This window comes from Aphanothece sacrum FPU1 (assembly GCF_003864295.1).
Lineage (GTDB): Bacteria > Cyanobacteriota > Cyanobacteriia > Cyanobacteriales > Microcystaceae > Aphanothece_B > Aphanothece_B sacrum.
This window is the reverse complement of sequence record NZ_BDQK01000008.1, coordinates 57,264-114,339: the sequence shown is the minus strand read 5'-3', so window position 1 is coordinate 114,339 and position 57,076 is coordinate 57,264. Positions and strand designations below refer to the sequence as shown.

General features: G+C 37.4%; 60 protein-coding genes and 3 pseudogenes (1 of these 63 running past the window's edge). 15 read left to right on the top strand and 48 right to left on the bottom strand.

Going from position 1 to position 57,076, the window contains the following annotated elements; all coding sequences use genetic code 11:
* Positions 1–1,865, bottom strand: partial view of a TIGR03032 family protein gene (locus tag AsFPU1_RS09880; protein WP_124976142.1) — the 5' portion only. It extends 166 nt beyond the left edge of the window; only the first 1,865 of its 2,031 coding nucleotides appear in the window; it begins with the start codon at positions 1,863–1,865; its stop codon lies beyond the left edge, outside the window.
* Between the two features lie 274 nt (positions 1,866–2,139).
* On the opposite strand from AsFPU1_RS09880, the pseudogene AsFPU1_RS09875 reads away from it, so the two are divergent.
* Positions 2,140–2,307 (top strand): annotated as a pseudogene (locus AsFPU1_RS09875) (cobyric acid synthase CobQ); the annotation flags it as partial.
* Between the two features lie 112 nt (positions 2,308–2,419).
* Positions 2,420–3,268: a class I SAM-dependent methyltransferase gene (locus AsFPU1_RS09870; RefSeq protein ID WP_124976140.1), complete on the top strand. Its 849-nt coding sequence runs from the start codon at positions 2,420–2,422 to the stop codon at positions 3,266–3,268.
* Between the two features lie 209 nt (positions 3,269–3,477).
* On the opposite strand, the gene AsFPU1_RS09865 is transcribed toward AsFPU1_RS09870, so the two are convergent.
* From AsFPU1_RS09865 to AsFPU1_RS09845, 5 genes are all read right to left on the bottom strand, one after another.
* Positions 3,478–4,359: a hypothetical protein gene (locus AsFPU1_RS09865; protein ID WP_124976138.1), complete on the bottom strand. Its 882-nt coding sequence runs from the start codon at positions 4,357–4,359 to the stop codon at positions 3,478–3,480.
* A gap of 244 nt (positions 4,360–4,603) precedes the next feature.
* Positions 4,604–4,825 carry an aspartate kinase gene (locus AsFPU1_RS09860; RefSeq protein WP_124976136.1) on the bottom strand — a complete coding sequence of 74 codons (222 nt, stop codon included), beginning with the start codon at positions 4,823–4,825 and terminating at the stop codon, positions 4,604–4,606.
* A 226-nt stretch (positions 4,826–5,051) separates the two neighbouring features.
* Positions 5,052–6,761, bottom strand: a complete 1,710-nt coding sequence (locus AsFPU1_RS09855; RefSeq protein ID WP_124976134.1) for a hypothetical protein — start codon at positions 6,759–6,761, stop codon at positions 5,052–5,054.
* 608 nt (positions 6,762–7,369) lie between these two features.
* Positions 7,370–7,840 (bottom strand): TolB family protein, encoded by a 471-nt coding sequence (locus tag AsFPU1_RS09850; protein ID WP_124976132.1) that lies wholly within the window; start codon positions 7,838–7,840, stop codon positions 7,370–7,372.
* 337 nt (positions 7,841–8,177) lie between these two features.
* Positions 8,178–8,315 (bottom strand): photosystem II reaction center protein K, encoded by a 138-nt coding sequence (locus AsFPU1_RS09845; protein ID WP_124976130.1) that lies wholly within the window; start codon positions 8,313–8,315, stop codon positions 8,178–8,180.
* A 436-nt stretch (positions 8,316–8,751) separates the two neighbouring features.
* Between AsFPU1_RS09845 and AsFPU1_RS09840 the strand changes: the two genes are divergently transcribed.
* Positions 8,752–9,564 (top strand): squalene/phytoene synthase family protein, encoded by an 813-nt coding sequence (locus AsFPU1_RS09840; RefSeq protein WP_124976128.1) that lies wholly within the window; start codon positions 8,752–8,754, stop codon positions 9,562–9,564.
* Positions 9,565–9,800: 236 nt separating this feature from the next.
* On the opposite strand, the gene AsFPU1_RS09835 is transcribed toward AsFPU1_RS09840, so the two are convergent.
* The 11 genes from AsFPU1_RS09835 to AsFPU1_RS09785 all read right to left on the bottom strand — a co-directional run bounded on the left by AsFPU1_RS09835 (position 9,801) and on the right by AsFPU1_RS09785 (position 20,233).
* Complete coding sequence (locus AsFPU1_RS09835; protein WP_124976126.1) at positions 9,801–10,235, bottom strand: pentapeptide repeat-containing protein; 435 nt, start codon at positions 10,233–10,235, stop codon at positions 9,801–9,803.
* A gap of 44 nt (positions 10,236–10,279) precedes the next feature.
* A complete protein-coding gene (locus tag AsFPU1_RS09830; protein ID WP_124976124.1) occupies positions 10,280–10,594 on the bottom strand; it encodes a type II toxin-antitoxin system YoeB family toxin in 315 nt (104 codons plus the stop codon).
* The gene (locus AsFPU1_RS09825) at positions 10,578–10,877 is read right to left on the bottom strand and encodes a type II toxin-antitoxin system Phd/YefM family antitoxin (protein WP_124976122.1); all 300 of its coding nucleotides are present in this window, start codon (positions 10,875–10,877) and stop codon (positions 10,578–10,580) included. The genes AsFPU1_RS09830 and AsFPU1_RS09825 overlap by 17 nt, the downstream gene beginning before the upstream one ends.
* A gap of 21 nt (positions 10,878–10,898) precedes the next feature.
* A complete protein-coding gene (gene purL / locus AsFPU1_RS09820) occupies positions 10,899–13,214 on the bottom strand; it encodes a phosphoribosylformylglycinamidine synthase subunit PurL (protein ID WP_124976120.1) in 2,316 nt (771 codons plus the stop codon).
* 398 nt (positions 13,215–13,612) lie between these two features.
* Positions 13,613–13,753, bottom strand: a complete 141-nt coding sequence (locus AsFPU1_RS09815; protein WP_227873569.1) for a toxin-antitoxin system HicB family antitoxin — start codon at positions 13,751–13,753, stop codon at positions 13,613–13,615.
* A gap of 22 nt (positions 13,754–13,775) precedes the next feature.
* Positions 13,776–14,951 (bottom strand): DarT ssDNA thymidine ADP-ribosyltransferase family protein, encoded by a 1,176-nt coding sequence (locus AsFPU1_RS09810; RefSeq protein WP_124976118.1) that lies wholly within the window; start codon positions 14,949–14,951, stop codon positions 13,776–13,778.
* A gap of 559 nt (positions 14,952–15,510) precedes the next feature.
* Positions 15,511–16,698, bottom strand: a complete 1,188-nt coding sequence (locus AsFPU1_RS09805; RefSeq protein WP_124976116.1) for an acyltransferase family protein — start codon at positions 16,696–16,698, stop codon at positions 15,511–15,513.
* 54 nt (positions 16,699–16,752) lie between these two features.
* Positions 16,753–17,604 (bottom strand): methyltransferase domain-containing protein, encoded by an 852-nt coding sequence (locus AsFPU1_RS09800; protein ID WP_124976114.1) that lies wholly within the window; start codon positions 17,602–17,604, stop codon positions 16,753–16,755.
* Between the two features lie 44 nt (positions 17,605–17,648).
* Positions 17,649–18,458 (bottom strand): TauD/TfdA family dioxygenase, encoded by an 810-nt coding sequence (locus tag AsFPU1_RS09795; RefSeq protein WP_124976112.1) that lies wholly within the window; start codon positions 18,456–18,458, stop codon positions 17,649–17,651.
* Positions 18,459–18,487: 29 nt separating this feature from the next.
* A complete protein-coding gene (locus tag AsFPU1_RS09790) occupies positions 18,488–19,249 on the bottom strand; it encodes a class II aldolase/adducin family protein (protein WP_124976110.1) in 762 nt (253 codons plus the stop codon).
* Between the two features lie 90 nt (positions 19,250–19,339).
* Complete coding sequence (locus AsFPU1_RS09785; protein WP_124976108.1) at positions 19,340–20,233, bottom strand: tetratricopeptide repeat protein; 894 nt, start codon at positions 20,231–20,233, stop codon at positions 19,340–19,342.
* A gap of 95 nt (positions 20,234–20,328) precedes the next feature.
* On the opposite strand from AsFPU1_RS09785, the gene AsFPU1_RS09780 reads away from it, so the two are divergent.
* Positions 20,329–21,543, top strand: a complete 1,215-nt coding sequence (locus tag AsFPU1_RS09780; RefSeq protein ID WP_124976106.1) for a DUF790 family protein — start codon at positions 20,329–20,331, stop codon at positions 21,541–21,543.
* 16 nt (positions 21,544–21,559) lie between these two features.
* On the opposite strand, the gene AsFPU1_RS09775 is transcribed toward AsFPU1_RS09780, so the two are convergent.
* Positions 21,560–22,291 (bottom strand): DUF3782 domain-containing protein, encoded by a 732-nt coding sequence (locus tag AsFPU1_RS09775; RefSeq protein WP_124976104.1) that lies wholly within the window; start codon positions 22,289–22,291, stop codon positions 21,560–21,562.
* A gap of 74 nt (positions 22,292–22,365) precedes the next feature.
* Here AsFPU1_RS09775 and AsFPU1_RS09770 point away from each other — a divergent pair, with 74 nt between their 5' ends.
* Positions 22,366–23,109 (top strand): hypothetical protein, encoded by a 744-nt coding sequence (locus tag AsFPU1_RS09770; protein WP_124976102.1) that lies wholly within the window; start codon positions 22,366–22,368, stop codon positions 23,107–23,109.
* Positions 23,110–23,152: 43 nt separating this feature from the next.
* Here AsFPU1_RS09770 and AsFPU1_RS09765 read toward each other — a convergent pair whose 3' ends face one another.
* The 5 genes from AsFPU1_RS09765 to AsFPU1_RS09745 all read right to left on the bottom strand — a co-directional run bounded on the left by AsFPU1_RS09765 (position 23,153) and on the right by AsFPU1_RS09745 (position 28,537).
* Positions 23,153–23,692, bottom strand: a complete 540-nt coding sequence (locus AsFPU1_RS09765; RefSeq protein ID WP_438357524.1) for a Uma2 family endonuclease — start codon at positions 23,690–23,692, stop codon at positions 23,153–23,155.
* A 345-nt stretch (positions 23,693–24,037) separates the two neighbouring features.
* Positions 24,038–24,595 carry a helix-turn-helix transcriptional regulator gene (locus AsFPU1_RS09760; protein ID WP_124976098.1) on the bottom strand — a complete coding sequence of 186 codons (558 nt, stop codon included), beginning with the start codon at positions 24,593–24,595 and terminating at the stop codon, positions 24,038–24,040.
* Positions 24,596–25,364: 769 nt separating this feature from the next.
* Complete coding sequence (locus AsFPU1_RS09755) at positions 25,365–26,507, bottom strand: 5-(carboxyamino)imidazole ribonucleotide synthase (RefSeq protein WP_124976096.1); 1,143 nt, start codon at positions 26,505–26,507, stop codon at positions 25,365–25,367.
* Positions 26,504–27,010 (bottom strand): pentapeptide repeat-containing protein, encoded by a 507-nt coding sequence (locus AsFPU1_RS09750; RefSeq protein ID WP_124976094.1) that lies wholly within the window; start codon positions 27,008–27,010, stop codon positions 26,504–26,506. Before AsFPU1_RS09750 ends, AsFPU1_RS09755 begins: the two co-directional genes overlap by 4 nt.
* A gap of 141 nt (positions 27,011–27,151) precedes the next feature.
* On the bottom strand, positions 27,152–28,537 hold the full coding sequence (locus AsFPU1_RS09745; RefSeq protein WP_124976092.1) for a DUF3370 domain-containing protein: 1,386 nt from the start codon (positions 28,535–28,537) through the stop codon (positions 27,152–27,154).
* Between the two features lie 211 nt (positions 28,538–28,748).
* Between AsFPU1_RS09745 and hemE the strand changes: the two genes are divergently transcribed.
* Both hemE and AsFPU1_RS09735 read left to right on the top strand, forming a co-directional pair.
* Positions 28,749–29,813: a uroporphyrinogen decarboxylase gene (gene hemE, locus AsFPU1_RS09740; protein ID WP_124976090.1), complete on the top strand. Its 1,065-nt coding sequence runs from the start codon at positions 28,749–28,751 to the stop codon at positions 29,811–29,813.
* A gap of 84 nt (positions 29,814–29,897) precedes the next feature.
* Positions 29,898–30,854, top strand: coding sequence for an NAD-dependent epimerase/dehydratase family protein (locus AsFPU1_RS09735; protein WP_124976088.1), 957 nt, complete (start codon positions 29,898–29,900; stop codon positions 30,852–30,854).
* Between the two features lie 295 nt (positions 30,855–31,149).
* On the opposite strand, the gene AsFPU1_RS09730 is transcribed toward AsFPU1_RS09735, so the two are convergent.
* The 9 genes from AsFPU1_RS09730 to AsFPU1_RS09690 form a co-directional block, all read right to left on the bottom strand.
* Complete coding sequence (locus tag AsFPU1_RS09730; protein WP_125061093.1) at positions 31,150–32,121, bottom strand: heme o synthase; 972 nt, start codon at positions 32,119–32,121, stop codon at positions 31,150–31,152.
* Between the two features lie 23 nt (positions 32,122–32,144).
* Positions 32,145–33,086, bottom strand: a complete 942-nt coding sequence (locus AsFPU1_RS09725) for a COX15/CtaA family protein (RefSeq protein WP_124976086.1) — start codon at positions 33,084–33,086, stop codon at positions 32,145–32,147.
* Positions 33,087–33,529: 443 nt separating this feature from the next.
* Positions 33,530–35,122 carry a NuoF family protein gene (locus AsFPU1_RS09720; protein WP_124976084.1) on the bottom strand — a complete coding sequence of 531 codons (1,593 nt, stop codon included), beginning with the start codon at positions 35,120–35,122 and terminating at the stop codon, positions 33,530–33,532.
* Positions 35,123–35,172: 50 nt separating this feature from the next.
* Complete coding sequence (hoxE, locus tag AsFPU1_RS09715; RefSeq protein ID WP_227873568.1) at positions 35,173–35,700, bottom strand: bidirectional hydrogenase complex protein HoxE; 528 nt, start codon at positions 35,698–35,700, stop codon at positions 35,173–35,175.
* A gap of 179 nt (positions 35,701–35,879) precedes the next feature.
* Positions 35,880–36,299: an 8-oxo-dGTP diphosphatase MutT gene (mutT, locus tag AsFPU1_RS09710; protein ID WP_124976080.1), complete on the bottom strand. Its 420-nt coding sequence runs from the start codon at positions 36,297–36,299 to the stop codon at positions 35,880–35,882.
* A 200-nt stretch (positions 36,300–36,499) separates the two neighbouring features.
* Entirely contained in the window at positions 36,500–36,841 is a 342-nt protein-coding gene (locus AsFPU1_RS09705; protein ID WP_124976078.1) for a DUF760 domain-containing protein, read from the bottom strand.
* A gap of 158 nt (positions 36,842–36,999) precedes the next feature.
* On the bottom strand, positions 37,000–37,956 hold the full coding sequence (locus AsFPU1_RS09700) for an RNA polymerase sigma factor, RpoD/SigA family (RefSeq protein WP_124976076.1): 957 nt from the start codon (positions 37,954–37,956) through the stop codon (positions 37,000–37,002).
* A 565-nt stretch (positions 37,957–38,521) separates the two neighbouring features.
* Entirely contained in the window at positions 38,522–38,998 is a 477-nt protein-coding gene (locus tag AsFPU1_RS09695) for a hypothetical protein (protein ID WP_124976074.1), read from the bottom strand.
* A gap of 3 nt (positions 38,999–39,001) precedes the next feature.
* The gene (locus AsFPU1_RS09690) at positions 39,002–39,619 is read right to left on the bottom strand and encodes a GNAT family N-acetyltransferase (RefSeq protein ID WP_124976072.1); all 618 of its coding nucleotides are present in this window, start codon (positions 39,617–39,619) and stop codon (positions 39,002–39,004) included.
* A 133-nt stretch (positions 39,620–39,752) separates the two neighbouring features.
* Here AsFPU1_RS09690 and AsFPU1_RS09685 point away from each other — a divergent pair, with 133 nt between their 5' ends.
* Positions 39,753–41,474, top strand: coding sequence for a GAF domain-containing protein (locus AsFPU1_RS09685; protein ID WP_227875716.1), 1,722 nt, complete (start codon positions 39,753–39,755; stop codon positions 41,472–41,474).
* A 106-nt stretch (positions 41,475–41,580) separates the two neighbouring features.
* On the opposite strand, the gene AsFPU1_RS09680 is transcribed toward AsFPU1_RS09685, so the two are convergent.
* Positions 41,581–41,850, bottom strand: a complete 270-nt coding sequence (locus AsFPU1_RS09680; protein ID WP_124977074.1) for a YciI family protein — start codon at positions 41,848–41,850, stop codon at positions 41,581–41,583.
* Between the two features lie 86 nt (positions 41,851–41,936).
* Between AsFPU1_RS09680 and AsFPU1_RS09675 the strand changes: the two genes are divergently transcribed.
* Both AsFPU1_RS09675 and AsFPU1_RS09670 read left to right on the top strand, forming a co-directional pair.
* Positions 41,937–42,491: a 2'-5' RNA ligase family protein gene (locus AsFPU1_RS09675; protein ID WP_124977072.1), complete on the top strand. Its 555-nt coding sequence runs from the start codon at positions 41,937–41,939 to the stop codon at positions 42,489–42,491.
* Complete coding sequence (locus tag AsFPU1_RS09670; protein ID WP_124977070.1) at positions 42,488–43,615, top strand: THUMP domain-containing class I SAM-dependent RNA methyltransferase; 1,128 nt, start codon at positions 42,488–42,490, stop codon at positions 43,613–43,615. Before AsFPU1_RS09675 ends, AsFPU1_RS09670 begins: the two co-directional genes overlap by 4 nt.
* A gap of 36 nt (positions 43,616–43,651) precedes the next feature.
* Here the strand turns inward: AsFPU1_RS09670 and AsFPU1_RS09665 are convergent, their stop codons facing one another.
* The 10 genes and pseudogenes from AsFPU1_RS09665 to acnB form a co-directional block, all read right to left on the bottom strand.
* The gene (locus AsFPU1_RS09665) at positions 43,652–44,101 is read right to left on the bottom strand and encodes a type II toxin-antitoxin system VapC family toxin (RefSeq protein WP_124977068.1); all 450 of its coding nucleotides are present in this window, start codon (positions 44,099–44,101) and stop codon (positions 43,652–43,654) included.
* A 182-nt stretch (positions 44,102–44,283) separates the two neighbouring features.
* Positions 44,284–44,469: pseudogene (locus tag AsFPU1_RS23420) on the bottom strand (type II toxin-antitoxin system Phd/YefM family antitoxin); the annotation flags it as partial.
* 53 nt (positions 44,470–44,522) lie between these two features.
* Positions 44,523–44,867, bottom strand: a complete 345-nt coding sequence (locus AsFPU1_RS09655; protein WP_124977064.1) for a XisI protein — start codon at positions 44,865–44,867, stop codon at positions 44,523–44,525.
* Positions 44,855–45,271: a XisH family protein gene (locus tag AsFPU1_RS09650; protein WP_124977062.1), complete on the bottom strand. Its 417-nt coding sequence runs from the start codon at positions 45,269–45,271 to the stop codon at positions 44,855–44,857. The genes AsFPU1_RS09655 and AsFPU1_RS09650 overlap by 13 nt, the downstream gene beginning before the upstream one ends.
* A 115-nt stretch (positions 45,272–45,386) precedes the next feature.
* On the bottom strand, positions 45,387–45,764 hold the full coding sequence (locus AsFPU1_RS09645; RefSeq protein WP_124977060.1) for a type II toxin-antitoxin system VapC family toxin: 378 nt from the start codon (positions 45,762–45,764) through the stop codon (positions 45,387–45,389).
* 171 nt (positions 45,765–45,935) lie between these two features.
* A pseudogene (locus AsFPU1_RS23415) lies at positions 45,936–46,133 on the bottom strand (type II toxin-antitoxin system Phd/YefM family antitoxin); the annotation flags it as partial.
* Between the two features lie 15 nt (positions 46,134–46,148).
* Positions 46,149–46,337, bottom strand: coding sequence for a type II toxin-antitoxin system RelE family toxin (locus tag AsFPU1_RS09635; RefSeq protein WP_227873604.1), 189 nt, complete (start codon positions 46,335–46,337; stop codon positions 46,149–46,151).
* Complete coding sequence (locus tag AsFPU1_RS09630; RefSeq protein WP_124977054.1) at positions 46,324–46,665, bottom strand: XisI protein; 342 nt, start codon at positions 46,663–46,665, stop codon at positions 46,324–46,326. The genes AsFPU1_RS09635 and AsFPU1_RS09630 overlap by 14 nt, the downstream gene beginning before the upstream one ends.
* Complete coding sequence (locus AsFPU1_RS09625) at positions 46,653–47,069, bottom strand: XisH family protein (protein WP_124977052.1); 417 nt, start codon at positions 47,067–47,069, stop codon at positions 46,653–46,655. The genes AsFPU1_RS09630 and AsFPU1_RS09625 overlap by 13 nt, the downstream gene beginning before the upstream one ends.
* 50 nt (positions 47,070–47,119) lie before the next feature.
* Complete coding sequence (acnB, locus tag AsFPU1_RS09620; protein WP_124977050.1) at positions 47,120–49,729, bottom strand: bifunctional aconitate hydratase 2/2-methylisocitrate dehydratase; 2,610 nt, start codon at positions 49,727–49,729, stop codon at positions 47,120–47,122.
* Positions 49,730–49,931: 202 nt separating this feature from the next.
* On the opposite strand from acnB, the gene AsFPU1_RS23530 reads away from it, so the two are divergent.
* The 5 genes from AsFPU1_RS23530 to AsFPU1_RS09595 all read left to right on the top strand — a co-directional run bounded on the left by AsFPU1_RS23530 (position 49,932) and on the right by AsFPU1_RS09595 (position 52,205).
* Entirely contained in the window at positions 49,932–50,114 is a 183-nt protein-coding gene (locus AsFPU1_RS23530) for a DUF6888 family protein (protein WP_438357534.1), read from the top strand.
* Entirely contained in the window at positions 50,107–50,349 is a 243-nt protein-coding gene (locus AsFPU1_RS09610; RefSeq protein ID WP_124977046.1) for a DUF6887 family protein, read from the top strand. Before AsFPU1_RS23530 ends, AsFPU1_RS09610 begins: the two co-directional genes overlap by 8 nt.
* 60 nt (positions 50,350–50,409) lie before the next feature.
* A complete protein-coding gene (locus tag AsFPU1_RS09605; protein ID WP_172957558.1) occupies positions 50,410–50,901 on the top strand; it encodes a TIGR00725 family protein in 492 nt (163 codons plus the stop codon).
* 45 nt (positions 50,902–50,946) lie between these two features.
* Positions 50,947–51,414: a DUF29 domain-containing protein gene (locus tag AsFPU1_RS09600; RefSeq protein WP_125061091.1), complete on the top strand. Its 468-nt coding sequence runs from the start codon at positions 50,947–50,949 to the stop codon at positions 51,412–51,414.
* 188 nt (positions 51,415–51,602) lie between these two features.
* Positions 51,603–52,205 carry a superoxide dismutase gene (locus AsFPU1_RS09595; RefSeq protein ID WP_124975449.1) on the top strand — a complete coding sequence of 201 codons (603 nt, stop codon included), beginning with the start codon at positions 51,603–51,605 and terminating at the stop codon, positions 52,203–52,205.
* Positions 52,206–52,381: 176 nt separating this feature from the next.
* Here the strand turns inward: AsFPU1_RS09595 and AsFPU1_RS09590 are convergent, their stop codons facing one another.
* The 5 genes from AsFPU1_RS09590 to psb28 all read right to left on the bottom strand — a co-directional run bounded on the left by AsFPU1_RS09590 (position 52,382) and on the right by psb28 (position 56,993).
* Positions 52,382–53,809: an NAD(P)(+) transhydrogenase (Re/Si-specific) subunit beta gene (locus AsFPU1_RS09590; protein ID WP_124975447.1), complete on the bottom strand. Its 1,428-nt coding sequence runs from the start codon at positions 53,807–53,809 to the stop codon at positions 52,382–52,384.
* Positions 53,810–53,811: 2 nt separating this feature from the next.
* Positions 53,812–54,099, bottom strand: coding sequence for an NAD(P) transhydrogenase subunit alpha part 2 (locus tag AsFPU1_RS09585; protein ID WP_124975445.1), 288 nt, complete (start codon positions 54,097–54,099; stop codon positions 53,812–53,814).
* Positions 54,100–54,170: 71 nt separating this feature from the next.
* On the bottom strand, positions 54,171–55,328 hold the full coding sequence (locus tag AsFPU1_RS09580; protein ID WP_124975443.1) for a Re/Si-specific NAD(P)(+) transhydrogenase subunit alpha: 1,158 nt from the start codon (positions 55,326–55,328) through the stop codon (positions 54,171–54,173).
* A 355-nt stretch (positions 55,329–55,683) separates the two neighbouring features.
* Positions 55,684–56,607, bottom strand: coding sequence for a thylakoid membrane protein ThyD (thyD, locus tag AsFPU1_RS09575; RefSeq protein WP_124975441.1), 924 nt, complete (start codon positions 56,605–56,607; stop codon positions 55,684–55,686).
* A 14-nt stretch (positions 56,608–56,621) separates the two neighbouring features.
* Complete coding sequence (psb28, locus tag AsFPU1_RS09570; protein WP_124975439.1) at positions 56,622–56,993, bottom strand: photosystem II reaction center protein Psb28; 372 nt, start codon at positions 56,991–56,993, stop codon at positions 56,622–56,624.
* Between the last annotated feature and the right edge of the window lie 83 nt (positions 56,994–57,076).

Here is a 57,076-nt window from a genome sequence, read left to right as displayed (position 1 = left end):
GCCTCAGCTAACAGGGAAATCCCTCGCCCCCGACTCTCGAAGGGTTTAGCTACCTCCCAAGTGGTATAGCGAATGGTATCAGGTGCTACCCGATGGGTTAACACCCAACCTACTACCTCCTTTCCCTGACGCAAACCCAAACTATTCAAGGGTTCTAGCCGGTCTTTCTCCACAGAAGCGGGCAAAGATAAACCCGCCTCTGGCCAGGAAAATACCTCAAGGGAGGGAGGTAGGGGAAACTTGTTTAACCAATCTACTTTAGCAATATTTTCTGTAGCGGTTTTGCCTAGCAGTAAGGTAATTTGAGGCGGTTGCCATTGTAATCTTTGTAAAATCCCTTCTAATGCCAAAGAAGTCGAGGAACTGGTGGAATAGCTCAAAACTAACTCTTGAAAGCCTTGAGTCTTTAATTCCCTTTCCAAATAAGCCACTAACCTTGTGCCAATCCCTTGTTTTCGATAATCGGGCAACACAAAAAGAGAAATAATTTTCGCCGTTTCCACGTTTAAACGTTCGGCGATCGCCAATCCCACTATTGACCCGTTAATAGAAGCCGAAAGTCCCGTTAATTCCCCTTGGGGTGGGGTTTTTTGCCAACGCTGCCGTAACCGAGGAAAGGTCAATTCATCGTAATCTAGGGCATTACTGCTATTGAGGTGATACACCCGTTGATATTTAACCTCTGATGCCAAACCTTGCGCCCCTACAGGGGAAATTGGCTGATCTGTCGGTAATTGTGCGATCGCCTCAGTAGGTTGGGGTAAACCGGCAATAGGGGGAGTTGCGCCCTTACTGGGGCGTTTGGCCGTAGGTTTGGTGATAACAATGCCTCCACTCTCAGGAAACGTCACCAATCGTTGAATTTCATCCCCCTGTAACCCAATCGTTTCAGGTTGACTAACTCCAGGCAAAACCACTACATCAAACAATTCTTCAATTATACTCTGAAAATATAGCCAGTGCAGGGTTTTACCCGTTTGTAAGTCAATCACCATTAACCCAGATTGGGGGCGATTTCCCTCAGACATAAGGCGTTTTTCTAGAGGTAAGCCGCTAAAACTCTGAGAACGTAATTGAGATAGTCCGACAAAGGCAAAGTTTTGCCAAAAGGCTAACCCGCGCACAAATCCAGGGCAAAATATGATAGGATCGAAGCGTTGATCTTGGATGTAGCCAAATTCCCCTGTCCCAGAATTGAGTAACCACAATTTCCCCTGATACCAACGGGGAGAATGGGGCATGGATAAACCTGTGACAATAATTTCGTTGTGGTTAACATCTATGACGACTCCCCCATCAAGGCGATGATTACGCCATCCAGCCGCCGTATCTGTGGCACTACAGGCAGTGACATAAGCAGGTTTGCCCTCCACCATAGCCAAACCGTTGAGGTGACAACGATCTTCCGGCACTAATTTCGAGATAAATGAGGGTCGCCACAGGGGAACAAAACTATAATCGGGATTAATTGTGGCTAAACAACTAAAATCGGTATTGACAAAAATCACGTTTTGTGCATTGTCTAATACTATTTCATGGGCGTTAACATCCCCGGTGGTGTAAGCGGTGCGGGGGACATAGAGGCGGTCTGCTTCCTGTGATTTTTCCCCACTATCAAGAAGATTATGGAAATCCCAAATTTGATAACGGGTGGTCATGTAGAGGCGATTTGCTGCTACATATAATCCCATTGGTTTGTCGAATAGTCTTTCGTGCAGTTTCAGCCTTCCGTTAGCTTGGCCACTGACAAAAAAAAGGCGGTTAGTTTGGTAGGTGGTAGCAGCAATACTGATGTTTTGCTGTTCCAGCCAGCGAGTTAAGTCAGGGGAAGACGTAACTCTAAGTTGGTTTGCGGATAGGCTCATTTAACTCGTTTTTTCAAAAAAAGTATTAATACTTAGGAATTATAGGTGAATCCTAGCATTTATTAAGCATTTATTATATTAAGGAAAGTAATTCCTGATCATTAAGATAAAAAAAACTTTTATATTCTTAGAGTCCCCTGATTATGATACCTCCAACTCAACCCCAGAACACTTTCCCCCTTAACTACTCAACCCACACGCAACAGAGGGCCCAAAGAGCTTTATTTTGTTCTCCCTTTGAGTTAACCTTATGGGTAGCCATGAAAGATAATAAGGAAATATGACCTCCCAAGTCATTATTAAAGGTAAAGTAATCGGGACAACTAAGGCCAGTGAATATTACGAAAATTATTTTAATTTAGGTTGGGAAGCTATTACCTCATCTTTGGAAAGATTAGCCCTTGAATATGATTTTGTCGTCTGTGAAGGGGCAGGAAGTCCAATCATCAATTTTTGTCAAAAACCCACCCCTACAGCATTGTGGGTAATTTATTTTGTACGATACTCAACTTCGTTATACTTGGAGGTGCATTCAACGTAAAAACTTGCATCTTATGGATACTTTAAAAGAACAATTAAAAGATTTGTATAGTAAAGACTTAAAGCAACGAAGTAATTGGTATTCTCCTGCCGCAGAAGCTTATAATAAAGTTAGACCTCGTTATCCTCAAATTTTAGTTGATCAAGTGATAGAATTAGCTCAGATTACTGCTAATACTAGAATACTTGAAGTCGGATGTGGACCAGGAATTGCTACTGTTTCCTTTGCTAAATTAGGTTGCTCAATTTTATGTATTGAACCGAATCCAGATTTTTGTCAATTAGCTCAAAAAAATTGTCAATCTTATCCTAATATAACCATAAAAAATACTTCTTTTGAAGAATGGGAATTAGAATCTGAAAACTTTGATATTGTCTTAGCAGCTAGTTCTTTTCATTGGATACCTCCAGAAATAGGATATCCCAAAGCTGCTGATAGTTTAAAAGACAAAGGTTATTTAATTTTGTTATGGAATAAAGAACTTCAACCTGAATATGAAGTTTACCAAAGTTTATCAGCAAGCTATCAAAAATATGCTCCTTCTTTGTATAAATACGAAGATCAAGAAACCCAAGAAGCAATTTTAAAACAGTTAGGAGAAATGAGTATTGACTCAGAGAAATTTGACAACTTCATTACAAAAAACTTTAGAACTGAAGTTAACTATACCCTTGATGACTATTTAATGCTATTAACGACTTATTCTCCTTATTTTAAATTAGAACAACAGATTAAAAATGACCTATTTTCAGAATTAAGGGAAATTATACAAAAAAAATGTGGAGAAAAAATCAAGCTTTTTTATAGTTCTGCTTTTCATGTAATGCACAAAAAAGTTGGCTCTGCTGACATCATAGAGTAAAATATTTGCTAAACGATTACAGCCTAAACATTTCGATTCAGCTATTAAATACCAAGTATAGAGGTCGCGCATTACACTTAGCAGTCGATTTCTTCGTAATAATAAGGAATATTCGGTTAAGAATAATCACAAAAATCTTGACAAATAGCCTAGTTTTAAGCTTAGATGTAGGGGTCAACGGCCGTTGACCCCTACATCTAACTGGAACATCATTGCAAAGTTTGAGATCCTGTCCAACTACGACTCACTAAACGACCATAGGTAACAGGTTCTGGATTTTTAGCCACAACCGTTTGACCATTGGCAGACACGGCTAATACCGGCCAGTCTTCGTCCCCTAATTGTCCTGTCTGAAACAAAACTTGTTCCCCTTGTACATTATTCCATCCTAACAAGATAGCTGTACTTTCTTCATCTTCAGACGGCTTTAATGTCGTAGTTTGGTTGGTTTGACGTTCCCAAATTACCCCATAATCAGTTACATCAGAGGTACTAAAAAAGCCCTCAACTTGACGGGATAATAAGCGATCGCCATTGGCCGACCAGGAAATGGGCATTAAAATTGATATAGCCCCTGGCACTTCTTCAGTTTTTGCGATTTCTTGTAAATGTGCTGCAATAGGAGAACCCGCCCGAATAACCTGTAATTCCCCTGTTTTTAAGTTCTCTAAAAACATGACGCTGGTGGCCTGAGAGCGATAGAGTTGGGGATCAGCTACCATGTTGATTCTTGTATAGGCCGCATATTCGCCATCAGGAGAAACTAAAGCCTGACTGCGATAATAACGTTGACCCACTACTTGCTTATCATTAAATTCCTGTTGCGTTTCTAGCAACCAAGGCCAAGGAATGGGATAGGGACTATCTAAAGGATCATCAGGTATGGTTGATGTTTCCGGCTCACTCTCCAGGTCGAACTCAGGGGGCGATAGCTCCATCGATGGGGTAAAAGAACGATGAGCCATACTCGGAACCACTGCATCCGTTTGAGCCTGAACAGCCACATTTGCTGTCAGTAACCATCCAGTTAATAAACAGCCCAAAGAAACGGTCGGGCGAAACCATTGGCCAGCCAATAAGCGTTTAAACATATTTGTTTTAGGACAGGGGAGGATAACATGAGCAGTCTGAGTGAGGAGTGACAGTTGAAGGATGAACGATTCCTTTTCTCAAGGACAATCAACCTACCTATACACCTTAGTCGCTCAGACAATGAAGGTGTTCCCCTATCTTCAAAAGAGTTCACACTTTAGCTCTTATTCGTTAAGAACTGTTACAGTTCTGTTACCTTGTCCTAACTTTATGCTAAACCCATGACAAAACCACTCCTAGTTATCAGGATTTGTTAGCTTTCTGCTTAATGGTTTGTAATTGTTGCAACAAAACGTCAATTTCAGCCTGTAAGTGTAAATATTTGAGTTGTTGAACCGCTTGGTAAGATTTCTTGACTTGTATCATCTGGGTTTGGTAATTTGTTCCTAGCGTTGCTTGAACGGAAGAAGAAGCAGTGTTTGAACCTTGTTCCACAGACGGACGAGAAAGCAGTGAAGTAGTCATGTATGGTTTTCTAAGTGTACTATTTTATTGTTTCTTAACCTAAGTTTCCACATTATAATACTCTGAGAAAGATGTCAATGTATACTGCAATACTTTTTAATTGGTCATTTTGCTGTATTGGTGATCAGAGTTGCAACTTTAGGATATTGTAAACGGGACTTACCCACAGAAACTGTCTGCAGGGACAATTCATGAATTGTCCCTACACACGTTGAGTCGACATTCATCATCTTGCTTGATAAAGAGCCATCAAGTTTCCCTCTCCATTGTAAACTTCGATTGATTTTTGGGTCTGATTACTAATCTTTTGTAAACGAGCTTCAAAACTGGAAATATGATTTAAAAGTTCGATTTGAATTTGTAAATTTCCCTGAACTTTTGCTTCTAAAGCTGTATTCCATACCTGAGCTAAATAACTTGATGTTAACGTCACTTTAATTGTTTTTTCACCAATTATATATTGACATACTTGACTAGGTTTAAAACAAATTTGCGCTAAATTTTCTTTAATCCTTTCTAATTCTACCTCCTTTTTTAATTGAGTTTTAACTTGATTAACATTCAGACTATAAGATGTTATTAATGGTTCAGATTTACGGAATATAAAAGTATTTTTAGGTACTTGTTTTAGATAATTAAGTCCTTGTTGCCAATAAGTAAGAGATTGTGACCATTGTTGACTTTTTTGGGCTTGTTCAGCTAATTTTTTTTGTTTAATGGCTTCCTGATAACTTTTAACAGCAACTTCTTCTTGTTGTTTACGTTTTCTGGTTATCAGGATTTTATCTAAATACTGTTTTAATATAGGTTGTGTTTGATGAAATAAAGTAGTTGCTTTAGGAATATCTTGTAGTTTTTTAATGGTGGTTTCCCAAGTGGAATAAACTAATTGTAAATCCGATAAATTTTGAGCAGATTGTTCACGATATTTAGCTAATTTTGCTGCTTCATTTGCTTGTTTAAAGATGATTTGAGCTTGTTTCTCTAAAAATATTTTTTCTTGAATATTTTTGAGATTATCTCGATATTTAGTTAAGGTTAATTCAACTAAATGATATCCCACACTGTCGGCAGAAATAGACACTAATTTAACAATAGCTTCTTTCCATAAATATTCGACTTTTTCAAGCTTTTCTAAAGATATTGGAGCCTTATTATAAAAGGATAAAGCTTGTTTCTCAAAATCATTAGCTTCTATTAATAATGATAATATATTTAGTTTATCTTGATAATCTTTTTGTAAATATAAAGCAGTTGAATAATAACTTGACCATTGAGGAATTGATTGTAATAATTTTAGAGACTTAGCTAACTTTTCTTGCGCGCTTACCAAACTTTCATCGGATAAAGAAGGGGCAAAAACTAACCTTGCTTCTTGAGCTAAATTATCAGCTTTTTGTAGGATTTCACATTCTCCAAAAACACAGGGACGAGTCATCATATAAACACCTCCCAAGAACAAAAAAGAAGTAAGTCCACTTGCTAAGATTAGTTTAGCTTGCTTTTTATCTTTCAAGTTAATTATATTTTTTTGTATAAGTTTAAAATACTGTTTTTTAAGTAAGACAATATAATGCTCTAAAGTCATCCACATATCTGATAAATAATTTAACCGTAAAGGTTGAGATATTTCTTGACCATCTTGACCGAAAGATTCCTGACTTTTTTGATATTTTCCCTTAATTAATACATGAATTTCAATTAAATATACTTGAGCAATAGGTTCCGATTCTAAAATCTCTTTTAAACTTTTAAAAACCGCTTCAGGAGCAGGGGAATAAATGTCATTTCCTTCAACAAAAATTCTTAACTTATCTTGCAAAAAACACTTAATTTTTAAAGTAATAGGAAATAGCTCTATTTGACGCAAACGATGTTCTAAAAATGTCTCTAATTCCTCTAATCTAACCGAATCTGTTGTCCTTTCTTTAATCATACAAGCTCCTTCACACAGAGGTTTAAATCATTAGCCAGGGCGGGTTTATCTAGTTTTTTGGTGAGAGTCATTGATTGATGTAAAAAACCAGGGCGGGTTTATCTAGTTTTTTGGTGAGAGTCATTGATTGATGTAAAAAACCAGGGCGGGTTTATCTAGTTTTTTGGTGAGAATCATGGATTGATGTAAAAAAAACAGGGCGGGTTTATCTAGTTTTTTGGTGAGAATCATGGATTGATGTAAAAAAACCAGGGCGGGTTTATCTAGTTTTTTGGTGAGAATCATTGATTGATGTAAAAAACCCGCCCCTACAAATTTTATATAATTAATTTTGTCTACCAACTTAAATTCGTTGCCTTTTAGCTAAAAATCTGGTTTTTAACATCAGGTGCAAGATGTGAGTCAACCCAACCTACAAAGAAAGATGATTTATGTTGTCAAAAATCAAGAAAATTGGGCTAATTATTTTAGGGACTTATGACAAGTCAGTTAAGTTGCCTTAACTTAACCTTAAAATATATTTTGTATTGCAATATGTTACATGAATTTAATAATATAGTCAAAAGTTAAGATTGTCCAAGAATAACAATTAGTGGCTAAAGCGTCAATTAGTTTGTTCTTGGTGTATCTCGTTCAATGACTACTATATGCCATTGACCTAGTTGACTGCTTTGAAAAGCCACTTTTCCTCCGTCCCCCGTAATAGTCGGTTGTCTCACGGAACCCCGAACATTAGCACTTAATAATTCTGAGCGTTGTTTGACGCGATCGTAAACCATAATATCAGGTTTGCCCCGTTCAGTTGAAACATAGGCAATATAGCGTCCATCTGCATTTAAAGCAGGTTGATCCTGACTCGAATCCCAACGGTTAAGATTAGGAAGGGAAACTAAACGCCGTTGTTCTAAATCATACAGATAAATGTCTCTACGTCCCTCTCTATCAGAAGCAAAAGCGAGATATCTTCCATCACTACTATAAGCGGGATATTCGTCAGGAAATTGACTATTGACCCCTCCTGTGAGAACTTGTGGGGTTAATAAAAGGGGATGACGACAACTACTTAATACTATTCCCATTATTCCCCCTAGTAGTAATTTTAATACAAGGTGGCGGGGTGAGGAGGTTAATGGGTGAGGCGAAGTCATTTGGCGTTACCAGTTATCAGTTATCAGGTAGAAGATCAAAATCTTTTATAGGGGTCAAGGGCCGTTGACCCCTACTTTTTTCTTACCTATAATAACCATAGCCAAGGAAGATTATATAGCGATCGCTAGTAACTATCATCCATTTTAACTGTATTAATACTAGGGTAGGCAGTGCATCGGCCTACAGGTCTAACCACTTAGTGCTTAAAAAGCGATAGAGACGATACAGGGAACGTCTCTACAAACTTGATGACTCAAATTGAACAATTTACTTGAAGCCAACAGACGCTTGCCAAACAAAGGCTAATGCCAAGAAGAAAAGAGGAATAACTGGCAGAACATCGACCAATGGGTCAAAAATTTGATAAGCTTCTGGTAATTTTGCTAAAAGTAAGGCTGCTTCCATATCTCTATCTACCTTCCCAACTCTTTTTTATTTATTATTGATCACTCAACATCCTATCATAAGTTGTTCCCAATCTTGATATAGCAGTCCTAAATCATTTGTGAGAAATAGAAGATTTTGTTATTGCCCTAAGTACAAAAGATTTATTGTCTATTCTCCCCATACTCCCCACACTCGGCAAATATAAAGGCTTTCAGACAAAACCGACCCAGTATTGTCTTGTTTTCGTGCCTGTTACTATAAATATATTCTTAAGGCAAATTTTCGCTAAGCATAATAGAATAGACAACATCTTTATCCAATGCTCAAATTTGCTCAACCTAATCATGATCAAGGCGAAACTTTTACTTTGTCAGGAACTTCACAATCGTTTAGTGGGATCTCACAAATAAGTAAGTGTATGCTATTGCATATGTTGGCGTGAGGAGTTAAATGAATGAATTTACGAAATAATGCCTTAAAGACTCTCAAAGAAACCAGTCGAACCTTTTATATTCCCATTAGTCGCCTTCCAGACGGGCTACTAGAAGCGGTTGCTTCTGCCTATCTGTGTATGCGGGCCATTGATGAAGTAGAAGATCATCCTGACTTAGATAACTTTACTAAAGCGAAACTCTTACGCCGAATGAGTCTGAATCTACAGGCCGCTACGGAACGTAGTAGGGAGGAAGATTTCGCCTTGGGATTGATACCTTATAGTCATACCTTACCTGATGTCACTCTACGGGTGGGACAATGGGCTTTATTAGCCCCTGATAGCATTGCCCCTCGTATTTGGGATGCAACGGCAGCTATGGCTGATCGGATGGCCTATTGGGCGGAAAATAACTGGACGATTCGCACTGAGGCGAATTTGGATCAGTATACTTTTAGTGTGGCAGGGGCCGTCGGACTACTTCTCTCTGATTTGTGGGGTTGGTATGATGGTACTCAAACCAATCGAAGTTATGCCATTGGATTTGGTCGCGGTTTACAGACGATCAATATTGTTCGTAATTATCGGGAAGATTTGCGACGGGGTGTCAGTTTCTTCCCCCAGGAATGGCGGGTTGAAGATATGCACCAATATGCTCGTCGTAACCTGAAACTGGCTGATCTTTATACTCAATCTCTCCCTCCAGGGCCGGCCCTAGATTTCTGTAAAATTCCTTTAGCTTTAGCTTATGGAACCCTAGAAGTCATGGCTTTAGGTAAGGAAAAACTCAGTCGCAGTGATGTTATTGCCTTGGTACAACAAGTCACTCGTTAACCCCGTTCTTCGGGGTCTGAGTGATTAAGTCTCTCTTCGGAGAGATTATTTTTTTCTGAGGACATTTTTTAAGGAATTTGTCCTTTTTTTTCATCAATGGTGAGGATTTCAAGACATTTATGTCTCGATGATGCCCCTGATTTGATCAAGACTTCAGAAACTTGAATTTTCATACAAAAAACCTCTAGAGGTCAACGGCCGTTGACCCCTACGATGCCTAATTATCAATTAATCTACTATTCTGGGCCACCGATGCCAATGCCTGTATTATAAATTTGAGCATTGGTGATATTCAAATTGTCCATGGATGCCCCTGTCACATCGGCATCATACAGTTTAGCGAGACTAAAGTTCACTTCATCGAGGTTAGCATCATTTAGGCTCGCATTAGTCACCATGGCCCCTGTTAAATTCGCCCCTTTGAGGTTCGCCTGGGTTAAGTCTGCCCCTTCTAGGTTCGCTTCGGTGAGATTAGCCCCTTCTAGGTTCGCTTTTCTCAAATCTGCCCCGATTAAATGAGCATAGCTTAAATCTTCATTGGACAAATCACAACCCATACATTGTCCTGTTGTTAATAACCGTTGTACATCAGATGGGTTTCCGGCGATCGCAGGACTAATTATGATCAGAGGAGTGACAATGGCCAGTGCTGCTAAAATATTACGTTTCATCTTTTTATCTCCTCACTGTCTTTATAATCCCACCCTAACTAATGTTAAGGTTTCTTGACTTCACCCGATTGGGCTATTTCTATTTTACTGAACTTTCCAAGGCAAGAACTAATTCTTAATAAAAATATTAATTGACCGAAAAGCGGGTAAAGTAGCTTTAACCAGTCATACCCATCGGGAAATGGAAATTCTTCATATTTTAAGGGTTCCGGTTTTCCCATTCCTGAAAAGGGATCTTGTGTCACTGCTTCTACTAAATCTAAAATACGAAAGACAATTTTTTTATTGGTTTTAAACCACCACATCAAATCTTCTCGAAACTGTTGATCAAAAATAATCGCCCTATGGTTCTCTTTCAATACCTAATTCCTCACAAAGTTCTTCAATAGTTTGTCCTTCTAAAGATTGAGAGTCCCTTTTTAGCGAACGATCAATAGCAGCAAATAAACGTTTAGCATTAGCAGGCGATCGCAGTAAATGAACTGTTTCTAATAAGCTACTTAATTCTTCAGCAGGTAAGATGGCAATATCTTTATGCCCAGGACGAGTAATGATAACAATTTCATTATCAATCTCAATTTTATCTAGCAAAGTTTCTAGATTTTTTGAGGCTTTTTCATAAGTTGTTTCTATTGACAACATAATTCAGATTCTCCTAACTTCTTAAAGTTCATGATTTTTCAAACGTCTTTCAATAGCATTTGCCCAATAATCAGTCATTTGTGTAATTTGAAGATTAATTACTGATAAATCACCAGATAAGGTAATACTTAACTTATTAAAACTAACTTGACCTATTTTTGACCAATTATTAACTAAGTTTTTGTTTAAATAATCTTCCCATTCTCTTTGATTTTCGGGACTAATAGACACAATAATTTGTCCTGCTACTTCCCCAAATAAAAATTCATCTACACGAATTTTATTATCAAAATTAAGCTCAATTTCTGCTCCTAGTTCCCCACTAATACAACATTCTGCTAAGGCAACACTTAAACCACCTTCTGCACAATCATGAGCGGATTTTATCCAACTTTTGCGAATACCATAACGACAAGTTTCTTGAACTACTTTTTCTAAATAAAAGTTGACTTTTGGCGGTTTTCCTGCTATGATTTCCTGCAAATTAGCTAAATATTCCGACGCGCCTAATGTGGGTTTATTTTCTATTCCTAATAAATAGATTAAATCCCCTTCTTTTTGCCAACCTTGTCCACAAATTTTAGTAATATCAGGAATTAATCCTACCATGCCTATGACTGGAGTAGGATAAATTGGTTGAGGGTTTCCTGCGCTATCAACTGTCTCATTATAAAGGGAAACATTGCCTCCGGTAACAGGTGTATTTAATTCTCGACAAGCTTCCGAAATACCCTGACAAGCTAAAGCTAATTGCCAATATCCTATAGGATTTTCGGGACTACCAAAATTCAAATTATCCGTAATAGCTAAAGGTTCTGCACCGACACAACTAAGGTTTCTTGCTGCTTCTGCAACGGCAGCTTTTGCTCCTTCTAAGGGATCAAGATAAACATAACGGGAATTACAGTCAGTTGTAGCGGCTACTCCTATTGTACAAGTATCTGGTTTCGCCTCAATAGGACGAATACGAATAACTGCTGCATCTGCCCCTCCTGGTAACATTACAGTATTATTTTGTACTTGATGATCATATTGACGATAAACCCATTTTTTAGAGGCAATAGATGGGGTATCTAATAGGGTTAAAAGTACATCATTCCAGGTTTTGAATTCTCCCTTAATCTCAATGCCTTCTGCTGTACAATCAGGTAAACTTTCTGCTGTCCATTGCCAAGCTTTTTGGGCGTATTCTGGGGCTGTTTCTAGCAACTCTCGATGATAAATTGGGGTATTATCAGCCAAGGCATTAGCCGGAATTTCTGCAGCAATTTCTCCCTTAAACAAAATTCTCACAATGGGGTCACTTATGACTTCTCCTGCGACTACTGCTTGCAGTCCCCAACGATGAAAAATATCTATTAATTCTTGTTCCCTGCCTTTTTTAGCAACAAATAACATTCGTTCTTGGGACTCAGATAATAAGTATTCGTAGGGAACCATTCCAGTTTCTCTGACAGGGATTTTATCTAAGTCTAATTCAATGCCGACTCCTCCATTAGCAGCCATTTCTGATGTGGAACAAGTAATTCCTGCTGCACCCATATCTTGGGCCGCTACTACTGCCCCCGTTTTAAAAGCTTCTAAACAAGCTTCAATTAATGATTTTTCTAAGAAAGGATCACCAACTTGTACTGCAGGACGATCATCCATTGATTTATCGGTTAATTCTGCACTAGCAAAACTGGCTCCACCCATGCCATCTCTACCCGTAGTTGAACCTACATATAAGACAGGATTACCAATTCCAGATGCTCCAGATTTAACGATGTCTTCTGTCTCCATTAAACCCAAGGCCATGGCATTAACTAACGGGTTGCCATTGTAAGCAGGATCAAAATAAATTTCACCGCCAACAGTTGCGACCCCAACGCAATTACCATAATGGGAGATTCCTTCAACAACTCCTGTAAATAATCGTCGGTTTCTGGCATTTTCTAAGTTCCCAAACCGCAAGGAATTTAAAGTGGCAATAGGACGCGCACCCATTGTAAATATATCCCGTAAAATTCCTCCTACTCCTGTTGCTGCACCCTGAAAAGGTTCGACAGCAGACGGATGATTATGGGACTCAATTTTAAAGGCTAATCTTAATCCGTCTCCTAAGTCTACAACCCCTGCATTTTCTCCGGGGCCTACTAAAATGCGATCGCCTTCGGTGGGAAATTGTTTGAGGAGAGGACGAGAATTTTTGTAACAACAGTGTTCTGACCACATGACCCCAAACATCCCTAATTCTGCTTTGTTGGGGTGTCGGCCAAGACGTTTGACTATGTCTTCATATTCTTGGGGTTTGAGTCCTTCTGTGGCAATTTCTTGGGGGGTAAATGGTGCAGTCATGGGGTTAGATAGGGGTTGTAGTGCCAGCGATTTTTCATTCTTGATAAACAATACTTCAAGAAATTATTGATCAATATTGTTTTTGGTAAATTTGTGTTATCTTACGTCCCTGCCGAGGGAGTGATAATTTTTAGAGGAGGAGAAAGAAAAAAATAGAAAATACAACGTCAGATAGAGGGTTTTCAGCTTTAATGTCTTGTTTTTAGACAGATTTATACCATCTAACATAAACATAACACATTTTGAAAAAAGGCAAAATTTCATTTTCAGGCAAATTTGGTCAAAATCGACAAAAACGATCTAATCGTCAAGGGGTGTTCAAGCCATATTAAAAAGTTTGATTTATGATAATAATCAATCAAATCTCATCTATACATAAGTTCTACTGATGAATAGAATCAGCGATCGCCAATGCTTTTAGAAGATGGATAAATAGTCGTATCTGCTGCTTTTGTTAAGACTTCCTCCATCCAACGATTAATACTTTTACCTTCTTTTGTCGCAGCAATAGTAATTTTTCGATTATAGCTTTTATACATCAACATATTTTTCTTGTACATTTTAAGATAAATTTCTTAGTAAATAGCTTTCTTCTAAATATTCAGGTAAAATTTGAGCCTCACGGGGTAGATAAATTGCCACATGAATTCCTATATCATGTAAATAACTACACATCAAAGGTCCCACATCAGACCAAGTTAAATTGCCTAAACCACATCCTAAAGCTGGCAATGCTAAAGATTTAATTCCTTGTTGTCTAGCATTTTTTCTCAGCCAATCTAATCCACCTTCAATATCTTCTAATCGAGAATTTTCGCGCCATGTACGTTTAGTCGCAAAGAGTAAAAACCACTTAACAGAATTAGGAGTATTCAATGGTGAGGTGAGATCAGCAAGTTCTTGATCTAAAGAAGTTTCTCTTTTATAAATACAAGGTTGTACCGCAGTGATTTCGTTTTTTCTACAAGCATCTTGATAAAAAACATAAACATCAGGGAATTGATATTTTGTTCTAGAAGCTAATCCTTTTCCCATAATACCTTGAAGATTAACACTGATTGTTAGAGTGTGCATTTTGGAGAAAAACATATCCCCATCAATTAGGGAAATATTAGTTCCAATTCGCTGAGAAGAAATAGGTTTAAAAAATAAAGTAGGTTCAGGAATAACAGGAATATTGGAATTACTAATTAATTGCTTAACTTTGCTTTGAGTATGATGATCGCAAACAAAAATTGAGTCTATAAAATCAGATTTAATCTTCCTGGGAACTAAGCATTCAGACATGATGATGCGTTTTGAACCATCTGAGTCATTCCACCAATCATTTTGTATGATTTTCCAATTTTTTTCTAAAACTTTTCTTCCCTCTGATGATGGGTAAAATTCGGTTGCATTATTCGCTGCATTCCCATTCGTAACCCTAACTCCTATTTCTGATAAAACATTGGATTTAACGGCTATAATTGCGATATTTCGTGTATCTTTTTCATGGACAACTCGATACATCATTGGGTTACGAGGTTGAAAATAAAGATTTGCATAGTTCCATAGACTATCATTTTCTCCAGTTGATTTATCCTTGCGTTTACTAACAATCTCATGATCATAAATAGGAGTAAAATCAATATTTAGTCTTTCTACTTCTTGGTGAGATAAAATTCCTCGCTCAAGGATTGAAGGTATATTTTCAATATGGGTAATATAATAAAGGTTTTTAATATCAACTTTAGGCATAATTAGTTAAATAGTTATCATTAGATTCTCGGTACTTAAATACTGTTATTTTAATTCATGAAATAGTTGAGGAATATCATGATCAGTAACTATGTTTTAATAAACACACCTGCTGAGGGAGTGATAATTTTTAGAGGAGGAGAAAGAAAAAATCAGAAAAAACAACGTCAGATAGCAGGTTTCCAGCTTTAAGTGCTTATTTTTAGACAGATTTATACCATCTAACATAAGCATAACACATTTTGAAAAAAGGCAAAAGTTCATTTTCACGCAAATTTGGGCAAAATCGACAAAAACGATCAAATCGTCAAGGGGTGTTCAAGCCATGTTAAAAAGTTTGATTAATGATAATAATCAATCAAAACTCATTTATACATAAGTTGAATTTATTGATAAAATCAGCGATCGCCAATGCTTTTAGAAGAGTAATAAATTATTTTATCTGCTGCTTCTGTTAAGACTTTCTGCATTAAGTTTCGATTATTAACATAGAGAATTAAATGGGTTTGCCCTGTGAACAAGGAGTGTTGGGAAGACTTTCTAGGGAAGTGGTAGTGGACTAAGGACGTAATCTTTTAAAAATAAATTTATGGGAATATTCGATTAATGGCAACTCAAGGTAACGATAGATAAATTCTACGAAAGGAGTTAAGAGTAAAGCTGTTACTATCATTTGTGCAAAACCATAATTCCAATCATTACTAAAAGCAAGGGGAAATAATTTATAAAAAAGAATCCAAATCAAGATAAAAAAAGGAAAATGAAATAAATAAATTGTATAACTTCTATCTCCAATCCAAGATAAGACGGAGTACAAACGAGATTTTTCCCCAGGAAAACATCCCGAAGTTGAGGCCAGATAAATTAGGATAGTAAAGCATAGTCCGATAATCGGTGAAGAAATGCCTTCCATAATTATTTGTTCTTTGGCAAAAGGAGATTCGCTGATTGAGGTTAAAAACAGAGGAATAACTAATAAAATCGGTGACATAAACATAGCACTTTCTTTATGTAGAAAAAATTTCGGAGAAATCCATTCTTTTTTTTGTATAATTGCCAAGACAAAACCCAGCAAAAGAAAATCAAAATCATAAGAAACAATATAGTTTTTAATAAACAAATTTGTGGAATAATTAAAAAGAATCATTAATCGAGAAATCAAAATATAAATATAGAAAAATATAAATAAAAATAGAAAAAAGTTTTCAATAAAATATTTATTATTTTTAGTTACAAAAACCAGTATTAACCCTAGTAAAAAGACAAATGTATAAAATTGAAATTCAACTGAAAGACTCCACATTGCCCCAAAAGCTAAAGGATTTCCTTCGGTATTTAAAGCATCAATACTGTTAATATAAATACCTAAAAGAATTTTCAAACATCTTTTCAATAAATTATCCCAGGGCAAAGAAAATATATCGACAACTCCCTCTGGCAAATTTATTGAAGTGGAAATTAAATTGGATAAATAACAAAGCAGGATAAAAACAAATAACGCAGGATAAATACGGAAAATTCTTTTGCTATAAAAATAAATAGGGGTTATTTTTGTTCCTGAAAAAAAAGAGCGAGCAACCACATAGCCGCTAATCACAAAAAATAGTTCAACGCCAATATATAGTGGTAGAGTAATTTTAACGGGAAATATATTAATTATGGTGGGCGTTAAGCTAAAATGCTGTAATAAAACAAACAAGATAGCCAAAGCACGCAAAATCTGGATATCTGAAATTTTTTTGTTCATTGGATCTCTAAATTTACTATTTTGATAATATTAAACTAAGCTGTTCGTAATCTTCTATTTTTTATTTGCTGATAATAACCCAAAGCGAATCAAACCCCGTTCATACCCGCTACGCATTAACCCCAAGGATAAAGCCCCCTCAATGGTCTGCCAGCCACTTTTTAACAGTCCCATAATTGCCTGAGCATCGAAGGCAGACTCAATCACTCCATCCCAAAAAGGAGCAACAGCTATTGACCAATCATCAGTTAAAATTTGATTAAATCCGCACTCCTGAGCTATTTTTTGGTATTCTGGCAAAGAAATCACATAAGGTAAACAATAAACTCGGTAAATCTCCCCTAAGTGCCGTTTTTCATCAGCAGTTAATTCCCCTGCCAAGGATTCTGTCGGACGATGACACCAAGTAGCTAGAATTAAAGTACCTCCTGGTTTCAGGACACGGTAACACTCTTGTAAGAACTTTGTCTTGTCAGGCATATGTTCCCCACTTTCGAGAGACCATACTAAGTCAAATTGATCGTCTGCAAAGGGCATATTTAGGGCATCAGCAACCTGAAACTGTACCTGTTGTTGTAAATTGAAATCTTTTGCTCTTTCGGTGGCTCTAGCTTCTTGTACGGGGGATAGAGTAATTCCCTGACCTTGGGCATTGAATTTTTGCCCTAAATATAAGGTACTGCCTCCAATACCACAACCGACATCAATAAAATGGCTAACGTTACTAACATTAGCCCAAATCAATAATTCTTCTATTAAATCAATTTGTGCTTGACGACGATTAAGTTTATAAGTCCCTGCTTTTCCATAATAACCGTGGTGCATATGCTCACCCCAAACTTGCTCCCACAGTCCACTTGAAGCATCGTAAAATTGTGCGATTTGTTGATAAAGAGGAGAAGTCATTTGGCGTTACCAGTTATCAGTTATCAGTTACCAGTTATCAGTTATCAGTTATCAATCATCAGAATATCACCTTTTTGCCAGTTAATTTCTGTGGTTAATTTTTCCCCAATATCATATAATTCTGTCATTACATCATCTAATATTTTTGAATCATCTTCAAATAAAACATTATTAGGAGTTAACTTTTTAGCCGGTAATAAACTATTAATAAAAGTCCGACAGTCACCCTTACGACTGGAATGGATAGCTGGACAAATATATTGAAGATCAATTGATTGATCCTCGTTGACCTGACATTGCATATCATTACTAAAACAAGTAGCTTTGACTTCTTCTAAATCATCTGTTTTATAGCGTTTTTGCCAAGCTTCTTGACTCAAATGACCAGTATATTTTAATTTTTTAGTCAATAATAAATCTTTGAGATGTTCTGGAAGTGCTTCAAAAAATTGACGACCATCACAGACAATAGTTTGTCCATTTTCTAGAGGAGGAGTTGCACAAAAAAACCAGATCATTAAAGGTTGATATTTTTGATAGTACATTTCTCCATGTAATTTAACTTCATCTTTGAAGTCATTAACCGTTAAGACAGTGGGATCATTATTAATAATTTTGCGATTAAATACCCCACCCGCATAATTGATAAAATTGCTACTTAATGAATTAGAAAACTGAGTAAAAATTTCCACATCTGCCTCAAATCCTCTGAATAATAACACCCCATAAGATTGAAACAACTCAATAATTTCGGATTTATCAAGTTCTAAAATACTGGTATTATTTCGATTAAGAATTGTTTGTCCTAATAGGTTAGATAAAGGTTGAGTATATAGTCTTGTATTGAGTTTCATAATTATGTCTAAATTATTGTTAAATCATTTTAATCGAATAAATCAGGTTGCTGACGAATAATCATATCATATAGACCCTGAAAACTAAACCAACCCGCATAAGAACTACCAACTTGACTATAGGTTAAACGAGCCGTGTCAGGATCAATTATAATCGGTTTTCCAACTGCTTCAGCCATTAACTGAGATTGACAAGAACGATCCATTGTAATAAACCACCAAGCAGCCTCATCTAAAGATTTTCCTACCGTCAGTAAACCATGATTTTGTAAAATAATTGCCTTATGTTGTGCCAAAGTTTCCCCAATACGCTTACCTTCTTCTGTTTTTAACACTAGTCCAGTATAATCGTCAAATAGAGAATGATCTTCATAAAAAGCGCAAGCATCTTGAGTCAGTGGATCGAGAAGTCGTCCTAAAGTTGACCAAGTTTTGCCATACAAAGAATGAGCATGAGCAGCAGCATTGATATCAGGTCGAGCTTTATGTATCTCAGAATGAATAGCAAATGCTGCTGTATTGAGTAATTTATTGCCTTCAACGACTTCACCACCCTCATTAACAAGTAACAGATCTGATACTCGAATCTGACCAAAATACAGACCAAAAGGGTTCACCCAAAAATGATCTAATAATTCTGGATCTCTTACCGTAATATGACCTGCTGCCCCTTCATCAAAGCCATAATGAGCAAACAAACGTAAAGCAGCTACTAAACGTTGTTGACGATAACGACGTTCATCTTCTACACGGTTAAAGGTGGGAGGTTGGGGGAAATTTTTGGGTATCATAAATAATTGGCTGTATGGCGATAAAGGAAAATAGATAACCTCGCACATTAAGATCATTGTGTACGAGGTGTTTTAAACATTTCAATCAACTCAATTTAGGTTTAATGTGCCGTTACCGTTAGAATTCTGATACAATTCAATGAATTCTGTTAACTTAAAATCATTCCATAAATTAGCAAATATGGGATTATTTCTCGCCATTTCGATATAAATCTCAGGATAGAGATTAATGGCTTTTTTCAAAGAACAGATAGCGTCATAAGAATGTTCTAATGTTGCCTCACAACAAGCTTTATTATACCAAGCATACTGATCTTCTGATTCCGCATCTAAGGCTTTTTCGTAAGACTCAATAGCTTCAGAAAAACGGTTCAACTGTTGTAAAATTTGTCCTTGTTGATACCAGGCCCAATAATCATGGGGTTTAACTTCCAACGCTTTTTTATAGTCCCTTAAAGCCGCTTCTATTTGTCCTGACTCGCGTAAACAATCTCCTCGACGATAACACACCCAATAATCAGAAGGACGAAGTTCTAATGCCCTGTTAAACGTTGCGATCGCCTGTTCATAGTTTCCCGATAAGCGATAAGCGTCCCCTTTGCGATAATAGGCCCAATAATCGTTAGGATAGGCAATAAGAGCTTTATCAAAGCATTCAATTGCTTTTTCGTACTCTTTTAATTGTTCAAGATAAACACACCCTTGATCATACCAAGCCCAATAATTGTTTGGTTGAATCTGTGCGGCGTTTTCGTAGCTGTTTACTGCATCTTCATAACGGCCTAATTCTTCTAAAGTCATACCCCTTTTATACCAAGCCCAATAGTCGTTAGGATAATATTCTAAGGCTTTTTCGTAACTGATTAACGCTTCTCCATAAAGTTCTCCCACCCTGAGTCTATTTCCTTGCTGATACCAAGCAAAATAACTATCAGGACGGCATTCTAAGGGTCGATAAAGGGTCATTAACTGTGTCGGTGTCATGGTTTTGTTCTGCTTAAGTCTATTCTGTCAGGATTTCTTAACAATTATGCAATTATTGCATTTTATTATTTGAAATTAACAATTAATCACTAATTATGTTGCCGTCTGATTTACTAATTTATCGTTACAGTGGAGACTCCATCGTTCCTAAACGCTTACCTTTAGATTTTAGCGCGATCGCGTTAGTTTCTGAACAAATTGATTGTTTTCAAGGGGCGATAGGTTTTAGCCAAGGACAATTAAATGAAAAGTTACTAGAATTAGAAGGAGATAATCCTAATTATAGGGTAAAACGGGGCTTAGCACATCTATTAAAAAATCATTTTTCGACCTTTGAAATTATTAGTCCTCTCGAACCACAAAAACTGAGACATAAAGTATTTTCTCGTGCCGCAACTGGGGTAACTATTCCGCAAAATCGTCCTCAGTTATTAGAAAGTATTGCTAGTCTCTTAAGTGAAGAACTACACAGGGAAGTATTACCTAGTGATATTGAAAGGGGATTATATGCTGATTTACTAGAAAATCGTATTTTAACTAATTTTGATGCTCCTACCCCTGAAAATTTAATTCATCGTTATAATTTATCTCAAGTTCAAGGTATTTTTTATCGTTCTAATCATATTATTCTCAATGCTCATCGTAATGATCCAGGGGAATATAAATTACTGTTTCGTTATCTGAAATTATTTCAATTAATGGCTTATATTGAAGGAGATTCTGATACGGGATTTACTATTACTATTGATGGGCCAACCAGTTTATTTAAGCCTAATACTCGTTATGGTTTAGCCTTAGCTAAAATGATTCCTGCTTTACTGCACGTTAGTAAATGGAGTCTCAAAACTAAGTTACAAAGTCGAGATTCTTATACGGGAGGAATTAAAATAAATTATTTTAGTTTAGATGATCATTGTGGGTTAGTGAGTCATTATTCTAAGGGCAAAACTTATGATAGTATGTTAGAAGAATCTTTTGCTAAAAGATGGGACAAATTAAAGACCGAATGGCGATTAGAAAGGGAAGTAGATTTAATTCCTTTACCCGGAAGTGTCATGATTCCCGACTTTCGTTTAGTGCATCCCGATGGACGAGATTTTTTATTAGAAATTGTCGGATATTGGCGACCAGAATATCTACAAAAAAAATTCTATCAAGTGAGTAATGCAGAGGTTGATAATTTAATTTTAGCCATATCTGAACGATTAAATTTAGAAAAAGCCGGAGTTAATTTTACTGATGTTCCTGTTAAAATTATTTGGTTTAAAGATAAATTAAATCCTAAAGCTGTCTTAGATATTTTAGAATAAAAGTTCGCTTATAAACTTACCATGACTTAGGCATAAATCCCGAATCATTAATAATTTCTACTGTTTCTCCCGATGGTTTAATAACAAATAGACCTTGTTTATAAGCATAACGATCTACCCCTTCATCAATTTCAATCCCTGCGACTGCACCATAAGCATGATAATTTTGATAATGGGGAAATGCTTCTTTAAATCGACTTAATTTTTCCAAAAATTCATTAACATCATCTTTCGACAAACGAGACTTACATTCCACTAAAACTATCTCGGTTTCATCTACTGCTAAAATATCAATTTCCATCGCTATTCCTTGACGTTTTACTCTAGCGCGACTGTAGGTTTCTTTAACATCAATTCCCTTGTCTCTAAACAATTTAATTACTGCCGGTTCTACCAATTCTTCGACAAATCTTCCCCAACGAGTGGTTAACCCTTCCACTGCACGCATAGCATTAGCAGAAGCTTTTTCAAGTTTAGCTAAACGGCGATCAGCTTCAGCAGCACGGCGATCAGCTTCATCCTTAGCTTCGGCAGCACGGCGATCAGCTTCATCCTTAGCTTCGGCAGCACGGCGATCAGCTTCGGCAGCACGGCGATCAGCTTCATCCTTAGCTTCGGCAGCACGGCGATCAGCTTCATCCTTAGCTTCGGCAGCACGGCGATCATATTCTTGACGAGATAGCTGGAAATTCTCGTTAGTTTTCTCAAATAGCTTATAAATATCTTCGATAGTAACAGTTTGAGACATGGTTTTTAATATAATGATAGTCTATCTAACTTCTAATTATATCCAATTCCTCTGCAAGTTAGGGAAGTATAAAAATGCGTAAACTCTTTTCAGCTTTATTACTGGCAACGTTAATCACTACCCCTGCACTTTTCTCAACCCCAGCCTTGAGTGAAATCCGTAAAGAACGGGTTCAATTCAAATCAGGAACATCAGGAACAACTATTCAAGGTAAAATCAAAGGGCAACAGATTGTCGATTACCTGATTAATGCCAAAGCAGGGCAATCGATGACGGTTAGTCTGACTACCAATAATGGGGGAAATTCTTTTAATATTTTTGCCCCTGGAAAAGTACCTGGTAATGATGGGGCAATGTTCATCGGCGAAACTAATAATAATCGCTTTAAAGGTACACTTCCTGCCTCTGGGGATTACTTAATAAGGGTTGCCCTGATACGAAGTGCAGCGCGTCGCAATGAGGTGGCAAACTACAAACTTCAAATTAATATTGCAGGTAATATTAACAGTGATGCCAAAGTTCCGGGGACAAATTTTCAGGCGACGGGTAATATTCCCTGTTCCATGGGGAATGGACAACCGACTGGATCTTGTCCTTTTGGCGTAGTTCGTAAAGGTAATGGTAATGCTGACGTAACGGTAAAAAAACCGGATGGACGTAGCCGCGTGATCTTCTTTAAAAATGGTAAAGCGATCGGTGCTGATGTCAGTCAAGCCGATCCAGGTGAGTTTAGTTCCTCAAAACAGAGCGATCTTTTTATTATTCGCATTGGTAAGGAACGTTATGAGATTCCTGACGCGGTTGTTTTTGGAGGGTGATTTTTGGACTCTTAAGTTAATTTCAAGATAAAAATGATCCTGATTAAGCTTGCATTTTGAGCCAACTAAAAACCTGATTAATAGTTAAATTTAGTGGAATTTCTGCTAAGGTCAATAAAGATTCATCCCCTTGTAATAATTTAGGAGATTGATCAGCAAAGAACATCAAAATTGAGCGATCATCAGGATCAATTAACCATCCTAATTTACAGCCATTTTCTAAACAATAAAGAATATTACCCGTCACTCTATTTGAACTTTGTTGGGGGGACAAAATTTCAATTACCCAGTCTGGACACAATAAAAAATCATGTATAGGTTCTCCATCCCTATCAAAAGGAATTTTTGACCAAGTAAATACAGAAACATCAGGAACAATAGAACGGGTTCCAAAGCTACAACTTAACCCCCGGAAAGCATAAGCAATTTTTGAACTTTCTGCTACCTCATTAATACTATTACAAAGCTTTAATTGTAATCTGCTATGTTTACCTTTAGGCATAGGTTTTCGAATGATTTTACCATCAATATATTCCCTAGCCGGTTTAACTTCTGGTAGGTCTAGAAAATCTTCTAGAGAAATTACTTGATTATCAGTAGCAAGTATATAATAAGAGTCTCCTCGTCAGAAATCAATTAAATCAATGCCTACAGACAGACCTTATGTCTGATACTATAAAAACTAAGCCTTCCGAAGGGGGCTAAATTAAACCCACGTAGGTGGGTTTTGTCTTTATAGCTTAACCCTTTAGGGTTTAAGCTGACAATTGTAACAGCGTTACATATTAGGTTCGGTAGAACCCATTTTGAACCTCCACTGCCGTGCATACGAGTGGATTCCCATATAGACTCTATTATACAATCGAACCGTACAGTCTAGCTAGTGTAAATGAGGTAAATGAATGAGTGTAAATGTTTTGGTAATAGTTTAAACTTCAGTTATTCCTTGATTATTTATATCGTTAGAATTAATTGATTCAGTATCAATTCCTAAACAATTATTATTAATAATTGTTTGATTTATATCGTTTGATTGTTGTTGATTATTAGAACTAGATAAATTATGCTCTATCTCTGAAATTAAGCTAAAAATTTGGTCATTTTTATAGCCATTATAAAAAATATCTGAAATATGATTTGGGAGTAAAATACTATCATGATTTTTATTTATTATACTATCAAATCCTTTATTGTCAACTTCTCCAGCTATTATTTTGTTGTTTTGAGATCCTGTCAAAATATCTTTATCAGTGTTAATTTCAATATTCGTAGTATCCTTTAAAAATTCTTTTAAGTCATTAAGATTATATTCTAATAATTCACATCCTTTAATTATTTTTTCAATCCATTCTTCAAAAATATTATTATTATTTTCCCAGTTATAAATTGTCATTTCTGTCACACCAAATATATTAGCTAATTCTTTTCTTGTTAGATTCTTTTCCTCCCTTATCGTTTTTATAAAGGATTTTTTATTTTTATTCATATACTTACATCAAAAATTAATTTTGCCTTTATATTATCTGAGGTTTATTTAAAAGTCAATATAATTCTTGCATAAATGTCTTTATAAAGAAAATTTTATAAAGATATTTTATCTTGTTACTTTACAATTTTTATGTAACCATAATTAGTGTAGTTATTGTTAGTCATCTATCTGAAAATGAAAAATTTCACTAATCTTAATACATATCTCTTATCCTTAATTATTGTTTCTTCTACTATTTTAGGTATTCAAGCTATGAAAACAAATAGCTTTATTAAAATAGATTTCAAAAATCATTATATTATACTAAATGATAAGTCAATACAGAATAACTAAAATAAGTTATTCAAAAAAAACAGATGGGAAAAGAATCGGCTAGGTTATTCAAAGTGAAAATAGCTTAACCGATCGAGTTTAAGCCTATTAACCTGAGTTCGACATAAAGCGAACATCTGAAACTTATATCTAAGAATACTTACAAGCCAAATAGTCTTAGTTTACTATTGTCAATTAGTTTCAGTTAATGACATAAAGCCCGCGATCGCGGGCTTTATTGATTCTTTATTGAGAATATTCTTAATAAGCAGCAGAAACAACCCGACAATGAAACCTCTTAAGCGAAGCTGGACAAAGGTTTTGGCTATTTCAGTTATATCGAACTCAGGTTATTAGGTTCGGTAGAACCCGTTATAATTAACTATCCACACTCCTGCGATTGCTTCGTTCTACTCGCAATGACAATATACGTTTAATTATGACAATTTACTTATCAACTATACCAAATAGATTCTATCTGTTTAGCCCTATTTAATAAAGCTTCTTGTCGCTTTATTTCAGACTCAATTACTTCTTCTAACAAAACAGTAACATGACCTAATTTTCTGCCCTGACGAGACTCTTTTTTACCATACCAATGCACATAAGTCTGAGGAAGGCTTGACATTTTCTGACGTTTTTCTCTATAATCGTTATTAGAATGTTCATACCCTAACAAATTTATCATTACTGCCCCTTGACAAATTAGCTCAGGTGTGCATAAAGGAAGTCCCATAACTGCCCGTAATTGCATCTCAAATTGAGAGATATTACAAGCATCTAGGGTGTAATGCCCTGAATTGTGGGTACGCGGTGCAATCTCATTGACTAATAATTGACCTTCTGAGGTTAAAAATAGTTCAATACCAAAAATGCCTACGACTTGTAATTGAGTCAGTAAATGAGAGGCAATTTCCGTCACTTGAGCTTGAATTTCAGGAGTAATATTAGCAGGTGCGATCGCCCAATGACAAACCTGATTTTTTTGATAGGTTTCCGTTACTGGATAGACTACTACTTCACCCGTAACACTACGAGCGGCCATGACAGCTAATTCTCGTTCAAAAGGGATAAACTCCTCAACCATCAAGGTAATAGACGAGAAAGCTTGACGAGTTTTTTCTAACTCCTGGGGGGTTTTAATTATAAAAGTGCCTTGACCATCATAACCATGACGACGAGCTTTAACCACCACGGGGAATGGCCAACGGACAGATAAAGAGTCGTCTAAGACAGTAAAATCAGGAACAGGTAGATTAATTTTTTGTAGATAACTACGTTGCTGATATTTGTCTAATAAAGGGGAAAGAGCGGCTAAACTGGGGCGAAAACAGACCCCCTGTTGCTCTAATTGTTGTAAATCAACTAAATTAATAAACTCATTCTCAAAAGTAATGATATCACATCCTTGAGCTAATTGGGCTGTAGCGATCGCATTATCAATGGGGGCAAAAACGACCTCATGGGCGATAGAGACAGCCGGATCATCAGGGAAGGGGGTTTGTATGACTAATTCTACGCCTAACCGTTGAGCCGCATCAGCCATCATCCAGGCTAATTGTCCACCACCAATTACACCAACGCGCTTAACCATCATAAACAGCCCAAAGACTCACGGGTACTAACCCCAGTTTTTGAATTAACCCCATCGGCGCGAGCGCACAGTTGAGCAACTTGGTAGCCATCTAAAACCGCAAAAGTAAAATCAGCCCCTGTAATTGTAGCATTATCAAAAATGGTGCGTAACATAATAGCTTCAGCGAAGACAGCATCTGAGAGATCTGCCCCTTGAAAACTACTCAGATAAGCTAACCCGTTAGTTAAATCTGCCCCTTGTAAATTAGCATTAGTTAAAGCTGAACCATTAAAAACCGACCCCCGTAGATCAGCCTGACGAAAATTAGCGTCTGTGAGATCGACGTTAGTAAATTGAGCCGTTTGTAGATTTTGTTCCGAAAAATCCTTCCCTGTGAGATTTACATCGGCAAAAGAAGCTACGCTACCAGTTACGGAAGAAGAACTAGCCGCATGAGCCGACATTGGGGCAATTAACCCCCAAAAACACAGAAAAATAACCGCTAATCTTAACAAATATTTCATGAGGTTAATCGCTTTTTATTCAGGGAAATCACCATGTTTGATTTTAGCTTAAAAGGCGTTGTGCATTTAAACCGCCTATGCTTTTATCTTTTAGCCCTTGTTGTAGGGGTCAACCGCCGTTGACCCCTACTTTTATTTCGCTTAACGAGAGTCCCCATAGAATAACTCCAGAGTACGCACTGTGAGGACTTGGGGAGGAGTTGCATCAGGAGGATAGATAAAATCAACCTCTACCTCTCTACTTTCCCCTGGAGCTAAATTAAAGCGCATTAAAGGTTCCCCTTGTTGTCCCTGTCGTTGCACTAAGTGAAAATATCGTGCTTGAGTAGTGCCATCTTGCTCCTTATAAGCAACTCGTACCGTTCCGCGAAAGAAAATTTGACCTTGAGGACGATGAGTAAAGATCAGGCGATCGGCATATTGATCCTGTTTAAAAGGAGTTTGTAGAGCAACTGCCACAGTTTGCCTTTCATTAGTTTTATTACTCAAAGGTAGAGTCAGACTGTAATGTACCCCATAATTACCATGAGCTTGATAAGCCGTATCAGGATAACGCACTAACATAGGCGCACTTTGTACCTGTTGTGTGCCGTGAGTTCCCGTTGTCACCGTACTCAGAGGATAAGAAAACGCCTTACCCCGTTCAGGGATACTCAAATAAGGTTTACCGGGCCCATCAGAGACAGTAGCCTCCCATTCCGAGCCTACCGAAATTCCTGCTACTCGACCATAAATCGTCTTTTCCTCTGGTCTAATGGCATTAGGAGGGGTTGGGGCAAGATCCCTGGGAAAAATCAAATTTCCTTTAGTCATCAAGTATCGCCATTCATTGAGGTGAGGGGAACGATAGGTAATAACCTCCGTATCTTCTGATAATTGATCAGGGACTTCATACATTGCCAAATTAGCCACATAAACCGGCCCGTCACTATAAACCCGCATAAAAGTAGAACGAGCGTTACTAGGACTGATAGGTAAGCTAAACAGCATCCTACTTTGACCAGGGGGAATAGTAATACGACGGGCCAACTGAGGATCATTAAATCCCCGTAGAATATCTCCCATAAGGCGAGATCCTGGTCCAGAAAATATTCGTCCAGAAGGATCTTCCACCACAGGAGGTAACTGAACAAAAGGAGCATCAGGAGAAGTTAGATAACTTGCTCCTTGTAGGACTCTGACAATAACAGTTTGAGAGGTTGGGTTATGAACAAGAATACCTTGATAGAGGGTGCGCGGTTGGTTCGGTCGGGAAATATGATGGGTGAAGATATCAAATCGCCCTTCCATGGGCTTATTTAAGTGGGCTGATGGAACTTGTTTCCCATTAGGGGGAAAAGTTGATAGGAGAACCCCTTCTGTTTGTACCACTTCTGGACTATTGCTGTTAAAAACCAAGACATCGTTGAGTTTGCCGGGTAAGGTACGAACCTGTTGGGGTTCAGCAATAAATTGAGGGGGGAGTTCCCTGAAGGTTAGGGACGATGTCGCTTGAGCCACTAGCAGTGATGATAAGAAAGGCAGCATAAAGACAGTAGATTCTTAAAGTAGTTTCAATTTTAACTTTGTTTAAGATTGCCGTCTTTGACTATGGTTTGTCAATCCCTACTCACAAAAGAAGTCAAATTTGGCAATTAGTTCCTTAATTAATTTTTGAACATTCATTAATTCGTCTGGTGGGGAGGCTCACCCACAATGATAAGCTGAGAAATGCACGCTTATTACTGGAAAAGCCACGATGACTCAAGCTAATGATATGCCTTGTCTTCTTCGCGCTGCACGGGGAGAGGTGTTAGATCGTCCCCCTGTGTGGATGATGCGTCAAGCAGGCCGTTATATGCAAGTATATAGGGATTTACGGGATAAATACCCTGGTTTCCGTCAAAGATCCGAAAATGCTGACCTCGCTATCGAAATTTCTCTGCAACCTTGGCGAGCATTTCAACCCGATGGGGTGATTATGTTTTCTGATATTTTAACTCCTTTGCCGGGTATAGGGATTCCTTTTGATATTATTGAAAGTAAAGGGCCGGTTATTGATCCTCCTATTCGCACTCAAGAGCAAGTAGATAAATTGTTTCCTCTTGATCCTGAAGAATCTTTGCCTTTTATCAAAACGATTTTACAAACCTTACGTCAAGAAGTAGGAAATCAATCTACTGTGTTAGGATTTGTAGGATCGCCTTGGACATTAGCGGCTTATGCTATTGAAGGAAAAAGCTCTAAAAACTATTCTATTATTAAGGGTATGGCTTTTTCTCAACCTGCTATTTTGCATAATTTTTTGAGTAAAATAGCTGATGCGATCGCGGTTTATGTGCGTTATCAGATTGACTGTGGGGCGCAAGTTGTGCAATTATTTGATTCATGGGCAGGTCAATTAACTCCTCAAGATTATGAAGTGTTTGCCCTTCCTTATCAACAACAAGTAGTGCGTCAAGTTAAAGAGACTCATCCTGATACTCCCCTAATTCTTTATATTAGCGGTAGTGCTGGCGTTTTAGAGAGAATGGGTCAATCTGGGGTAGATATTGTTAGTGTAGACTGGACTGTAGATATGGCTGAGGCCAGACAAAGGTTAGGGAAAGATATGAAGGTACAGGGAAATATTGATCCTGGGGTGTTATTTGGTTCCCATGAGTTTATTAAAGGTCGTATTCTTGATACGGTGCGCAAAGCCGGACGAGGTGGTCATATTTTAAACTTAGGTCATGGGGTATTAGTGGGAACTCCTGAAGATAATGTGCGTTGTTTCTTTGAAACTGCTAAACAGGTTGATCAATTATTAGCTTTGCCAGTTTAATAGTAGTAAGGTGGGCATTGCCCACCTTACCAGGAAGAAAGTGTTATCATTCCCATCATTGTCTATATTCCCCTTTTTTAACGAATGAAACGGATTTTTATAACGGGTTCTAGTGGTTGTATAGGTCATTATATGGCAGAAGCTCTGATTCAAGAAACAGATCATGAGCTTTATTTTTTGGTGAGAAATCCTGATAAGTTGCAGTTTAATTATTTAAGCCGTCCTAATGTTCATCTTATCACGGGTGAGCTACAAAATATTGAAAAATTTAGTGATTTATTAAAGACGGTTAATATTGCTATTTTAGCGGCTACCAGTTGGGGAGGTATTACAGAATCTTATGAGATTAATGTGATTAAAACTTTGCAGTTAATGAATTTACTTGATCCTCAAGTTTGTGAACAAATTATTTATTTTTCAACTGCGAGTATTTTGGATCAACAAAATAAACCGTTACCGGAAGCAGGGGAGTTAGGAACTAATTATATTCGCACTAAATATCAATGTTATATGCAGTTACAAGATTTACCAATTTATCAAAAAGTGACGACGGTTTTTCCTACTCTTGTGTTTGGAGGTGAAGCTAATAAACCTTATTCTCATCTTTCGGGAGGGTTTGGAGATGTCATTAAATGGATAGATTTAATTCGTTGGTTTAAAGCGGATGGTAGTTTTCATTATGTTCATGCTAAAGATATTGCTAAAGTTGTTCAATATTTGGTAGATAATCCTTTAGCTGAATCAGAAAATAAAAATTTAGTTTTAGGTAATAAAAGAATAACCATTGATCAAGCAATTCAAGAAATTTGTAATTATCTTAATAAACGGATTTATTTAAGTATTATTTTGTCTATTCCTTTAATTAATTTCTTTATTAAAGTATTTAAGTTAAAGATGGAAGATTGGGATTATTTCTCAATTAATTATCGTCATTTTTGTTATCAGAATCCTGTTACTCCTGCTACTTTTGGGTTAAATAATTATTGTACAACTGTTGAAGATGTTATGAGGTTAACCGGAGTTTATCCCGATAAGAAATAAAAGGTACTACTATTGATATTAGCCATCACCATTATAGCAGTCGAATACAAGTAAAAGCAAATTATAAATATCGGCGATCGCTACCTCAATTTTTAATTTATTGGGTATTATAGTAATTAAATAGACCAGTTAAAATATACTTTGGACTTAACTAATATTTTGTAGGTGTTAAAACCATTTCTCTCATGCTCTTTATTCTAAAGTTTCCCTTTTTTTTTACTGAATAACCCATAAGATTTTTTTAATAAAAAAATGTAGGGGCTTAATGATATTAAGCCCCCCATATTTAAAGATTCTAAGAAAGAGGAATTAAACTAACTAACGTAGTCAAATTATCCCCTAAAGCGGCAATTAATTGATGACTCATAGGCAGACTATCCACCACCATTCCCGTACACAATAACATCAGATAAAGAATAGAAAACTTAAACAGCGATCGCGCTAAATCTTGATCCAGGGGTGCTTGTTTTAATTGCCAAGCTTTTTGGAGAAACATCGCCCCTAAAATAACGGCAATGATGCCATAAATTACCCCAGATACTCCCAAAGGATAAACCAACAAGAAAGTACAAGGAATAAACAACAAAGTGTAAACCCAAATTTGCTTAACCGTTGATTCTTCCCCTTCTATCACAGGCATCATTGGCACATTAACCTGAGCATAATCCTCTTTAATCATTAACGCTAAAGCCCAAAAATGGGGAGGAGTCCATAAGAAAATGATGGCAAATAAGACCCAAGGGGCCCAGCTTAAATCTCCCGTTACAGCAGCCCAACCCACCAAAGGAGGAATAGAACCTGCGGCCCCACCAATAACAATATTTTGGGGAGTATTACGCTTGAGTAAATGAGTATAGACCAGCATATAAAAAACAATGCCGGACATTGCTAATAAACCACTCAGAAGGTTAACAAAAACGACAAAAAGGCTAAAAGAAAGCACCCCTAAAATAACGGCAAAAATCAGGGCATGAAGGGGTTGTACTCGTCCAGCAGGAATAGGACGGGCCCGAGTGCGTAACATCTCATAATCAATATCTCGATCATAGATGCAATTCATCACCTGAGCCGAGGCCGCTGCTAAAGTTCCCCCTAATAAGGTGATCAATAATTGAAAGGAGTCTACCTCTCCCTTAGAGGCAATCCACATCGACGCGGCGGTAGTGATCAACAATAGGGGAATAATTCGAGGTTTCGTCAGTTGACAATAACTGTTGACGACTTGCAGAAAATTTTCATTACGGGGGGCGACATTAGTCCCAATCATTATTCACACCAAATTCTGTTAATTTATGAGTTATGAGCTACTAAAGATTGAGTATTCTTTGAGTAGCGATCGCGGATGGATAAGGTTGTCAAAGTCAGTAAGGTACCAAATAAGACAGCACCCACAGTATGATGAGCAACAGTTAAGGGTTCTACTTGTAGATGTAAACGGAAGGTAGCAACCCCTAAAAGAATCTGTAAGGCCACAATACCCCCACAAACCCAAGCTAACTGACGTAATACAGGATGCAGGGCAGGGATACGCCAAGCCAGAAAAACTACGGCTAAGGTGGCAATAGTGGCAGGGAAAACACCTATAATATGACTATTCATCACGGTGCAGAGTTGAGAACTCCCAAAACACTGATGTAAGGCCCAACGGGAACCGACTAATCCCCCTAACAAACATTGTATGTAGACTAAAATAGTAGCAGTGACAGCCACAGGGCTTAATTTTCCTGCAGTGGAGGTTCCCTGATAAGGAGTCAGACATACAGCAATGATAATCAGGGAGCCAAAAAACAGCAACGCAGCCCCCAGGTGAGCGGTGACAATATCAAACCGCAACAGTTGGGTGACGGTAAGTCCCCCTAATACCCCTTGGAACAAAATTAAGCCCAAAGCCCCTACAGAAGCCCAAGGAAGCCATTTAGGCAGTTCTTTTCGGAACCACCAAGATAGTCCTACTAAAGCCATTGTACTTAGCCCAATCAGAGAAGCATCCAGACGGTGGAACCATTCTAAAAATACTTGCAGGTTCATCTGTTGGGTGGGGACAAGTTGACCATAACATAGGGGCCAGTCAGGACAAGCAAGTCCCGCATTCATCACCCTGGTGGCACTTCCTACCGCCATTAATAAAAGGGTGGCGATCGCAATTTTCCACACCAGGAAGCGCATCCATTTTTGGATTTGAACGGGATCACGAGAGGGGTTTACTTGACCTGGAAAAACTGATTCTGTCATAGTATCCTATTGCTTTATTAAACACTTTTTACTGATAACGAAGTGTTGACTTCGCTACAAAATTTTGTTGCGTTAAAGCAGCTAGTTCAGATTCTACTGAAGACTTCCTATTTCGCGCATCATTTCTTCTCTAATTAGCACTATTTTTCAGATTCAGTTAATCTTTGCTTTACAAAACTTAACAAAAACACTTAAACTTAATTAACTATTAAGAATTCCGGTATAGTATTTAACAGATTTAATGGATTATTAAACTAGGTTTTCTCCTTAATAAGAATATTATGTCCCTACAGAAGATTAACTACTACTATAGTATTTTCATGTGAAATATAAAAATGCTATATGTCTTTATATAACAAGCCCTCATATAGCAATAAGGAAATAGGGCAATAATCTCTTAGCAAATGTTAGTGATAACAAAGATTGTCGCCGTCTAACACACCCTACACTAATACTTCTAACAAGGCCTCATATTCTTCCTTAAAATATCTTAAGGTACTCAAAATTGGATTAGGCGCACTCATTCCTAACCCACATAAACTGGTTTCTTTTACCATATAACAAAGGGCTTCTAATTTCGTTAAATCTTGAGCCGTTCCTTCCCTTTTTATTAACCGATCTAATAATTCATATAATTGTACAGTTCCTGCTCGACAAGGGGTGCATTTTCCACAAGATTCTTCTCGACAAAAATCCATATAAAACTTAGCAACTTCTACCATACTGGTAGTATTATCCATGATTACCATGCCCCCTGACCCCATCATAGACCCCAATCGACTCAAGGAATCATAATCAACCGGAGTATCCAGTAAAGACGCAGGAATACATCCCCCAGAAGGGCCCCCAGTTTGTACGGCTTTGACCTCCCCATCAGGAACACCGCCCCCCATTTCCTCGACAATCTCTCGTAAGGTAATGCCCATCGGCACTTCAATTAGTCCATTATTGCGAATTTTTCCTGTTAAGGCAAAGATTTTGGTTCCCTTACTCTTTTCAGTTCCAATACCAGAATACCACTGACTCCCTTTGCGAATAATGACGGCAATATTAGCATCGGTTTCTACATTATTGATCAACGTTGGACAGTCCCAGAGTCCCTTTTCCGCCGGATAGGGAGGGCGTGGCCGAGGGTTTCCCCTTCCCCCTTCAATAGAATGAATCAGGGCGGTTTCTTCCCCACAAACAAAGGCCCCGGCCCCAATACGAATATCTACTTTAAAATCAAAGGAAGACGCAAAAATTTGACTGCCTATTAACCCGTATCGTTTCGCTTGTTGTATGGCTTTCTGTAACCGTTCGATCGCTAAGGGATATTCAGCGCGAATATAGATAAAACCGTGATCTGCACCCACCGCATAAGCTGCGATCGCCATTCCTTCTAATACTAAATGAGGATCACTTTCTAATACGCTACGATCCATAAAGGCCCCTGGATCTCCCTCATCTGCATTACAAATGACGTATTTTTGTTTGCTGGGCATTTTAGCTACTGTAGCCCATTTGAGTCCGGTAGGATAGCCTCCTCCACCCCTTCCCCTAAGTCCACTTTTGGTCACTTCACTGATAACTTGTGTGGGAGTCATCTCATAAATGGCTTTATAAAGAGATTGATATCCCCCCACAGCGATATATTCTTCGATACGTTCAGGGTTGATTTTACCGCTAAATTCCCTGACAACTAGCATTTGATGACTAAAAAAGGGATGTTTAGTATCTCCTTGAAGACAGGTAGCTGTCCCCCCATTAAGCGCGTCAATAATACTAGGGGCGGTTTCTGGCGTAACTTCTTCATATAAGAGGTTATTCGGGTCAACTTCGACTAAGGGGCCTCGTCCACAAAACCCCATACAACCTACCCCAACTACTTCCACGCGATCGCTAATATTATTATCTATAACGGCTTGTTCTAATTGTTGTTTCACTTGTAAAGAATTAGCGGCCGCACAACCGCTTGAGGTGCAACAATGAACTCTAATACTTTTGCGTTTAGCTTGTTCTTGGGCAATGATATTTTGTAATTGATTCCAATCCATTGTAATACTCCTTTTACCAATTAATTGAGAATAAATTGATAAACCTCTACTTATCTAATTGTCCATTGCTTACCTTCTTTTTGCCAAGTGTTCACTTTTTCTAAGACGGTATCTGTCCCCTGTTTTCCCGCAACAGTTCCATCAAAAACGACGGCCGGTGCAATACCACAGGCCCCAATACAACGGGCCGACATTAGGGAAATTTCCCCATCTTCGCTGGTTTCTCCGGGATGAATGCTTAATTTGGCTTCTAAAGCTTTGAGAATGGTTTCTCCCCCTTTAACGTAACAAGCAGTACCTAAACAAACTACACAAGTATGATTTCCGGCCGGTTTCAGCGAGAACAGATGATAAAAGGTAGCGACTCCATAAACCCGACTGAGAGGCAGTTTTAATGCCCTCGCAACATAAACTAAGACATCATCTTCTAAATAACCAAACAGTTCTTGTGCTTTGTGTAAAATTTCAATTAGGGAATCTTGACGATATTGGTCACGCTTCATGGTTACATCTAGAACTTTGAAGCGTTTGTCGCCACTGGGATGATCATTTTGACTGGCGGTTGTTGCCGATTTCAATTTATTATTAAGGATTGACATTAAATTATAAATTATAAATTAAGTAGTCGGACATAAATAAACAATACTATGTGAAGAAATGTAACTAGGTTGTAACCCCTCTCCCTTATATCCATTATTTAGGAAACCACTCATCATCTAATGCTTGTTTAAGAGATATTTATTGCTCTAATCTCCTGTTAAACTCGTTTATTTTTTTTCAACACTTCAATAATTTGTGTATTCGCTTTAGGAAAAGGAAAAGTCTCTATTTCATCTAATGTTACCCAACGAATTTCTTGACATTCTATTGGTTGAGGTTCTCCCCCTAAATAACGACAATAATGAACAATTAACGTTACTTTAAAATGACTATAAGTATGCTCAATACTAATTAAATGTTCCTCGACTTCAATCTCAATACCAATTTCTTCGATAATTTCTCGTTTAATACAAGATTCTACCGTCTCATTGGCTTCAATTTTTCCCCCAGGGAATTCCCACAAACCTCCTAATAATCCTTTTTCTAATCGTTTATCAATTAAGATTTTTCCCGTCTCATTATAAATAACGGCAACTCCAATCTTTTTATGAGGAATTTGATTAGAAATTTCAGTCATAGGAAACTAATTGATAATTGATAATTGATAAATTATTAGCAGAAATGAACCGTTCTCTTTTTTCTTTCCCTTGTAAAAGACAGGATGGTTGGTGAGGGATGCCGAACCATAAACCAATTAATTATCAATTGTCAATTACCCATGGTTAATTGTTCAAAAGTAACTATCAAATTATCAAAAATAGTAACCTCTAAGCGTATTTACTCATCATCAACACTTTTACTATCAACCGCTTGTAAGGATTTTTCAAAAGTCAAGCGTTGTTCAGCATTGCGAAGGAAATAACCACTCATCATAGCAGAAGCTAATAAACGACCCAAATGATCCCGACTGGTGTTAATACTAACGCCAAAATGTTCAGAGGGAAGATTACCAAGTAAACCAATAATATTACGTTCCATCACCTGAAAAACTTCAGAGGAATCAGGTTTAGATAACTGAGCAATGGTTTCTGGTGTCAGAGATTGAACATATTTCCATAATGTTTCGCTTTCATTCTCATTACCAAAGAAACCTTGAGAACGGTTTAATTCATTATTCACTGTTTACCTCCTGTAGATATGAGTCTCGATTGAGTTAAGAATTGAAACTTATGAACAACCTTATCTTTTTTAGTTTAACAAGTTTTTTTAAGAAAGTAAGGTCGGTAGAACCGAACCGTAAATTCCGCATTCTCCGACCGAAAAAAGTCTTGTTGAGATTAACAGGCGAGATACTCTCTAATATTGGCTTTACGTTTTCGTAATTTTGAGAGAGCTTCTCGTTCAATTTGTCTGACTCTCTCCCGACTAATATTAAGAATAGTACCAATTTTCGCCAAAGTCAAGGGTTGACCATCAGCTAGTCCAAATCTGAGGGCCAGTACCTCCCGTTGTTGGGTCGTCAAGTCTTCCATAAGTTTGTCTAAGTCTAACTGTAGGGAAGAATGGGTGGCAAAATCTTCGGGAGTGGGGCCACTATCTTCTAGGAGATCACCTAATTCTGTATCTTGATTATCTCCTACTCTTAAATCTAAAGATAGGGGTTGTCTAGCCCGTTCTAAATATTCTCGCACTTGTCGGGGGGTGAGTTCTAATTCTTCGGCTAATTCTGCAATTGTAGCGGCTCTACCCTTTTCTTGCGCGAGTTGTCTTTGTGCTTTTTTAATTTTATTGAGTTTTTCCGTTATGTGGATAGGTAAGCGAATAGTACGGCTTTTTTCTGCGATCGCACGGGTAATAGCTTGACGAATCCACCAGTAAGCATAAGTGGAAAAACGATATCCTTTGGTGGGATCAAATTTTTCGACTCCTCGCTGCATGCCGATGGTTCCTTCTTGGATCAAATCTAGTAGGTCTAGATTGCGTTTAAGATACTTTTTCGCTACGGAGACGACTAACCGGAGGTTAGCTTCTACCATTTTGCGTTTAGCGGATTCTCCTGATGCAATGGTGGCCAACAGTTCCTTTTGAGTCATGTTAGCAGCTTTGGCCCATTGAACTTCTGTGGGTTCTTGACCCATTTCTTCGATTAAAGATTCTCTAATTCTGTCTAAAGTGACCGCACGTTGGACTCGTTTAGAGTAAAGGATTTCTTCTTCGTGGGTGAGTAAGGGGACGCGACCAATTTCTCTGAGGTAAGCGCGTACGGGGTCGGGGGAATTTTTAGCAAGCTTCATAAGATAAATTTCAGTAATTAGGTTAATAAGTGTGATGGAGACTAAGGTTCGATCAAGTATTTAATGAAGGTTTATCTAGAAACGAAAGGGATTATAAAGAGAGTTTATCGTTTGTTTACTGCTATCCTTAACTAAGCAGGTATGATCAGGGTTTGAACAGGGTCTTGATCACGAAGGGAACTAGATTATTGGTTGAGAGTTGGTTATCCTAGATTTTGTTCCTTAACAATACTACATCATTGAGTTAACTTTTGTAAAGTTTCTGAAACACAGGAGTTCTCCCAAGAATATATGCTTATCGTGACAGAGTATCTACAATAGCAAAAAACGATTGCATCCTAGAAAACAAAATGAAGATTTTTTTCAAGATTACCTGACAAAAGCTGACTTACCTGAGTTGGGTGTTAGGAGTTCGGAGTTCGGAGTTATAATTCTTCTCACGATAGAATAAGGGTTGCCAGACTCCTAATTTTGACAAATTGTCCACCAAAATTGCCAGATTTCGAACTCAGATGACTTAGCATAGAAGGATCATTCTTTACTGATAACTGATAACTGATAACTGTTAAAGCAGTTCACATTCATAGCGGACTTTTTTCATGGTTTGGGGGAGTACACCTACTAATAAGGCGAAAGCTTCGTTAGGGAGTTGACTGGCAGTATCAGCATCAAACCAGTGTTCAAATTGATTAAGAATAACTTGTCCCCGTTGTTGAGCAATAGAATTATCTGTAATTTGTTTAGCTAACTTGACCCATTGTCGTCGAATTAAATAACTATTAATGCGTTCTTGAGTGGTTTTAGGCATGACTAAAGCGAGATTACCTACGGGAAGAACATTTATGACATCTTGGTCAAATTCTGCGCCAATGGCGGCACCAGGGCCGGCAAATTCGGCATAATAGGGTTTATAAAGAATTAAACCATTTTTACGACGGGGATTAACGATCAATAGTTCTTTTTTCTGTAAACAAGTCAGGATATCAGCAATTTGTTGTTCTCGTTTGCTTTTAGCTTCAGTGGTTAGGAAGTTTTCTGACATCTTTTAAAGTGACTGGGTATCAATTTTTAAGGTTTTTTGTAAAAATAAGCGTTTGGGACTTTTAAATAACAAATTATGCCAACTTATTTCAGTTTTAAGGAGTTGATAACCCAGACTAAGATAAAGCTTTTTAGCAGGATAATTATCTTCTAGGACGTGAAGACTAAGGGATTGATGATCCCATTCTACCGCAATTTGTTCACATTTTAAGAGAAGATTTCGGGCTACACCTTGTCGTCGATAAGTATGACTAACGGCTAAATTGCTAATATAAAGAGATTCATTGATCAATCCATTACGCAGGGCAATTTCTACTGTACCCACGATAGATGGTAGGTTTTCCCTGGCTATTTCCCCAGATTCAAGGGCTACCAAACAGCGATAATAGGGATAAGAGGAACTTAAACGAGTTCGTAAGTCTTCGTATACGCCTAATTTTAATACAGGTTGTAGCCAAGACAGCCAGCCATGAGGGGGGTGAAAGCTCTGAGTCAGAACCTCAACGAGTCCTTTAATATCATGAATTTGAGCTATTCTAATAGTAACTGGGGGAGTTTTTCGATGACTATCCCTGGGTGTTGAGCGATAAGAGAAAACAGATGATAACCGACAAAATTCCACAAACTCTCCCCACTGAATTAAAATTTGGCTCGATTGTGCCTTTGCTCTATTTTATCAAAGCTACGCTTGGTTTGGGTGTGGGGTATGAATGCTCAGTTATCAATTATCCTTGATCTGTGTGAATAGCTATTTCTTGTCATCGACACTTGATTCTTCTTCTTTGGGGGAAGGCATACTAAAAATTGTCACTCAGTTGGGACAACTATTAAAGGTTGATTGGTGTATTTTACGTCCCTTTCGCTCAAATTCCCTCTTGCGTCAGACTATTATTTATCCCTCTCTCAACTTAACCCAGGACAATAATACCGAGATTTCTCTTAAGACTCAGCTTTTAGAACAAACAATTTGGGAAACCCAGAAGATTGAAATTATTTCTTGTGTGTCGATTGCACTTGCTCAAGAAAATAGCCCTCAACAGCAGCAAAAAGTAGAAGCTTATCAAAAAATGGGTATTGGAGCTTCTTTATTAGTTCCTTTGATTTTAGATGAAAAATTAATCGCTGTTTTGGGTTTACATCATTGTCGTCCTTGTTATAGTTGGTCTGAAGACGAGATTCTCTTAACCACTATACTAATAGAACAAATTACCTTAGCCATTTCTCAAGCTCAAGCTTATGAGGAGGTGAGAAATTTAGCCCATAGAGAAGCTTTAATTAATACCATTACGGCGGCTATTCGGGCTAGTCTTGATCCTGAAGTAATTTTTAAAGCGATCACTTATCAATTAGGCCAAGGGTTAGGCATAGATGGTTGTGCTTTGTCTCTTTGGACAAAAACTGATGAATTTGTCCAGTGTGTTGGTTTGTATGATCGTCATGAGGTTAAGGTAGATCCCCTTCCTCAGTCTATTGTCCCTATTGCTCAAAATCGGGTGTTACAAAAACTTCTTAGTACTATGATGCCTGTGATATTTGAGGATATGGATAAATATCCTGATATGAATCAATTTGATCTACCGTTGCGTCAAAAGACTCAAGCGTTACTGATAGTTCCTTTAATTGTGGATGGGGAGATTATTGGTAGTATTTCTTTACGTCAGGTTGATCGCCCTCGTCATTGGTTATCTTCTGAAATTAAGTTAGCTCAAGCGGTAGCGTCTCAAGCCGCGATCGCGGTACAACAGGCTAGACTTTATGATAAAACTAAACAACAAGCTGAACAATTACGTCAAAGTGAACAACGGGTTAAACAACTTAATCGATATTTGACAGAATCTGTCCTGAAACGGTTTTTACCGGCTTCTATTGTCAATAAGGTAGCCACAGGGGAGTTAAGCTTAGATTTACGTCCCGAACCGCGTTTAGTTACCATTTTGTTTAGTGATTTGGTGGGTTTTACTCCCTTAGCGACTCAATTAGGGGCCCAAGCGATCGCCACTTTATTAAATGAGTATTTTGAGGCTATGACGGTGGCGGTTTTTGACTATGGGGGAACGGTAGATAAGTTTATTGGAGATGCTTTGATGGCTTTATTTGGTGCGCCAGAGGATTTATCGGCGAAAGAACAAGCTCATCGAGCGATCGCGGCTGCTAGGGGAATGTACCGTCAGTTAGAGGTTCTCAATCAACGGTGGAAAAGTCAAGGTTTAGTGGATGTTCCGGTACAATTTCGTTGTGGTATTAACCAAGGGAGTGCGGTAGTGGGGATGTTTGGTGGGGTACAACGTTCTGATTATACTGCTATTGGCCCGGCTGTTAATATGGCGGCTCGTTTACAAGAAGTAGCTGAGGCTAACGCCATTTTAGTATCTGAAACCGTAGCAGAGTTTTTAAATCCTCAAGAAATTCAACTTATTCAATCTCTTAAATTAAAAGGAATTGAAGAGTCTATTGTCATGTTTTCTGTGAGAGTCTAGTTTTATTCTACCACAATGACAAATTTAACATATTTCAATAGATTGTAGGTTGGGTTGAGGCACGAAACCAAAAAAAACCAAATCCTAATACAATAAATTAGTTGTGTCAGTCCATTACGACAATACACCATTCATGCAACTCATATTCCACACAATGATTGAAAATTAAAGGATCTTGTGCCACAATTGTTTTAGCATCCTCTAAAGAATCCGCCTGAAAGAGTAACATTCCTCCCCCAAAATCCCCCCAATATCCTGTCTTAGCTTGATGTCCTTTAGCAATGAGATTTCTGACATACTCTTGATGAGCCGAAACATAGCGATCAAAAGTAGTTTTATCAACAATTCCTCGTTCAATCTTAACAAACCAAGGCATAACTAAATAAGGGAGTTACTCAGAATTCAATCTATATTATACCTCATTTTCACTCATTAATTAATATACTCTCACGATACAATTTTATGGACTATTCAAAAAGACGATTTTTTATTGCCTTACTGCCTCCTCAAGAAGTGCAAGAAATAGCCAGCAAAATTCAACACTATTTTGCTGAAGTTTATCAGAGCAAAGCTGCTCTTAAATCTCCTCCTCATATTACTTTACAGCCTCCCTTTGAATGGGAATTCAGTAATTTATCTAATTTAGAGGAACAATTACAAAAATTCTCTCAGACTCAATATACTCTGTCCTTAACATTAGATGGTTTTGCCGCATTTAAACCTCGTGTTATTTATATGAATGTTTTAAAAATGCCTGATTTACTATTGATGCAAAAAGATTTAATGTTTCATCTGGAGTCAGAATTACAAATTATTGATCCTGTATCTAAAAGTCGTCCCTATACCCCTCATTTAACGGTGGCTTTCCGAGATTTAACTAAACCTAATTTTCATCAAGCTTGGACAGAATTTCAGACAAAAGAATTATATTTTGAATTTTCTGTTGAGCGACTGACTTTATTGATTCATAATGGTAAAATGTGGGAAGTACAGCAACAATTTTTATTTAATTCATGACTAATACTTATTTTGCGACTGTGGCCAGAGGTTTAGAAGAAATTGCAGCTAAAGAATTAGAAGATTTAGGCGCAAAAGAGGTGATTCCTGATTTTACTGGGGTTCATTTTCAAGGAGATAAAGAATTACTCTATCGGGTTAATTTATGGTCAAGAATCATTTTTAGAGTTTTAGTTCCCATTGAAACGGTTGATAGTGATGATTCCACTCAATTATATGACAATGTTCAACAAATAGATTGGTCTAATTATTTACAGCCTGATCAAACTTTTGCCGTTAATTGTACAGGCAACAATCAAAATTTGAATCATACTCATTTTACCGCATTACAAATTAAACAAGCAATTGTAGATTATCAGTATCAAGTATTTCAAGAAAGGTCTGATATTGATGTCAAGAATCCTAATATTTTAATCAATGCTCATATTAAAGACAATCATTGTATAATTAGTTTAGATAGTACGGGAGAGAGTCTACATAAAAGAGGCTATCGTCCGGCTATGGGGTTAGCTCCTCTAAAAGAAACCTTAGCCGCAGCTTTATTAAAAATGGCTAATTGGGAACCGAATATTCCCTTTTTAGACCCTATGTGTGGCTCAGGAATTTTACCCATAGAAGCAGCATTACAGGGGTTAAATATTGCCCCTGGTTTATATCATAAACAATTTAGTTTTGAGAATTGGCAAGACTTTGATCAAACTTTGTATGAGAAAATAATTCAAGAGGCAGAACAGCAACAATTAACTAATCTAAAAGCCCCGATTTTTGGCAGTGATCAAGATTTTGATATTATCAAACAAGCTAAAACAAATGCGAGAAATTGTTATGTTAATCATCAAATTGAATTTAGTCAAATAGAATTAGAAGATGTTGAACCTCCCACCGATCAAGGAATTATAGTTTGTAATCCTCCCTATGGTAAACGTCTTGGTAATTCTCAAGAATTAGGAGAATTATATAAGTTATTAGGGGATGTTTTTAAACAAAAATTTAAAGGTTGGACAGCTTATGTTTTAACGGGAAATAAAGAATTATCTAAGCAAATTGGTTTGAGAACTTCTCGTCGTCTTCCTGTTTATAATGGTTCAATTGCTTGTACTTTATTAAAATATGAATTATATTAAGATAAAGTTTCTAAATCACTTATAAATGAATCCAAATTATATATCTTGCCATTCTCTAGCGTCAACAAATATAGAAAGGTGCTTCGTGTTACTTGTTGCAATAATGACCTCATATTTATTATCTTTTAATAAAAGTGCTTGAGCAGCTAAAATAACATCACCATCTAACGCTTTATTATCAGCAGTGGGTTTACCTTTTTGTCTTGCTTTAGCCCATAAATCTGCTGCTTTTAACATTACCTCAGTCGTAATAGGAAGATAAATTAGTTCAGATTTAAGCTGATTAAGTTTCTTAATTCCTGATATTTTATTAGCTCTTAATAGTTCTCGTCTAATTTCATAATCAACAATTTCTGACAATATTACCTCATATCCTCTCTCAAATAGCGTATTAAACCATTTTTGACAATCTTTTGCCAATATACTCGCTTTAGGATTAGTAATTAATCCCACTGGTGTAGAATCAAGAATAATGACTTTTATCATAATTTTTAGATAGAAACTGTTTCTAAAGATTGAATAATTGATAAGGTTTCTTTTTGTTCTTGTTCATCGTCCCATTTATCCCATGACTCAAATATTTGCTTCATTTTTTCTTGTTGTTTTGTCTTATCTTGTTTGCTAATCTTATTAATAGCTATTTGCCAATCAGATGAGGCTTTTTGTTGCATCTTTTTAACTTCATCTAAAGAATAAGTTGGAACGTCTTTTTCTTCTTCTTTAGCTTTTCTCAAATCTTCTAAGTCCTCTAAATTTTCTAATATTTCTTGAATTTTCAGAAATTCCTCATAAGTTAAAACAGCAAATTCTTTTTTGCCATTTTTGCTTAAAAATTCAGGATGTAGTTCAATCATAATTAACGGCCTTATTTTAGTTTCTAGGATAACACTATTGATTGTTTGAGATTTTAAGCAATAGCAAATTCAGTATATTTACGAGTTTCGGGATCATGAAATGCTAAAACAATATCTTCTTTGGGGACTCCTTCTCTTAATAATTCAGTAGCAATACCTTCCTCAGTCCAATCTTCCTCAACATAAATTTTATCGTTTTTAATCCTAACATAAACAGAAATTGCTTTAACTCGTTTTCGTTCATGCCACCCTACATCAAACCACAGATATTGATCTCTTTCTTCATCAAAAGCTAATACAGTATCAACCCCAGATATATTAGGGGTTTGACTAGCAATTTGATCATATTCTGTTAAAATTTTTTTGACAAGTGAGCGATAATGACTTAATTTATCCATTTAATCACTTTCTCCTCATAAATATTAATAACAATTAGTAAAATTTGATACTGCTCTGTGACCAGTTTAACACCTTTTTGTTGAAAGAAAGTTTCATAGACTTCTTGTTCAATCGCTAGGTAAAGATGACAATCAGGATTGATTTGAGATAATAGGGTGCGATATAAAATATATTGCCCTAAAGCACACTGAAATTCATGAATCAGGGAAAGACTTAAAAAACTTTTAATTTCAACAACAATGTCAGTGTCTTCTTTTTGTGCAGAAAACAACTTTTTTCCTTTAAGATCAGCAAATAGTTTGAGTCCCTCATATCTAATCGTATAAGGATCACGAATGATCTGCCAACCCTCCTTAATTAAAGCATTTTTAAATCCCTCATGGTAGATGTCTTTTGCCGGCATTACCTTATTTCTAGTAGTTTTTGATGATAGATATATTATAAGCGATCGCCTCCTTAGTTAATTAAGATAATGTTTAATACTTTTATTGGTTAATTTCATCTTGATTCAAATTAAATTACTTGTTTTTATAATTATCAAAAGGATTAAATATTTTTAATTCACTAATCCACCTAAAATCAGCAACATTCCTAGTGACAATAGTTAAATTATAAACTAAAGCTGTTCCAGCAATGATAGAATCTCCTAGAGACATCTTTCTAATTTGTTTTAGTCTGACTGCTTGATTAATGATAGCTTGAGAAATTGGTAAAATTTGAGACGCATTAAAAAACTGCCCAAAATAGTTTTTATCCTCATCATCTAATTTATGATAACCTAAGACTTCAATATAAGAAAGTGCAGAAACACAAGGACTATTCTCTGCAATAAACTCTCTTAAAAATTCATTTTCTATTTTTGCTGCATAGATAATAATATTACTGTCAAGTAACATGATTTAGTCTCTATTGGGAAGGGGACGATCCTGGCGGATTTCTTGTTGCCATTGTTGAGGATCAACTTCAGAAAAAGTATTGTTTTTTGAGATTTTTCTTAATGCTTCTGCCATTTTTCGACCATTAGATTTATTTTCATTTATTAGTTTTTCTGCTAATTCCATAGGATGATCTTGATTAAACATTTTCTTAACTTCATCTAATGAATAAGATGGACTATCTTTCTCCTCATCTTTTGCCTTGCTTAAATCTTCTAAATCCTCTAAATCTTCTAATAACTCTTGAATTTTCAGAAATTCCTCATAAGATAAAACAGCAAATTCTTTTTTACCATTCTTAGTTAAAAATTCAGGGTGTAATTCAATCATGTCTATCTCCTTAATTTAATTATAGGCATTTTGCCGATGTTTGACTCGATAAATTATTAAAGTATCATCTTCAATATAAAATAATACTTGATAATTACCGACTCGTAACCGATACTTTTGTGAAAAATTGGTTGATTTTTTAACATCTCCTTGTAAATTATCTGCTATTACCTCAATTTTAGCAACAATTTTAAAATGTTGCAAATTCTGTATATTTACGAGTTTCGGGATCATGAAATGCTAAAACAATATCTTCTTTGGGAACACCTTCCCTTAATAACTCATTGGCAATACCTTCTTCTGTCCAGTCTTCTTCAATATAAATTTTATCATTTTTAATGCGTATATGAACCTGAATATTTCTGATTTTTTTATTACCTTCCCAACCCATCAAAAGCCACATATATTGATCATGAACTTCATCAAATATAAGACAACTTTCTCTATTTAGATTGGATGAACCTGAAACCCATTCATGATATTCTGTTAGAACTTTCTTGATAGATTGACGGTACTTTTCTAGTTTATCCATTGTAAAATCTCCTCTTGTTCCATGTCAACAACAATTAAAAGTAATTGGTTTATTTCTGTAATATCTTTGATGGAATCTCTTTGAAAAAAGTTCTCATAAATACTGTCCTTAATAGCTAGATAAATTTGATATTCTGGTTCAGTAAGCTTGATGAAGTTCCGATATAAAATGTATTGGCCTAAAGCAATCTCAAAATCTCTCATTGGTGAGGGACTTAAAAAGCTTTTGATTTCAACAACTATTTTACCTCCATTCCGTTCAGCAGCAATGGGCTTTTCTATGGCCAAATCAGCAAATAATTCAGCATCTTTGTATTTAATTCTGTAAGGATCAGCCGTAATTGTCCAACCATCCTTAATTAAAGCATTTTTAACGGCATTATGGTAAATATCTTTTGCTGGCATTATCCTCCTTATAATTGGATCATTAGGTGGGCAATGCCCACCCTACTATCTTAACTTAAAACTCCCGCAGGAATGCCTAAAATATCCTCAATCTTGGGCATTTCTTCTAAGGGAATAACCCGTCCTTCATCTTCAAATCCTTCAATTTCATTGAAGTTTAAATAACGGTACAATTCACCTGCAAAGGGGTCAATTTTTTGGGTAACAATGGCCATATATTCCTCAACTGTTGGGATTTTTCCTAATAGCGCACAAACGGCAGCTAATTCCGCAGAACCGAGGTAAACTCTGGCCCCTTTACCCATACGATTATTAAAGTTGCGGGTAGAGGTAGAAAATACCGTCGCATTGTCTTCTACACGCGCTTGGTTGCCCATACATAGGGAACATCCAGGCATTTCTGTTCGCGCACCAGATGCGGCAAAAGTACCATAAACGCCTTCTTCTCGTAGCTGTTTTTCATCCATTCGGGTTGGGGGACATATCCATAAAACAGATTTAATGCGTCCGGCCCCTTCTAAAATTTTGGCAGCAGCGCGATAATGTCCAATATTCGTCATACAGGAACCGATGAAGACTTCATCAACTTTGTCTCCTGCACATTCAGACATCAATTTAACATTATCAGGATCATTTGGTGCAGCAACAATTGGTTCTTTGATCTCGCTTAAATTGATTTCGATGATGTCTGCATATTCTGCGGTTTCATCTCCTTCCATCAATACGGGATTTTTTAACCATTGTTCCATTTTTGCCGCACGACGCATCAAAGTTCGAGAATCTTTATATCCTCGTGCCACCATATTTTTGATTAGGGCAATATTTGACTGCAAATATTCCGCAATAGTCTCTTTTCCTAACTTAATAGTAGACCCTGCACAAGACCTTTCTGCTGTTGCATCGGTTAATTCAAAAGCTTGTTCAACTTTTAAATCTGGCAACCCTTCCATCTCCATAATACGGCCATTGAAAACATTAATTTTGTTTTCTTTAGCAACAGTTAATTTACCTTGTTGCATGGCAACCCAAGGAATAGCATTAACAATATCTCTTAATGTCACCCCAGGTTGTAATTCTCCAGTAAACTTGACTAATACTGATTCTGGCATATCTAAGGGCATAACCCCTAATGCTGCGGCAAATGCGACTAAACCGGAACCTGCGGGGAAGGAAATACCCAAGGGGAAACGGGTATGAGAGTCACCCCCAGTCCCTACCGTATCGGGTAATAACATCCGGTTTAACCAAGAGTGGATGATACCATCCCCAGGACGCAATGCTACCCCTCCACGAGTCGAAAAGAAGTCAGGTAACTCATGATGAGTTTTGATGTCTATAGGTTTGGGATAAGCAGCAGTATGACAGAAACTTTGTAAGGTGAAGTCTGCATTGAACCCTAAACAAGCAAGTTCTTTTAATTCGTCACGGGTCATGGGGCCTGTGGTATCCTGGGAACCAACCGTAGTCATAATGGGTTCGCAAGAAGTCCCTGGTCTGACCCCTGGTAAACTGCAAGCTTTACCGACCATTTTTTGCGCTAAAGTAAATCCTTTATGGGTATCTTCAGGGGTTGCAGGACGGACAAATATCGTGCTAGGTTCTAATCCTAGAGCGTGACGGGTTTTATCGGTTAAACCCCGTCCAATGAGTAAGGGAATGCGTCCACCGGCCCGAACTTCGTCTAGAATAGTGTCAGGTTTAGTGGTGAAGGTGGCAATTAATTCTCCTGCTTCATTAGTGATTTCCCCTTTGTAGGGATAAATGATGATCACGTCACCCGTTTCCATCTCCGAGACATCGCATTCGATGGGAAATGCACCGGAGTCTTCAGCAGTATTGAAGAAAATAGGGGCGATTTTTCCGCCTAAAATGTAGCCTCCAGACCGTTTATTAGGGACAAAAGGAATATCATTGCCAATGTGCCATAAAACCGAGTTGATAGCAGATTTACGGGAGGAACCAGTCCCCACTACATCCCCCACATAAGCGACAGGATAACCCTTTTCTTTGAGTCTGGCAATAGTTTTGAGTCCATCAGGCATGGACGATTCTAACATTACTAAGGCATGAAGGGGAATATCCGGTCTTGTGGTAGCATGGGGGGCAGGGGATAGGTCATCGGTGTTGGTTTCCCCAGGTACTTTAAAGACGGTAACGATAATGCTTTCGGGTACTTTGGGTTTACTGATAAACCAGTCAGCATTGGCCCATGCGTCAACAACTTGTTTTGCATGGGGGTTAGTTTCAGATAATTCTAAAACCTCATTGAAAACATCAAAAACTAACAGGGTTTTGCTTAATGCGATCGCTGCGGTAGATGCTAGTGTACTATCAAAAGATTTGAGTAAGTCTACTAAAGATTGTACGTTATAGCCTCCCATCATGGTTCCTAGGAGGTCTACGGCCCCTTGACGACAGATGAGGGGACAAGTTATCTCACCCTTAGCAATACCCGTTAAAAACCCTGCTTTAACATATGCTGCTTCATCCACACCAGGAGGAATTCTATCCTGTAATAACATCAAAAGTTCTTCTTTGAGATCTTTGGGGGGATTTTTTAACATTTCGCATAGTTGCGATGTTTGTTCTGCGGTTAAGGGGAGGGGAGGAATAGCAAGTTTTGCTCTTTCTGCTGCGTGTTTGTGATAGTTTTCTAACATTGCTGTGATTCTCCTGCTATGTACTTCTTGCTGTTGCGATGGAAACTGTCTAGGGTATCACTCTTAAGGGTATCAAGTTTATTCTGTAACGGTGTGGAGGGTTTTGTTAAGTTTCTTGGAAAGGGGTGTTAGGGTTGGTTGACGCTTTTTGAAAATTTGATATACTTTGAGGGTACAAGGATCATTTTTTTTAGGAGTTTAAATTATTCCTACACAAGCACAAGTTTGGCAATGTTATCGGTTGTGTGTTTGGGCAACTAAATTATATTTGCCTATCTATTTAATTCGTCTAGATGAACGCACGGGATACATTATTTTTATTGCTGGCGAAGAAATTTTAATTGAAATTTATCCTAATGGTAATTGGAGGTATGCTGATGACTGAACCTAATTTTAACACTATGAATCTCAAAAAGTTGAGACAATATATCTTATCTCATCGAGAAGATAACGAAGCGTTTTATACTTTTGTTGATCGAGTTGATAAGGAAAAAAACTGGATAAATAATCCGCCCCTAGATTCCATAGAAGATCTGGATAATTATCCAAATTTTTTAGAGAAAATTAAAAAAGATAAGGATAGAAAAGTTTCTGAAAACTTGGGCGATCTTTCTTTTTAAATACAATCAAAAAAGACGTTGCCCTTACTTTTTATATTAAAAAAGGAGACAAAATAAATCATGAAAAAAAGGATTATTGGAGTCATGGGGCCAGGAGAATTAGGCACAGATACAGACATTAAAAACGCCTACGAATTAGGAAAATTAATTGCTCAAGAAGGATGGATATTATTAACAGGTGGCCGCAATGTAGGAGTAATGGATGCAGCAAGTAAAGGGGCTAAAGAATTCGGGGGTTTAACAATTGGAATTTTACCAAATAATAATACTAAAAATATATCTGAGTTTATTGATATTGCTATTGTGACTGATTTAGGAAATGCTCGAAATAATATTAATGTTTTATCTTCTGATGTTATAATTGCTTGTGGAATGGGGTTGGGAACTGCATCAGAAATAGCTTTAGCATTGAAAAATAATACACCTGTTATCTTATTAAGTGAACACTCAGAAAGTCAACAATTCTTTAAACAATTATCACCTAATTTAGTGACAGTAGCAGTTAATACTCAAACAGCTATTAACTATGTAAAAAGAATACTTATGGAATGAGCTATAATGGTTTTAGGGAAAGTCAAGAATAACGGTAAGGCAATTATGAATCTATCAACGGTACATAATCTCAAAGAATTGTATGAAATTGACGATTATCTATGGATCAGAGAAATCGTAAAATTGTTAAGAGAAAAAAGGTTTAATGAATTGGATTTAGAAAATTTAATTGAGGAGTTAGATGATTTGGGAAGTGAAAAAAAGCATAAAATAGAAAGTCTATTAGAACAGATAATTCGTCATTTGCTGATGATAGAATATTGGCATAATGAGAATGAAAGAAATTATCGAAACTGGTGTGCAGAAGTGATCGGTTTTCGTACTCAAATTAATAGACGTATGACAACGAATTTCTATAATTATCTTGAGGAGAATCTTTCTATTATTTATAAGAAAGCACGTAAATATGTTTCAGTTAAATCGGGATTAGATACTTTCCCCCAAGAATGCCCCTATACAATACAACAATTGTTAGATGAAGATTGGTTCTGTGAAAAAATCAATCAAATGTAAGGATAAACACCAAAATCTAGAGAGTATATTTACTTAATTTGGATTCGGTAACGTTTTAAGCTAAGATCTAAGTATTAAGTTTTATTGCATCAGCATCAGACCGTATTCATAGTTAACAGTCTGAGCAATGACAAACATACTTAATAAATAATGATTCATCGAAGCAATCGACAGAGGATTGAACACCCATGGCTTACGAACTTCCTGCATTACCTTACGACTATACTGCATTAGAACCCCATATTTCTAAAAGTACCTTAGAATTCCATCACGATAAGCACCATGCAGCTTACGTCACTAACTACAATAATGCAGTTAAAGGGACTGATTTAGATAATAAATCCCTTGAAGAAGTTATCAAACATATTGCCGGTGATGCTTCTAAACAAGGACTATTTAATAATGCTGCCCAAGCGTGGAATCATTCTTTTTATTGGAATTGTATCAAACCTAGTGGTGGTGGCACTCCCACCGGCCCATTAGCTGCTAAAATTAATGAGGATTTTGGTAGCTTTGAAAAGTTTGTTGAAGCCTTCAAAAGTGCAGGTACTACTCAATTTGGTAGTGGTTGGGCTTGGTTAGTATTAGATAATGGTACTCTAAAAGTTACCAAAACCCCTAATGCAGACAACCCTATGACTGCCGGACAAATTCCCTTATTAACAATGGATGTTTGGGAACACGCCTATTATTTAGATTACCAAAATAAGCGTCCTGCTTACATGGATACTTTTGTTAGTAGCTTAATAAATTGGGACTTTGTAGCAGAAAATTATGCCAAAGCTATCTAATTCTATTAATTAATAAATTCTTTTAGTAGGGTGAGCATTGCTCACCCTTATTTTTTAGGTAAGATTATGTTTATATTAAATAGTCAATCCCTTTGAGAAGTAATTCTTTCTATAATTATACCCCCCCATTCATCAAACAGGGAGGTATATATCAAGATTAAACTGAAGTTAAACAATTATAATTGTTTAACTTCAGCCACTAATTTAGAGACAACATCTTGCGCGCTACCAAAGAGCATCATGGTTTTATCATCGTAGAATAATTCATTTTCTACACCCGCAAAACCTGCACTCATACCCCGTTTAATGACAATAGTATGATGAGCTTTATCTACTTCTAAGATAGGCATTCCATAGATAGGACTGCTTTGATCATGACGGGCCGCCGGGTTAACCACATCATTTGCCCCAATAATCAAGGCTACATCAGTCTGCTCAAATTGAGGGTTGATGTCGTCCATGTCATACAATTGGTTGTAGGGAACGTTCGCTTCAGCCAATAACACATTCATGTGTCCAGGCATCCGTCCCGCCACTGGATGAATGGCATATTTAACCTCTACGCCCATTTTTTCAAGTTGACTAGCCAATTCTCTGACCGTATGTTGCGCTTGCGCTACCGCCATACCGTATCCGGGTACAATGACCACAGAACGGGCATAACCCAACATCATCGCCCCTTCTTCTGTATCGATAGAGTGGACTACTTTATCAGTGGCCGTACCGGAACCACCAACTACCGTACCGCCAGCACTACCAAACGCCCCAAAGAGAACGCTGACTAAGGAACGGTTCATGGCTTTACACATGATTTGGGTTAAGATGATACCCGATGCTCCCACTAATGCACCAGCCACGATCAACATATTGTTCATTAAGATGAACCCGGCCGCACTGGCTGCTAAACCAGAAAAACTGTTTAAGAGGGAGATAACTACAGGCATATCGCCACCACCAATAGGCAGGACGAATAATACCCCAAAGACCAGAGAAACAACCGTTAATGCCAAGAAAAGAAGTGGGTTAACCGGGTTGAAGAATAGATAAACACTGCCCGCAATGAAAGACAGAAACAGAAAAATATTGAAAGGTTGTTGTAGGGGGAAAGTCACAGGAGAACCGCTTACTAAGCCTTGTAACTTAGCAAAAGCTAGTAAACTACCCGTTAAGGTGACACCACCGATAAATACCCCTAAAATAGCCACTAAAGTTGCATCAATGGGAATAGTTGACCCTGTGTCTAATAAACGCCAGAATTCGCCAACAGCAACTAAAGCACTAGCAGCACCCCCTAATCCGTTGAAAATACCCACCATTTGGGGCATTTCCGTCATGGCTACTTTTTGCGCGGTGATAGCCCCAATAATGGAACCGATAATAATCGCCACCAAAATCATCTCATAATTGAGAACAGACAGATTAATCATGGTAGCGACCGTGGCTAAAAGCATACCCACTGCCGCGACAATATTACCTTGACGGGCCGTGGCCGGTGATCCCAGTTGCTTTAACCCCACAATAAATAGGGCAGCAGCAACTAAATAGGTCAATTCGATGCCAGTGGTCAAACCCGACAGGGCCTCATTACATAAAGTATCGTTCATGTTTATGCCGCCTTTTTCTTGAACATTTGTAACATACGATCAGTGACTAAAAAGCCGCCGACCACGTTAACGGTAGCCAATACCACCGCAATTAAGCCTAAAATAACGGTAAGATTCCATTCTCTGGGGCCAGCAATTAATATTGCCCCAACGACCGCAATACCTGAAATAGCATTAGCCCCTGACATCAGAGGAGTATGAAGGGTGGGAGGCACTTTATTAATGACCTCAAACCCTACAAAGGAGGCTAAAACGAATACGACTAAACCAATCAATAATCCAGTGGTCATGGATGACATTACTCCTTATTCAGTGACCAGTTACCAGTGACCAGTTATCAGTTAAATCACTGTTAACTGTTTTATGCTTCTACTAAGGTAGATAGGGCTTGTTTAACCTTGGCGTGGCGAATTTCTCCCTCGTAGGTGACACAGGTACTATCAATGATGTCATCCTCGAAATTAAAGTTAAATTCTCCATCTTTGACGAGATATTTCACCAAAGTTAGTAAGTTTTTGGCATAAACTTGACTCGCATCGATAGGAACAGAAGACGGTAAGTTTAAGGGGCCAATAATGGTAACACCGTTGTAGTAAACATCTTTGCCCGGTTCCGTACAAGCACAGTTGCCTCCTTGTCCAGCCGCCATATCTACAATGACCGAGCCTAATTTCATCTCTCCTACCATTTCTTCGGTGACAATCAGAGGGGCCCGTTTTCCTTGAACTTGAGCAGTGGTGATCACCACATCCGCTTTTTTAACATGTTCAGTTAACACTTGACGGATGCGTTCTTGGGTACTTTGACCGACCTCTTTGGCATAACCCCCATTGGTTGCGGTGTCTTCTTCGATGGGAATTTCGATAAATTTAGCTCCCACACTTTGCACCTCTTCTTTGACCGCAGGACGCACATCAAATGCCTCTACAACTGCCCCTAAACGACGGGCCGTGGCGATCGCTTGTAACCCGGCCACACCTGCACCAATGACTAAAACTTTAGCGGGGGGAATAGTTCCGGCCGCCGTAGTCATCATAGGGAATAATCTGGGTAAGGAAGCTGCTGCAATTAAAGCTGCTTTATATCCAGCAATATTGGCTTGAGAAGACAGCGCATCCATGCTTTGGGCGCGACTGCTACGGGGAATTAATTCCATGCTCAAAGCCGTGATTTTGCGTTGAGCTAATTCTTGAATACGTTCTGGGTTAGCTAGGGGATCAAGAAAACTAATGAGAACGCTTCCTGCCTTGAGCCAATTCATTTCCGGTTGTCCATGCTGTATCCCTGGAGGGCCAACTTTGAGTAATAGATCGGCTTCTCCCCATAATCGACTCGGAGAACTGATTATGGTGGCCCCAGCTAGTTCATAGTCAGCATCCGTAAAATGGGCCCCAAGTCCTGCCCCAGTTTGCACCAATACCTCAAACCCCAGCTTAACAAAGCGCGAGACGGTATCGGGAACCAGAGCCACTCTCAATTCTCCCAGTTCACTTTCTTTTGGAACAGCAATTTTTATCATTCGTAACCTTCCTTCTATCAGTTATAGGTCAAAGAGAGCCTTGCTTGTATTTTCAGGGGTTATGGGTTGGTTAAGGGTAAACCTTAAGTTCTTCTTCACTGTTTTTATGCAAAAGTTAAAATTTCTCCCTTTTCTGGCCCATCTTCCTTGGTTTTCTTGGTTTGACTCAATATAAACCACTTCTTTTTCTTTAGTGTAAGTGACTTAATCTCTAATGTTTCAGAACTTAATTAAAATTTAACTGTAACATTAGTCACATTCTTTCGTGTTAAATTTTTCTGACATTCATGTTTTTTTAAAGTTTAAGCCATGTCCATCTGTTCAAAAAAATGCTCAGAAAATATTCCTGCAAAAATTACATCTTTTCAAGAATATCTGTTAACGCTAATTTTAAGGTCGGATATTGATATTGAAACCCCATAGATTGAGTTTGATTTGGTAAAACTTGTTGTCCTTCTAAAACTACTTTTGATGCTTCTCCTAATAACGCTTCTAAAGCAAAATCAGGAACAGGCAACCAAGATGGCCGATTCATCACTTCCCCTAACACTGTACACAATTGACTCATTCTTACGGGATTAGGTGCTGTTGCATTAAAGGTTCCTTCTAGATTATTTTTAGTTAACCCTTCTAGGATTAATTTAACCAGGTCATCTAGATGAATCCAAGAAAACCATTGACGACCATTTCCTAAGGGCCCTCCTGCAAATAATTTAAAGGGAGGAATCATTTTTGCTAAGGCCCCTCCATCCCCTAAAACAATACCCAATCGTAAAATAATAAGGCGAACTCCTAACTGTTTGACTTGTTTTGCTTCTGTTTCCCATATTTGACAAACTTCGGCTAAAAAATCCTCTCCTGGAGGGCTATTTTCATCAAATATCTTAATCTCGCTAGTCCCATAATACCCAATAGCTGAGGGATTCACTAAAACAGAAGGTTTAATCTCAGCTTGCGCGATCGCTTCGACAATTTTTTTAGTTCCTAACTGACGACTTTCTAAAATAGCTTTTTTATGTTCTGGTGTCCAGCGTTCAGCAATGGGTTCTCCTGCTAAATTAACCACTCCATCACACCCAGAAATAGCCTTTTGCCATGGCCCTGATTCTGTTGGTTGATAGGGCATAATAGTGACATTAGGAAATAGAGAAGCAGGATATTTTTTTTGAGCATAATTAACATTACGAGTCAAGACTAAAACTTGATGTCCTTGTTGTTTTAATACCTCAACTAATCGAGTTCCGACAAATCCTGTTGCACCAGTAATTGCTATTTTCATGTGATTTGATTTAATTATTCTTTGGTGTCTTGATAACCCATACCGTTGGCCTCAGCATAACGATTCATAAAGCGCATAAAACGTTCCCAGTGGTCATCTTCGTGAATTTCAAAGCCACATTCAACCCGTTTTAAGTCATCTCCTTCATCTCCACCCCAAATAATTCTTAAAGATGAAGGAGTAACACTGATTTCGCCTTCTGAATCAATTAGACGTAAATCTCCGTAAGTTTGTTCAGTAAAACTTTTGAATTTTTCCAGAGATTTTAATTTATCAAATATTAGTAAAACATTACGGATTCCTGTTTCTTTACTACGGCGTAAACTAACGTTACTTAAATCTTCAGAAATGCCTACGAAAAATTCTAGGGAAGGAGTAGTAGTCATAAAATTAACTCCTTAAAAATCAGGGTTTATTAGGGGAGAAAGAATCAGATTAGCTAAAGAACTAATCCTCTGACCCTTTCTCT

Excerpts from the sequence above, each read along its gene's own strand:
- AsFPU1_RS09645 (WP_124977060.1), bottom strand. The coding sequence starts at position 45,764 with ATGTTACTTGACAGTAATATTATTATCTATGCAGCAAAAATAGAAAAT.
- AsFPU1_RS09725 (WP_124976086.1), bottom strand. The coding sequence starts at position 33,086 with ATGACAGAATCAGTTTTTCCAGGTCAAGTAAACCCCTCTCGTGATCCC.
- AsFPU1_RS09870 (WP_124976140.1), top strand. The coding sequence starts at position 2,420 with ATGGATACTTTAAAAGAACAATTAAAAGATTTGTATAGTAAAGACTTA.
- AsFPU1_RS09795 (WP_124976112.1), bottom strand. The coding sequence starts at position 18,458 with ATGAAACTCAATACAAGACTATATACTCAACCTTTATCTAACCTATTA.
- thyD (WP_124975441.1), bottom strand. The coding sequence starts at position 56,607 with ATGAAAATAGCAATTACTGGTGCAACAGGATTTGTCGGAACTCGATTA.
- AsFPU1_RS09605 (WP_172957558.1), top strand. The coding sequence starts at position 50,410 with ATGAAAAAAAGGATTATTGGAGTCATGGGGCCAGGAGAATTAGGCACA.
- AsFPU1_RS09675 (WP_124977072.1), top strand. The coding sequence starts at position 41,937 with ATGGACTATTCAAAAAGACGATTTTTTATTGCCTTACTGCCTCCTCAA.
- AsFPU1_RS09610 (WP_124977046.1), top strand. The coding sequence starts at position 50,107 with ATGACTGAACCTAATTTTAACACTATGAATCTCAAAAAGTTGAGACAA.
- AsFPU1_RS09790 (WP_124976110.1), bottom strand. The coding sequence starts at position 19,249 with ATGATACCCAAAAATTTCCCCCAACCTCCCACCTTTAACCGTGTAGAA.
- AsFPU1_RS09590 (WP_124975447.1), bottom strand. The coding sequence starts at position 53,809 with ATGAACGATACTTTATGTAATGAGGCCCTGTCGGGTTTGACCACTGGC.
- AsFPU1_RS09600 (WP_125061091.1), top strand. The coding sequence starts at position 50,947 with ATGAATCTATCAACGGTACATAATCTCAAAGAATTGTATGAAATTGAC.
- AsFPU1_RS09825 (WP_124976122.1), bottom strand. The coding sequence starts at position 10,877 with ATGTTGTCAATAGAAACAACTTATGAAAAAGCCTCAAAAAATCTAGAA.
- hemE (WP_124976090.1), top strand. The coding sequence starts at position 28,749 with ATGACTCAAGCTAATGATATGCCTTGTCTTCTTCGCGCTGCACGGGGA.
- AsFPU1_RS09625 (WP_124977052.1), bottom strand. The coding sequence starts at position 47,069 with ATGCCAGCAAAAGATATTTACCATAATGCCGTTAAAAATGCTTTAATT.
- AsFPU1_RS09850 (WP_124976132.1), bottom strand. The coding sequence starts at position 7,840 with ATGGGAATAGTATTAAGTAGTTGTCGTCATCCCCTTTTATTAACCCCA.
- AsFPU1_RS09630 (WP_124977054.1), bottom strand. The coding sequence starts at position 46,665 with ATGGATAAACTAGAAAAGTACCGTCAATCTATCAAGAAAGTTCTAACA.
- AsFPU1_RS09845 (WP_124976130.1), bottom strand. The coding sequence starts at position 8,315 with ATGGAAGCAGCCTTACTTTTAGCAAAATTACCAGAAGCTTATCAAATT.
- AsFPU1_RS09800 (WP_124976114.1), bottom strand. The coding sequence starts at position 17,604 with ATGACTTCTCCTCTTTATCAACAAATCGCACAATTTTACGATGCTTCA.
- AsFPU1_RS09810 (WP_124976118.1), bottom strand. The coding sequence starts at position 14,951 with ATGCCTAAAGTTGATATTAAAAACCTTTATTATATTACCCATATTGAA.
- AsFPU1_RS09700 (WP_124976076.1), bottom strand. The coding sequence starts at position 37,956 with ATGAAGCTTGCTAAAAATTCCCCCGACCCCGTACGCGCTTACCTCAGA.
- psb28 (WP_124975439.1), bottom strand. The coding sequence starts at position 56,993 with ATGACTACTACTCCTTCCCTAGAATTTTTCGTAGGCATTTCTGAAGAT.
- AsFPU1_RS09835 (WP_124976126.1), bottom strand. The coding sequence starts at position 10,235 with ATGAAACGTAATATTTTAGCAGCACTGGCCATTGTCACTCCTCTGATC.
- AsFPU1_RS09840 (WP_124976128.1), top strand. The coding sequence starts at position 8,752 with ATGAATTTACGAAATAATGCCTTAAAGACTCTCAAAGAAACCAGTCGA.
- AsFPU1_RS09860 (WP_124976136.1), bottom strand. The coding sequence starts at position 4,825 with ATGACTACTTCACTGCTTTCTCGTCCGTCTGTGGAACAAGGTTCAAAC.
- AsFPU1_RS09680 (WP_124977074.1), bottom strand. The coding sequence starts at position 41,850 with ATGCCTTGGTTTGTTAAGATTGAACGAGGAATTGTTGATAAAACTACT.
- AsFPU1_RS09865 (WP_124976138.1), bottom strand. The coding sequence starts at position 4,359 with ATGTTTAAACGCTTATTGGCTGGCCAATGGTTTCGCCCGACCGTTTCT.
- AsFPU1_RS09585 (WP_124975445.1), bottom strand. The coding sequence starts at position 54,099 with ATGACCACTGGATTATTGATTGGTTTAGTCGTATTCGTTTTAGCCTCC.
- acnB (WP_124977050.1), bottom strand. The coding sequence starts at position 49,729 with ATGTTAGAAAACTATCACAAACACGCAGCAGAAAGAGCAAAACTTGCT.
- AsFPU1_RS09755 (WP_124976096.1), bottom strand. The coding sequence starts at position 26,507 with ATGATGGTTAAGCGCGTTGGTGTAATTGGTGGTGGACAATTAGCCTGG.
- AsFPU1_RS09745 (WP_124976092.1), bottom strand. The coding sequence starts at position 28,537 with ATGCTGCCTTTCTTATCATCACTGCTAGTGGCTCAAGCGACATCGTCC.
- AsFPU1_RS09595 (WP_124975449.1), top strand. The coding sequence starts at position 51,603 with ATGGCTTACGAACTTCCTGCATTACCTTACGACTATACTGCATTAGAA.
- AsFPU1_RS09750 (WP_124976094.1), bottom strand. The coding sequence starts at position 27,010 with ATGAAATATTTGTTAAGATTAGCGGTTATTTTTCTGTGTTTTTGGGGG.
- AsFPU1_RS09770 (WP_124976102.1), top strand. The coding sequence starts at position 22,366 with ATGCGTAAACTCTTTTCAGCTTTATTACTGGCAACGTTAATCACTACC.
- AsFPU1_RS09650 (WP_124977062.1), bottom strand. The coding sequence starts at position 45,271 with ATGCCGGCAAAAGACATCTACCATGAGGGATTTAAAAATGCTTTAATT.
- purL (WP_124976120.1), bottom strand. The coding sequence starts at position 13,214 with ATGACTGCACCATTTACCCCCCAAGAAATTGCCACAGAAGGACTCAAA.
- AsFPU1_RS09695 (WP_124976074.1), bottom strand. The coding sequence starts at position 38,998 with ATGTCAGAAAACTTCCTAACCACTGAAGCTAAAAGCAAACGAGAACAA.
- AsFPU1_RS09580 (WP_124975443.1), bottom strand. The coding sequence starts at position 55,328 with ATGATAAAAATTGCTGTTCCAAAAGAAAGTGAACTGGGAGAATTGAGA.
- AsFPU1_RS09735 (WP_124976088.1), top strand. The coding sequence starts at position 29,898 with ATGAAACGGATTTTTATAACGGGTTCTAGTGGTTGTATAGGTCATTAT.
- AsFPU1_RS09805 (WP_124976116.1), bottom strand. The coding sequence starts at position 16,698 with ATGAACAAAAAAATTTCAGATATCCAGATTTTGCGTGCTTTGGCTATC.
- AsFPU1_RS09775 (WP_124976104.1), bottom strand. The coding sequence starts at position 22,291 with ATGTCTCAAACTGTTACTATCGAAGATATTTATAAGCTATTTGAGAAA.
- AsFPU1_RS09670 (WP_124977070.1), top strand. The coding sequence starts at position 42,488 with ATGACTAATACTTATTTTGCGACTGTGGCCAGAGGTTTAGAAGAAATT.
- AsFPU1_RS09720 (WP_124976084.1), bottom strand. The coding sequence starts at position 35,122 with ATGGATTGGAATCAATTACAAAATATCATTGCCCAAGAACAAGCTAAA.
- AsFPU1_RS09665 (WP_124977068.1), bottom strand. The coding sequence starts at position 44,101 with ATGATAAAAGTCATTATTCTTGATTCTACACCAGTGGGATTAATTACT.
- mutT (WP_124976080.1), bottom strand. The coding sequence starts at position 36,299 with ATGACTGAAATTTCTAATCAAATTCCTCATAAAAAGATTGGAGTTGCC.
- AsFPU1_RS09815 (WP_227873569.1), bottom strand. The coding sequence starts at position 13,753 with ATGTATAAAAGCTATAATCGAAAAATTACTATTGCTGCGACAAAAGAA.
- AsFPU1_RS09855 (WP_124976134.1), bottom strand. The coding sequence starts at position 6,761 with ATGATTAAAGAAAGGACAACAGATTCGGTTAGATTAGAGGAATTAGAG.
- AsFPU1_RS09655 (WP_124977064.1), bottom strand. The coding sequence starts at position 44,867 with ATGGATAAATTAAGTCATTATCGCTCACTTGTCAAAAAAATTTTAACA.
- AsFPU1_RS09785 (WP_124976108.1), bottom strand. The coding sequence starts at position 20,233 with ATGACACCGACACAGTTAATGACCCTTTATCGACCCTTAGAATGCCGT.
- AsFPU1_RS09780 (WP_124976106.1), top strand. The coding sequence starts at position 20,329 with ATGTTGCCGTCTGATTTACTAATTTATCGTTACAGTGGAGACTCCATC.
- AsFPU1_RS09730 (WP_125061093.1), bottom strand. The coding sequence starts at position 32,121 with ATGATTGGGACTAATGTCGCCCCCCGTAATGAAAATTTTCTGCAAGTC.
- AsFPU1_RS09760 (WP_124976098.1), bottom strand. The coding sequence starts at position 24,595 with ATGAATAAAAATAAAAAATCCTTTATAAAAACGATAAGGGAGGAAAAG.